Genomic DNA, 55,305 nt, shown 5'->3' with positions numbered 1-55,305 from the left:
GCCGATGATCGCCACCACCTGGCCTTCCTCGACGCTCAGGTCGATGCCTTTGAGCACATGGTGGTCGCCGTAATACTTATGCAGGGCGGAAATTCTAAGCAGAGGCATGCAGTCTCCTTTCCAGATAGCGCGCACTGAGGGACAAGGGGTAGCAGAGCAGGAAGTAACCGAGGGCCACGAGGCCGTAGACCATGAACGGTTCGAAGGTCGCGTTGGCGAGCATGCCGCCGGTCTTGGTCAGCTCGGTGAAGCCGATGATCGAGGTGACGGCGGTGCCTTTGACCGCTTGCACCGAGAAACCCACGGTCGGCGCCACCGCAATGCGCAAGGCTTGCGGCAGGATCACGTAGCGCAGTTGCTCCAGCGGGTTGAGTGCAAGGCTCGACGAGGCTTCCCACTGACCGTGAGGGATCGACTCGACGCAACCGCGCCAGATCTCCGCCAGGTAAGCGCTGGTGAACAGCGTCAAGGCAATCGCCGCCGCCATCCACGGTGAAATCTCCAGGCCGGCCAACGCCACGCCGAAAAACACCAGAAACAGCTGCATCAGCAGTGGCGTGCCCTGAAACAACTCGATGTAGGTGCGGGCGAAACTGCGCGGCAGGGCTTTCTTTGAAATGCGCATGACCATGATCAGCAAGCCGACCAACCCGCCGCCGATAAACGCCACCAGCGACAGCGCAAGGGTCCATTGCAGGCCTGTGAGCAGGTTTCGCACGACGTCCCAGAAGGTGAAATCGCTCATTGGCCGCTCCTTGCTATGTATCGACGGCCGATCCAGTTCAGCAATTGGCGGATCAGCAGCGCCATGCACAGGTAAAGCAACGTGGTCAGGGCGTAGGTTTCAAAGGCGCGGAAGTTGCGCGACTGAATGAAGTTGGCGGCAAAACTCAGCTCTTCGGTGGCGATCTGCGAACAGACCGCCGAGCCGAGCATGACGATGATGATCTGGCTGCTCAGCGCCGGCCACACTTTGCCCAGCGCTGGCAGCAGGATCACGTGGCGGAAGGCTTCGAATCGGGTCATCGCCAAGGCAGCCGCGGCTTCCAGTTGTCCTCGAGGAATCGCTTGAATGCCGGCGCGGATGATCTCGGTGGAATAAGCCCCGAGGTTGATCACCATCGCCAGCACCGCGGCCTGCCATTCGGAAATCTGCAAGCCCAGCGATGGCAAACCGAAGAAGATGAAAAACAGCTGCACCAGAAACGGTGTGTTGCGGATCAATTCGACGTAGACACCGAAAATCGCCGAGAAAGGGCGGATGTTCCACGCCCGTACCAGCGCCCCGACGATGCCCAGGCCTACGCCGAGCACCGCGCCGATGGCCGTCAGTTCAAGGGTGAACAGCGCACCGCGCAGCAACAGGTCGGTGTTTTGCACCACCGGTATGAAGTCGAACTGATAAGCCATATCAAGTCTCCCGAGCGACGATCAGAGATCGGCCGGCAGTGGCTCTTTAAGCCACGTCTGAGAGTTCTTTGCCAGCGCACCATCGGTCTTGGCAGTGGCAAGGATCTGGTTGACCTTGCCCAGCAATGCCGGCTCGTTCTTGTTCACGCCAACGTAGACCGGCGAATCCTTGAGCTTCACTTTCAACGCCGGCACGCGTTTCGGGTTTTTCTCGCTGATCGCCACCATCACCACGTTGCCGCTGGCGATCAGGTCGACCTGGCCGGCGAGGTAAGCGGCGATGGTCGAGTTGTTGTCCTCGAAGCGCTTGATGGTCACGCCTTCGGGCGCGACTTTGGTCAGCTCGATGTCTTCGATGGCGCCACGGGTGACGCTGACGGTTTTGCCCTTGAGGTCGTCCAGGCCTTTGATCTCGGCATCCGGCGGACCGAACACGGCGAGGTAGAACGGCGCGTAGGCGCTGGAGAAGTCGATGACTTTCTCGCGTTCGGGGTTCTTGCCGAGGCTGGAAATCACCAGATCCACTTTGCCGGTGGTGAGGAACGGGATGCGGTTGGTACTGTTGACCGGCGTCAGCTCGAGTTTGACCTTGAGCTGATCGGCCAGCAGTTTGGCGGTGTCGATATCGAGGCCGCGGGGTTTCATGTCCGGGCCGACCGAGCCGAACGGCGGGAAGTCCTGAGGCACGGCCACCTTGAGGACGCCGCGTTTGACCACCTCTTCCAGGCCGTCGGCGTGGGCGGGCATCTGGCTCAGCATCAGGCTGGCAAACAGGGAGGCGAGGAGGGCGCTGTAACGCAGGGTCATGGCAAATCTCCGGATCGGCGAGGAATGATTTCTGCGGATCGACAGAGCACGGGCCATGCCAACATCGGGGTTTAGTGGTGCGAAGCCACGGTTTTGCTGGCGTTGAACGGTCTTACTGGTCTGAACAGTCGCGCCGCGTTTCGCACTCCGATGGCGCATCCTCGGCCATCGCCGAACCCCGGTGGGGCACGACTTGCCGGGCGTCGCGAATAGCTTTAAAACTAGCCGCTCATTCGCCTGGTTCGTCTGAAAAACCATGAACTCGATCTCCCGAGCCGTACCCGAAGTGGCGCTGCAAGCCATCCGCAAACTGATCGCCGAGCAAGGTTTCGGGCCGGGGGATGCCTTGCCTTCGCAACGCGACCTGGCCGTGCAATTGGGGGTGAGTCGGGCGTCGTTACGGGAGGCGTTGTCGTCATTGAGTGCGTTGGGTGTGATCAGCATTCAGCCGGGCAAGGGCGTTTTCGTGCAGGCGACGGTGGAATTGCCGCGATCCGATGCAGCGCCGGGCTGGCCCTTCGCGGCCCAGGCTTCGCCGCTGGATATCTTCCAGTTGCGCTATGCCCTTGAAGGTTTTGCCGCCGGTCTCGCTGCCGTGACCTTGAGCACCGATGAACTCGATGCGCTGGAAGACAACGTTGCCGCGATGCGCAATGAATTGAAGGTTGGCGATTTTGAGGCGGCAGCACGCCTGGACTTCGAATTCCACCGGCGCATCCTGCTGGCCAGCGGCAATCAGGCGATGCTGAGCATTCTCAGCGCCAGCGCCGACATCTTTCTGGAGAGCCAGAAGCTACCGTTCATCCGGGCAGAGCGAGCCATGGAAACCTGGCAGGAGCATCGCAAAATCCTCCGCGCGCTGGCCCGGCGCTCGTCCGGTGCGGCGCAGAAGGCCATGCACGAACATGTGCGCAACGCCGCCCTGCGCACCGGCATTGCCTTCATCGCTCCCGCCACGTCCTGACTTGAGCTATACCCAAACTCATGCACCACCATAGCGAGACTCAATCATCTGCACCTTCCTGAACGAAGGAAGGGCGGCTATGATGGGCCACGTTTTTTTGCTTACAACCTGGAGACTTCCATGAGCAGCGATCTTATCAAACACGTTAGCGACGCTAGCTTCGAGGCCGACGTACTCAAGGCCGAAGGCGCTGTACTGGTCGACTACTGGGCTGAATGGTGCGGCCCTTGCAAAATGATCGCTCCTGTTCTGGACGAGATTGCTGAAACCTACAAAGGCAAGCTGACCGTTGCCAAACTGAACATCGACGAAAACCAGGAAACCCCGGCCAAGCATGGCGTGCGTGGTATCCCGACCCTGATGCTGTTCAAGAACGGCAACGTTGAAGCGACCAAGGTCGGCGCACTGTCGAAGTCGCAACTGGCTGCTTTCCTCGACGCCAACATCTAAGCGTCGCTGTAAAGTGTCCGAAAAAAAGGCCCCGCAAATTGCGGGGCTTTTTCGTTATTGAGGGCTAGACGCTCCGAAACTCAGGTGGTACATTCGGCCCCGCACTGGTTTCTCCATTGCCCCCTGCTAGCCGTCGCCGACGCACTCCTTTTCGAATAAGTACGCGATCCTGTCGCCTTCTCTGCGGCGCGGCCTCATTAAGCCAAAAGCTTAATTTCCCCCCCTCCATAAATGATTACGTCATTCCTATATGAATCTGACTGAACTCAAGCAAAAGCCGATTACCGAACTGCTCGAATTGGCCGAACAGATGGGCATAGAAAATATGGCCCGTTCGCGCAAGCAGGACGTGATTTTCTCCCTGCTCAAAAAGCACGCTAAAAGCGGCGAGGAAATCTCCGGTGATGGCGTGCTGGAGATTCTCCAGGACGGCTTCGGCTTCCTGCGCTCCGCTGACGCTTCCTATCTCGCCGGCCCGGACGATATCTACGTCTCGCCGAGCCAGATCCGCCGTTTCAACTTGCGCACCGGTGACACCATCGTTGGCAAGATCCGCCCTCCGAAGGAAGGCGAACGCTATTTCGCACTGCTCAAGGTCGACACGATCAACTACGATCGTCCCGAGAACGCGAAAAACAAGATTCTCTTTGAGAACCTGACCCCGCTGTTCCCGACCGTGCGCATGAAGATGGAAGCCGGCAACGGTTCCACCGAAGACTTGACCGGTCGAGTCATCGACCTGTGCGCCCCGATCGGCAAAGGCCAGCGCGGTCTGATCGTTGCACCGCCGAAAGCCGGTAAAACGATCATGCTGCAGAACATCGCGGCGAACATCGCACGTAACAACCCTGAAGTTCATCTGATCGTGTTGCTGATCGACGAGCGTCCGGAAGAAGTAACCGAAATGCAGCGCACCGTGCGCGGCGAAGTGGTTGCCTCGACATTCGACGAGCCGCCAACCCGCCACGTGCAGGTTGCCGAAATGGTGATCGAGAAGGCCAAGCGCCTGGTCGAACACAAGAAAGACGTGGTGATCCTGCTCGACTCCATCACCCGTCTGGCTCGCGCCTACAACACCGTGATCCCGAGCTCCGGCAAAGTGCTCACCGGTGGTGTCGATGCCCACGCCCTGGAGAAACCGAAACGTTTCTTCGGCGCTGCACGGAACATCGAAGAAGGCGGCTCGCTGACCATCATCGCCACCGCTCTGGTTGAAACCGGCTCGAAGATGGACGAAGTGATCTACGAAGAATTCAAAGGCACGGGCAACATGGAACTGCCGCTGGATCGTCGTATCGCTGAAAAACGCGTCTTCCCGGCCATCAACATCAACCGTTCCGGCACCCGCCGCGAAGAGTTGCTGACCGCCGACGACGAGTTGCAGCGCATGTGGATCCTGCGCAAGCTGCTGCACCCGATGGACGAAATCGCCGCCATCGAGTTCCTGGTCGACAAGCTGAAAACGACCAAGACCAACGACGAGTTCTTCCTGTCGATGAAACGCAAGTAACACGCAGTCCGCTGCAAAAAAGGGCGCCCCGAACAGGGCGCTTTTTTTTGTGCGTGAGATTTGTGTCTTGATTGATAACTTTCCTGCCGCCACGATGTCCCTTTCGGATCGTTTTTGTATCGGATACGACAAGGGACGTTATGCACACATTTGGCAGTCGCCGTGACATTGACGGATTGCGGGCTCTGGCCGTCATTCCGGTCGTGCTCTTTCACTTTGGTTTCAGCACGTTCAGCGGTGGGTTCGTCGGTGTTGATGTTTTCTTTGTCATTTCCGGATTTCTGATTACCAGCATCCTGTTCCGCGACATCAGCGCGCAGCATTTCAGCTTCGTCGATTTCTGGGCTCGACGTGCACGACGCATCATTCCAGCCTTGAGCGTGGTGCTATTGGTGACGTTGGCACTCGGCTGGTTATTGCTGACGGCCAAGGACTTCTCCGAGCTGGGCAGGACGGTTCGTTATCAGTCGCTGTTCATTTCAAACATTCTGTTCATGCGCGAAGACGGTTACTTCCAACCGGCGTCGGATTTGAAACCGTTGCTTCATACCTGGTCCCTGGCCGTTGAAGAGCAGTACTACATCTTCTTTCCGCTGTTGATGGTGTTGTTGATGCGCCATGTTCGCCATTGGCGCTGGATGCTGTTTGCGGTGCTGCTGGTGTCTTTCGGACTGAATATCGCCTATATCGAGCGTAAACCCGACGTGGCGTTCTTCTCGCTGCCGACACGTGCCTGGGAGTTGTTGTGCGGCGCGATGCTCGCGGTCCTGCCAGTGCGCAAACACGCTGCTCGGCCCTGGCTCGCTCAGTCTGTTGGTGCGGCCGGGTTGGCGGCTGTTCTGCTGGCGGTGTTCACGTTTGACCGGGGAACTATGTTTCCAGGCTGGGCAGCGTTGTTGCCGGTACTCGGTGCCACCGCGCTGATCTGGTCGGGCGGGCAGGGTTCGACCTGGGCCGGCCAGCTATTGAGTGCGCGTGTTTTTGTCTGGATCGGCTTGCTCTCCTATTCCTTGTATCTGTGGCACTGGCCGGTCTACGTCTATGCCAATGCCATTTCGATCGACGGCATTCAGCCCTGGGAGGCTGCTGGCTGGATGCTGCTGGCGCTGGGCCTGGCCTGGTTGAGCTGGCGCTTCGTCGAGCTGCCCTTCCGTGAAAAACGCCTGCTGGCCGGACGCAAGCCCGTGCTGGTCGGCGGCTTGATGGCGATGGCTGTTCTCGCGGTGACGGGTTCCGTCGTGCGCTCGCAGGAGGGTTTTCCTCAGCGCCTGACCGGCAAAGCGCTGGAATATGCGCAGGCCAGGGAATGGCGCGCCGGGCAGATGAAATGCATGCTGGTGACCAAGGACAAGAAATTCGACAAGGCCTGTCTGCTCGGTGACAACCAAGAGGTCCCGGCGACACGACTGGTATGGGGCGACAGCCACGCCGCGGCGTTGATGCCGGCGATCGAAAGTGGTGCCAAGCGTGAAGGGCGCCCGGTGTGGCTTTACAGCATGAGCGCCTGTCCGCCGATCCTCAGTGATGACCCGCGCCAGCGCTGCAAGGACTTCAACGAACAGACCATGGAGCAGGTTCGTCGCCTGCAGATCAAGGATGTGGTGCTGGCCTCCAATTGGAGTCTTTACGTTTACGGTCGTGAAGACGGCGATAAGCAAGTGTTGCTCAACCCGCACGACACTACCGCCCAGGCCGAGGCGCGCATGGCCGCAGCGCTGAAAGCGCGGGTGGCGGCGATAAGGGAAGCGGGCGCGCAAGTCTGGCTGTTCAAGGAAGTGCCGCTGCAGCGCAAGGGCGCCATCAGCCGACTGACCAGCCTGGCCCGGGTCGGGCGTTCGGCTGAGGGGCTGGGGCGTCCGCTCGAAGAGCACCTCGCTCGCCAGCATTTCCTCAGCGGCTTGTTCGATTCGATGAGCGCCGCCGACCCCGGCGTGCATGTCATTGATCCAACGCCACTGATGTGTGCGGACCAGGTCTGCAGCATTGAAGCCAATGGCCATTCGAAGTACAAGGATGAGGATCATCTTTCGGACTCCGGCAGCGCCCGGCTGAGCCCACTGTTTACGCCGATGCTGCTGGGTGCAAATCACAATTGATCGTGCTGTTTTAACGCCAGAGCAGGTAGGATGTACGCCTATTTTCGGGGTGGCATCTTCAATGAAATTCAAGGACCTTCGGGATTTCGTGCAGCAACTTGAGCAGCGCGGAGAGTTGAAACGCATCCAGATTCCCGTCTCTCCAGTGCTGGAGATGACGGAAGTCTGCGACCGCACGCTACGGGCCAAAGGCCCGGCGTTGTTGTTCGAGAACCCCACCGGCTACGACATCCCGGTACTTGGCAACCTGTTCGGCACCCCGGAGCGGGTCGCCATGGGCATGGGCGCAGAAGCGGTCAGCGAACTGCGCGAGATCGGCAAACTGCTGGCGTTCCTCAAGGAGCCCGAGCCACCGAAAGGGTTGAAGGACGCCTGGTCGAAGCTGCCCATCTTCCGCAAGATCATCGCCATGGCGCCCAAGGTCGTCAAAGACGCGGTGTGCCAGGAAGTGGTCATCGAAGGCGACGATGTCGATCTCGCGATGCTGCCGGTGCAGACCTGCTGGCCCGGCGATGTCGCCCCGCTGATCACCTGGGGCCTGACCGTCACCAAAGGTCCGAACAAGGACCGCCAGAACCTCGGCATCTACCGTCAGCAAGTGATCGGCCGCAACAAGGTCATCATGCGTTGGCTAAGCCACCGTGGCGGCGCGCTGGATTACCGCGAGTGGTGCGAGAAGCATCCGGGCCAGCCATTCCCGGTGTCCGTGGCGCTGGGGGCTGACCCGGCGACCATTCTTGGCGCCGTGACGCCGGTGCCGGACAGCCTCTCCGAATACGCGTTCGCCGGCCTGCTGCGCGGTAACCGCACCGAACTGGTGAAGTGCCGCGGCAACGACCTGCAAGTGCCGGCCACCGCCGAGATCATCCTCGAAGGCGTGATCCATCCCGGCGAAATGGCCGACGAAGGTCCGTACGGCGATCACACCGGTTACTACAACGAAGTCGACAGCTTCCCGGTGTTCACCGTCGAGCGCATTACCCATCGGATCAAACCGATCTACCACAGCACTTACACCGGCCGTCCGCCGGATGAGCCGGCGATTCTTGGCGTGGCGCTGAATGAAGTGTTCGTACCTATCCTGCAGAAGCAGTTCCCGGAGATCACCGACTTCTACCTGCCGCCCGAAGGCTGCTCGTACCGCATGGCCATCGTGACCATGAAGAAGTCGTATCCCGGCCATGCCAAGCGGGTAATGCTCGGTGTCTGGTCGTTTTTGCGACAGTTCATGTACACCAAGTTCGTTATTGTCACGGACGACGATATCAACGCGCGGGACTGGAACGACGTGATCTGGGCCATCACCACGCGCATGGACCCCAAGCGCGACACGGTGATGATCGACAACACGCCGATCGACTACCTCGATTTCGCCTCGCCGGTCTCCGGCCTGGGTTCGAAAATGGGGCTCGATGCCACGCATAAATGGCCCGGCGAAACCACCCGCGAGTGGGGCCGGGTGATCGTCAAGGATGATGCCGTGACCCAACGGATCGATGCCATCTGGAATCAGTTAGGAATAGATTGATGCGTGTAACCTTGCAGCCCTCCGGAGCAGTGCTTGAGATTCTGCCCGGCGAGCGGATTCTCGATGGCGCACGGCGTCTGGGCTATGAATGCCCGCAAAGCTGCCGCAACGGCAATTGCCACGTGTGCGCCGCGCTGCTGGTGGAAGGACGGGTCGAACAGGAAGGCGGTGTGCGCGACCATGGCGAGTTCTACACTTGCATAGCAGAGCCGCTGGAAGACTGCATCGTGCTGTGGGATGGCGTGCTCGCGCGGGGAGAACTGCCGGTGCGCAGCTTGTCATGTCAGGTCATTGAGTGCAGGGACGTCGGCGGCGACACCTGGCGCGTGAGCCTGCGGGCGCCGGCCGGCAAGCCGCCGCGCTATCACGCCGGCCAGTACCTGCTGATCGAGCGTGAAAACGGCGAGAAATCCGCTTTCTCCCTGGCCTCGGCACCCCATGCCGGGCGAGATCTGCAAATTCATGTGCTGGCGCGCGAAAGCAGTGCGTTGAGCCTGATTGAGCAACTTCAGCGCAATTCCATGGTGCGGATCGAAATGCCGTTCGGTGATACCCATCTGGCGGAATTGCCGGATGGGCCGTTGGTGCTGATTGCTGCGGGTACGGGCATGGGCCAGATCCACAGCCTGATCGAACATTGCCGGGCCTCGGGCTTCAAGCATCCGGTGCATCTGTATTGGGGGGTGCGTCGTCCCGAAGACTTTTATGAGATCGAACATTGGGATGAATGGCTGAAATTGCCCAATCTGTTCCTGCATAAAGTCGTCAGCGATCACTGTGGCTGGCCGGGGCGTTGCGGCATGCTGCATGAAGCGGTGTGTGAGGATTTCCCGGACCTGAAAGCCTTGCATGTGTATGCCAGCGGCTCTCCGGCCATGGTCTATGGCACGCTGGATGCGCTGGTTGAAGCCGGGATGGATGCTCATCAGATGCGCGCGGATGTGTTTGCGTACGCGCCGCGCTCTTGAGCCGCGCTTAGTCGTTATAACTCCATATATAGCCGATCGGTATTTATAAATTTTTATAAATACCGGTAGGTTATATGTCATTCAGGCAATTATCTAAAACCGTGCCATGGCACTTAAATTGCCTTAAAACATATGTGCCTTATTGTTACAGCGGTGCGTTCTATTAAGTAATTCATTACCCGCGGGGAGCTGAACGCTATTCGCCATGAGCGCCATTGAATCTGCTTTTATGAATCTGGCTTACCCTCCGCGGCTCGATCTGGGGCCGCAGCTTACGCACGAACAATTGCTCAGCTCGATGCAGTCGACCATGGCGCGCCACAAGGGTGGGCCGGTCTGGCTGTTCGCTTATGGCTCGCTGATCTGGCGCCCTGAATGCGCGGCGGTTGAACGCGTTCGCGGCCGGGTGCATGGCTATCATCGCGGTTTGTATTTGTGGTCCCACGAACATCGTGGCACGCCGGAAGTGCCGGGGCTGGTGTTTGGTCTGGATCGCGGCGGCTCTTGCAGCGGCTTCGCTTACCGTTTACCCGAAGAACAACTCGAAGCGTCGCTCTACGCACTGTGGCAGCGGGAAATGCCATTTCCGTCCTATCGCCCACACTGGCTCAACTGCCGTCTCGAAGACGGAAGCCAGGTTCAGGCATTGGGATTCGTGTTGGAGCGACACCTGCCCAGCTATGCCGGCAACTTGCCGGATCACGTGCTGAGCCACGTGTTCGAAAACGCTTGCGGGCGTTACGGCACCACCCGCGATTATGTCGAGCAGACCGCCAACGCCCTGCGTAGCCACGCCATGCCAGACCGGAATCTGGAGGCGCGGCTCAAGCGTTGCAAATCAAAAGCCGATCAGGCGATGGCTTCGCGGGTCTGACTGGCGACTTGCTTGTGCCACAAGGTTGGCGCAAGGAACGCCATCGCCAGCAGGCACGCGCCGATCAGCAAGACGAAGCCGCCGTCCCAGCCGAAATGGTCCACGGTGTAGCCCATGGCTGCACTGGCCGCGACTGAACCACCCAGGTAACCGAACAGACCGGTGAAACCCGCTGCCGTACCGGCGGCTTTCTTCGGCGCCAGTTCCAGCGCTTGCAAGCCGATCAGCATCACCGGACCGTAGATCAGGAAACCAATCGAGATCAGCGCGATCATGTCGACCGTCGGGTTGCCAGCCGGGTTGAGCCAATAGACCAGCGTCGCCACGGTCACCAACGCCATGAACACCATGCCGGTCAGGCCACGGTTGCCACGGAAGATCTTGTCCGACATCCAGCCGCACAACAGTGTCCCGGGAATACCTGCCCACTCGTAGAGGAAATACGCCCACGAGGTTTTGTCCACGCTGAAACCCTTGGCTTCCTTGAGGTAGGTCGGTGCCCAGTCCAGCACGCCATAGCGCAGCAGGTAGACAAAGACGTTGGCCATTGCGATGTACCAGAGCATTTTGTTGCGCAGCACGTATTTGACGAAGATTTCCTTGGCGCTGAATTCTTCTTCGTGACTGGCGTCGTAGCCTTCCGGATAGTCGTTCTTGTACTTCTCGATCGGCGGCAGGCCGACCGATTGCGGCGTGTCGCGCATGGTGGCGAAAGCGAACACCGCGACGGCCATGGCCACTGCAGCCGGCACATAGAACGCTGCGTGCCAGTCATTGAACAGGCCCATACCCAGCAGGAACAACGGACCAATCAGGCCACCGCCCACGTTATGCGCCACGTTCCACAGCGACACCACGCCACCGCGTTCCTTCTGCGACCACCAGTGCACCATGGTCCGTCCACTCGGCGGCCAACCCATGCCCTGAGCCCAGCCATTGATAAACAGCAGGATGAACATAATGGTCACGCTGGACGTGGCCCAGGGCGCGAAGCCGAAAATGAACATGACGCCGGCCGAAACCAGCAAGCCGAATGGCAGGAAGAAGCGTGGATTGGAACGGTCGGAAACAATGCCCATCAGAAACTTGGACAAGCCGTAGGCGATAGCAATGGCCGACAACGCCAGGCCCAACTCACCGCGGGTATAACCCTCTTCGATCAGATAGGGCATGGCCAGCGAGAAGTTTTTGCGCAGCAGGTAGTAACCCGCGTAGCCGATGAATATGCCGGCGAAGATCTGCCAGCGATGACGTCGGTAGGCGCTGTCTATTTTTTCTTCAGGCAATGGAGCCTGATGTGCGGCAGGACGAAAAAAAGCAAACATTCAAGAGCTCCAGATTTCTTGTTTTGACTGCGGATGCGAATGTTACAGTTTCATTACCGAAAATAGCACCGGTTCGCATCGGCCAAACAGCGGAAATGTTGGAGATCGCATGTTCTTTTACGAACATGTCGCTCAGGTATAAATGAAGGGCGCTGTGGGAATTGTTACCTGGCGGTCATTGATGACGCGGTTCTGTCCGGAGTAGGGCAGGGCTTTGGGAAATGTCCTTCGTTTGAATGGGAAGTCGCGGCGTTATGTAAAAAGCCCTCGAGTCTTAACCTTTGTGCTGATGCCAGGTCTGGCTTTTCAGTCGCGAAGGAGTGGGGTTTATGCGGTGGTTTGTGTGTTTGTTTTTGCTCGTTGTGTCCATCGAGGTCAGGGCGGGTGAGGTGTTTCTGATTCCGGAGAACAATCCCAAGCCGGTTTACCCGGTGGCGCTTTATCGGGCCGGTATTACCGGCATGGTGCGGGTCAATTTCACCGCCCATGCCGACGGGTCGGTCAGTCATGTGGTGGTTTCAAAAGATGCGGATCCCGACTTTGTCGAAGCGTCCCTAACGGCGGTGAGCCAATGGCGATACAAACCCTGGGACGTTTCCCGCGAGCGACCTGCAGAAATCCAGGTGGTCGCGCCGATGGTTTTCAGGTTGGACGACAATCTGCCGATTCACGCCAACGAGGAGTTGAAGCAGTTGAGCTGTGGTGACGTCGCCAAAGCCGCGCTGCAGCTTGCAGATTTCTCGTGGGTGGACATGCCGGTGTTCAACTGGACCCGCAGCTATCTGACCCACTCCCTTTCACCTACGCAGTTGCCGGACGAGAAACGACTGGCGCTCATCGCCAAGCTCAACAAGAGCGTGCCTTCAATTGTGCGGCGTTGTAATACGCATCAGGCAACCCGGTATGTGCGTTTTCTTCCGAAGGAAATTCGCGAATTGCTTTGATTGAAAATAGGAAGCGCGACCGAGAGCGGTCGCGCTTTTTTACGTTGAGCTGATTATTCTGGTTTGAAGCCGGGTTTGCCGTTTGCTTCTCGCCACTCTTTTATTTCTTTCAAAATTCCTTCTGGGCTATCTTCTCGCCCACTCGCCGGATAGAAAATCAAAGCGGACTTTTCGGGGTGCTCAGTAATGCGCTCAAAATGATGGACGAGTTTGCTTGTGTAATCCCCTAGCTCCTCTCCTCGTAGCTCGTTTGTATCCTCGAAAAATTCATTTAGAAAGGAGAGGAATTCGGATTCTGTATAGTCTTCAAGTTTGTCTTTGAAAATCATCATTCATTTCCTCTTTTATGAATTTCAATGTGATTTCTTGGGGTGGTAATTCTCATGTTTTCCATATCATATACTGCCCCACCATCTGATATGGCTTTGATGTGATGAATTTCAAACTTGTCCCTTCCTCCTGCATGCTCAGCTGGAATTGGGAAGGGGGCTGAGCCTTTACGCATTAGCTTTAAATTGGATTTGCTGAATTGTTTGGCCAATTCAGGATCACTTGATACTAACTCCCAGAATCTCTCTCGAAAATCTTTAAAATCCCTGAAATCCTGATCGCGCAATTGGTCCGCTATTTGTTCAGGAATATTAACTCCACTGTGTACCGATGCGCTTCCGAGCCAGTTTGCTCCTACGACTTGCCCCGCACCAGTTGCCGTTCCCGGTTCATAGCGAGGACCACTTCGGCTCGCCATGACATAAACGGGGTCGATCCCTGACTCTTTGGGAAACCATAAAATGTAATCGTCGGTATCGGTCTCATCGCACGCCGGGTGTTCGTCTGTTCGGCCTTCTACGGGCGTGACCCTGGCACCTGGGTAAATCTTGATGTCTTGCCGGTCTACAGGTAATTCCGTTGAACCCAACGCTTCATTGCCTGGCGCGCTGTCTGGAGTCCAGGTCAGCGTTCTCGGATGAAGGCCTTCGGTTCTGAAGGTGTAGAGATGTGTCGATGGATCAAGCCTGGTTTCTCTGACCCTGACCCTGTCGGACAAGGTCTCTCCTGTCGGGGAGAGATAAAGCTGTGTGTGTTCTCCGCGAGTAGTCGATGTGACACGGAACGGCACGCTTGCAGAATCTGATGTGTGCAGGTCTGTGTAGTCATCGTTACTGCCGGCAAGCAGCGACAGCGGCATGGTCAGTACAACAGGGTTGCGCTGCAGCTCGCCGTTGCCGAGACCTGGCGAGTAGAAGACTGTCGCGAACAGCGTCGCCAATGGACCGCGTCCTATTGTCGCTGCGGCTTTCTCCAGCGCATCGAGCGCGCCTCCCAAGGAGACGGGTAGGTTTTCGTATCCTGCAATCAGCCCGTCTGGAGTTATAAGTAATGGTTTTGCATTTGCTGCTGAACCGCTGACGGTCGCCAGATCTGCGTTTTGCGCGTTTCTCTCGGCAATCACTCGGGCTTGCGCCTCTGCTAGCCGTGCCACCTCTTCACGAGCCAGCGCTTCTGCATAAGCGGCATCAAGCTGATTGGAATGCTGCGTAAGAAGTCGAATGGATTCGGCATACAGTCGGGCCGAGTAGCCAGCAGTGTAGGATTTTATCCAGTGTTTCTGTGTCTTGATCCCTGCGCTACGTTGGCGCCGCATGTAACTATCGAAAGTCTCTATATAGTCCCGTTGTGATTTGTTGTGTGGGTCGCTTCCATAGAAAGAGTTCGCCTCAATCGAACTGCTTTGCAGGCCAGCTGTTTTTAATTGAATCATCTTGTCGACAATGAATTTGTCGCGCTCGATGGCTGCCAGGTCGGTCGGTGTGCTTGATGCTGTAATTGTTGCACCGTTGCTGGATAATTCAGACTGTAGTTGCCCGGGAAGGCTGTTCAGTTTTGAACGGTAGTCTCCTTCGATATTGCCGCGAACGCTCATCGAATTCTTTGCAATGTTGGCAGTCATGCGGAAGTAAGTGGGAGGAATGAAATTGCCATATCCACCGCCCTCATACTCTCCGAAAATTTGTTCGGTGTTGGGGGAAATGAATATCGGCGTGTCTTCCATACTCATGTAGCCAGGCGTCCAGTTTTGATCGCTCATACAGTTACTCCTTGTGTCTGTATTGGCATCAAACTAATGAAAACTTTTGCGGTGAGGGCGGTACATAATTACCGCCACATCAATCGAAATTGATGATTGGCAGACAGGTTTTCAAACCTGAAAATGAAAAGGCCAGAACAACCTCATCAGTTGTTCTGGCCTTTTTGTATCCGGCGCGGATTCAGCGAACCTGCACCACCACTTTCCCGACGGCCTTGCGCTGGCCAAGATCATTGATCGCCTGCGCCGCGTTGCTCAGCGGGTACACCTGCGACACCAGCGGTTTCAATTTGCCCTCGGCAAACCAGCCAAACAGCTGCTGGAAATTCGCCGCGTTGTCCTGAGGCTGGCGCTGGGCAAACGAGCCCCAGAACACGCCGACCACCGCCGCGCCCTTGAGCAATGCGAGGTTGACCGGAAACTCCGGGATGCGTCCGCTGGCGAAACCGACCACCAGCAAGCGTCCGTTCCAGGCGATAGCGCGGACGGCCTGGTCGAACAGGTCGCCGCCGACCGGGTCGTAGATCACGTCCGCGCCCTGGCCATCGGTCAGGCGTTTGATTTCGTCCTTGAGGCTGGTTTCGCTGTAGTTGATCAGCTCATCAGCGCCGGCAGCCTTGGCGACAGCCAGTTTTTCTGCGCTGCTGGCGGCGGCGATCACCCGGGCGCCCATTGCTTTGCCGATTTCCACGGCAGCCAGGCCGACACCGCCGGACGCACCAAGCACCAGCAGGGTTTCACCCGGTTGCAGGTTTCCCCGTTGCTTGAGCGCGTGCATCGAGGTTCCGTAAGTCATGCTGAAAGCAGCGGCGGTGTTGAAGTCCATGGACGGCGGGATCGGCAGCACGTTGTAACCTGGAACGGCGACCTGCTCGGCGAAACTGCCCCAGCCGGTCAGCGCCATGACCCGGTCACCAACTTTCAGGTGGCTGACTTTCTCGCCCACTGCACTGACCACGCCGGCCGCTTCGCCACCCGGGGAAAACGGGAAGGGCGGCTTGAACTGGTATTTGCCCTCGATGATCAGCGTGTCCGGGAAATTCACCCCGGCGGCGTGCACGTCCAGCAGGATTTCATTCTTCTTCGCGACAGGGCTGGCGACCTCTTCCAGCACCAGCGATTCGGCAGGGCCGAAGGCTTTGCACAGCACGGCTTTCATCAGGGCTATTCCTTTGGGAGTGATGGCCGATAAGTGTAGGTGTGTGAGTCGACGGGTCAACGAGCATGCCCCGCCCTGATAGTCAGCCATAAGCTTGTGCTTGCGCGGCGGGTCGTTATGCTAGGCCGCAAACCGGATAAGGAGCGAATTGTGAAAGCGTGGATCATGTTGTTGCTGGCCCTGTCTCTGCCTGTGGCAGCAGTGGCTGAAGAAGCCAAAGAAGGTGCAGCCCCGAAGGTTAACTACATCACCCTGAGCCCACCGTTCGTGGGTAACTATGGGCTGGACGGCACGCCGAAGCTCAAGGTTTACAAGGCTGATGTGGCACTGCGGGTGACTGGCGATGAGGCGACCCAGCTGGTGAAGGCCAACGAGCCGCTGATTCGTAATCAGTTGGTGGCGCTGTTTGCCCAGCAGACGACCGAGGCGATGAACAACGTCGAGGCCAAGGAAAAGTTGCGGCAGGAAGCGTTGAAGCAGACCCAGCAGATCATGAATGACGAAACCGGCAAGCCGGTGGTTGAAGATTTGTTGTTCAACAACCTCATCATTCAGTAAGTATTTCGCTGCCCGGGCCGGCCTCATCGCGGGCAAGCCCGCTCCCACAGGGATCTTGGATGAATGCAAAAACTGCAGTCACTGGAGATCATTGTGGGAGCGGGCTTGCCCGCGATGGCATTCTTAAATGCACAGGAAATTTACGGCTTGAGTGCCATAACCGCAGCCCATTGCTCCGCCGTTACCGGCATCACCGACAGCCGCGAACCCTTCTGCACCAGCGGCATCTCTGCCAGCGCCGTCTGCTGCTTCAGATAATCCAGCTTCAACACCCTGGAAAACGTCTCGACATGCGCGACATCAATCGCGCTCCAGGCGTTTTTCTCGGCGGTGGCCTTCTGGTCGTAGTAATGACTCTCCGGCTCCAGTGCGGTCGGGTCCGGATAGGCCGCTTCGACAATCTTGCCGATCCCGGCAATCCCCGGCTCAGGGCAGCTGGAGTGATAGAAGAAGAACTCGTCGCCGACCGCCATGGCCCTGAGAAAATTCCGTGCCTGGTAGTTGCGAACCCCGTCCCAGCGCGCTTTTCCAAGCTTCTCCAGACCCTTGATCGAGAGTTCGTCGGGCTCGGATTTCATCAGCCAATAGGCCATGGTTTTTGCTCCTTGCGAGTCAGGTGGGCAAGTTGTCGGGCAATTTTATGACAAACCGACAGTCGGTTGACGCCAGCGTTTGCGTGTCAGTTCACGTTGTCGCAAAATGCCGGCCTTCTAAGCTTGACGCTGCTGCACGGCCTACACCTACAACGGAAACCGCTGCTGTCATCGTGTTGATGTGCCTTTGGGGGGCAATCGATGAAACGCAAACCGGATTTACTATGGATATTGGTTATTTTGTTCGGCCTTGGCGTCGTGACCACTGGCTATGCCCAAAGCCTGTGGAACAACAAGACCGATGCACCGGTTGAAATCGCGCAGCAGCAACAGCCGTCGGCCTTCAAGCGCTGAAGCTGCTTTCCGGCGCCGCTGATTCCAGTGGCGTCTAGCCTGCGAAATACCAGGCCTTGTCCGTCACCGTTCCTTGCAGCGGCACATCCCAGCTCGCTTGAGCCAATCGTTCGACCTTCTGACATTCATGGGCCAGTCCCAACAGCGTCGGCTTGCGCCAGTTTTTACGTCGCGCCAGGTACGCCAGGCTTCGGTCGTAGAAACCTCCGCCCATGCCGAGTCGCCCGCCGACATCGTCGAATCCCACCAAGGGTAACAGCACCAGGTCGAGCGCCCAGACTTTGCGCTGCCTGGCGAGGTTGTGCCGGGGTTCGAGAATGCGAAAACGGTTGGGTTTGAGTTGTTCGCCAGGACGAATCCGCTGGAACACCATTTTGGTTCGCGGCCAGGCGCTGAGCACCGGCAGATAAGTCGCCTTGCCTCGACGTTGCGCAGCACGCAGCAACAGGCGCGGGTCGATTTCACCGTCGGTGGGCAGGTACAGGGAGATATGTTTTGCGCGGCGAAACAACGGCTGCTGGGACAATTGCTTGTACAACCCGCGAGCGGCCTGGCGTTGTTGACTGGGTGTCAGTGCGCGGCGGGCCTTGCGCAGCATGCGTCGAAGTTGCGGGCGGGGCAGCAGCGCAGGTTCGGTCATGGATTCGGGCTTCAGAGGGGTCGGGTACACAAAGCGTACCCGTAAAAAAGCCGATGCCGGTATTTAAACCGGCATCGGACTGGAATCAGGCTCCCCGGATGAACCGCTGCTGACTTAGCCCTTGAACCCGAAAGTTCAAGGTGGAAGATGCAGTAGGCTTTAAGGCTTTCCGTCTAGCGGACATGCACACCAGCCCAACGTGCAGCCTCCAGGGTAGTGCGAATCGGCTCAGGGACGTGGTCAACTGGCAAGCACCCCAGGGAGTGCTGCGAGTATAACCCAAGCGGTCCGGCGAATCAGCCCTTGGTGACGTCCGGATCGGTGGCGAGCACCAGATCGACGCGATCCAGCAGGTCGCGAACCTGCTCGCGGGTCGAACCGCTGGCCTGCACATCCGGGCGTTCTTCTTTATGCAAAAGGTCGTGCGTGATGTTCAGCGCGGCCATCACGGCGATGCGATCGGCGCCAATGACTTTGCCGCTGCTGCGGATTTCGCGCATCTTGCCGTCCAGGTAACGGGCAGCGCTCACCAGATTGCTGCGCTCTTCCTGGGGGCAGATGATCGAGTATTCTTTGTCGAGGATCTGCACGGTAACGCTATTGCTTGAACTCATGAGTCTTGCTCCAGGGCCTTGAGGCGCGAAATCATCGATTCGACCTTACGCCGCGCGATTTCGTTTTTTTCAATGAGGTGAGCGCGTTCCTCGCGCCAGGTTTTTTCCTGAGCTAGTAGGAGTCCGTTTTGACTCTTAAGTTGCTCTACCCGATTAATCAGCAGTTCGAGTCTGGCCATCAGCGCTTGCAGGTCGGTGTCTTCCATAGTGTCCACTGAAAATTGAGTCTGATGAGTGGTAGCTGGCGGACAGCCTTTAATAGTCTTGGCGAGTCTGTCGATGTAGGATACAAGGCCTTCATTCTAGACATAGCGCCGTCTGGCGCCTAGCTGCCCATGCCCATTCAGAATTCTCCGTACCAAGCCTTCGCCACGCTGCTGACTTCCAGCGGTCATCCCGTCTCGCCTGCCGAACTGCATGGCTTGCTGCTCGGCCGCAGTTGCGCCGGTGCCGGCTTCGATGCCGAAGGCTGGCTGGTTGATGCCGCCGAGCTGCTCGAAGGTGAGCCGCAAGACAACGTTCGCAACGCCTTGATCGGCCTGCAAGAGATGGTCAAGGGCGAGCTCACCGGCGACGACGTGACCGTCGTTCTGCTACTGCCGACGGATGACGAGCCGCTGGCTGATCGTGCCGCCGCACTGGGCCAATGGTGCCAGGGCTTCCTCAGCGGTTTCGGCCTGAACTGCCGTGACAGCAGCATGCTGAGCACCGAGGCCACCGAAGTGTTGCAGGATCTGGCGGCCATCGCCCAGGTGCAAGACGCGCTGGAAGAATCCGACGACGGCGAAAGTGACTACATGGAAGTGATGGAATACCTGCGCGTCGCGCCGCTGCTGCTGTTCTCCGAAACCAAAAAGCCGGACGCGCCGGCTGCCGCCAAACCGTCGTTGCATTAATCGCGAGCCAGGAAAAGCCATCTGCCCATGATTCATATCCCGAAATCGGAATACAGCCGTCGCCGCAAGGCCTTGATGGCGCAGATGGAACCCAACAGCATCGCCATTTTGCCCGCCGCCGCGGTCGCCATCCGCAATCGCGATGTCGAGCACGTTTACCGCCAGGACAGCGACTTCCAGTACCTCAGCGGTTTCCCCGAGCCGCAAGCCGTTATCGTGCTGATGCCGGGTCGTGAGCATGGCGAATACCTGCTGTTCTGCCGTGAACGCAACGCCGAGCGAGAACTCTGGGACGGCCTGCGCGCCGGTCAGGAAGGCGCGATCCGCGACTTTGGTGCTGACGATGCTTTCCCCATTACCGACATCGACGACATCCTGCCGGGCCTGATTGAAGGCCGCGACCGGGTGTATTCGGCCATGGGCAGCAACCCGGAGTTCGATCGACACCTGATGGACTGGATCAACGTGATCCGCTCCAAGGCGCACCTCGGCGCCCAGCCGCCGAACGAATTCGTTGCGCTGGATCATCTGCTGCACGACATGCGTCTGTATAAATCGGCGGCGGAAGTGAAGGTGATGCGTGAAGCCGCGCGGATTTCCGCTCAGGCGCATATCCGTGCGATGCAGGCCAGCCGGGCCGGGTTGCATGAGTTCAGCCTGGAAGCGGAGCTCGATTACGAGTTCCGCAAGGGCGGGGCGAAGATGCCGGCTTATGGCTCGATCGTCGCGGCGGGGCGCAACAGCTGCATCCTGCATTACCAGCAGAATGACGCGGTGCTCAAGGGCGGCGATCTGGTACTGATCGACGCCGGTTGCGAGATCGACTGCTACGCCAGTGACATCACGCGCACCTGGCCGGTCAACGGCAAGTATTCCGCGGAACAGAAGGCGATCTACGAGCTGGTGCTGGCTTCGCAAGAAGCAGCCTTCGCCGAAATCGCCCCGAACAAACACTGGAACCAGGCGCACGAAGCCACGGTTAAAGTCATCACTGCCGGGCTGGTGAAACTGGGTCTGTTGCAGGGCGACGTCGACGAGCTGATCGCCAGCGAAGCCTATAAAGCGTTTTACATGCACCGCGCCGGCCACTGGCTGGGCATGGATGTGCATGACGTCGGCGAGTACAAGGTCGGCGGCGAATGGCGCGTGCTGGAAGTCGGCATGGCGCTGACCGTGGAACCGGGGATCTACATTGCCCCGGACAACCAGAAAGTAGCGAAGAAATGGCGCGGCATTGGCGTGCGCATCGAGGATGACGTCGTGGTGACCAAAACCGGCTGTGAAATCCTGACCAGCGGCGTACCGAAAACGGTCGTCGAGATCGAGGCCTTGATGGCTGACGCGCGGACAAAAGCGGCATGAGTCGAGTCAATCTGGCAATCATCGGTGGCGGCCTGGTCGGCGCGAGCCTGGCGTTGGCGTTGCAGACGGGGGCCAAGGCTCGCGGCTGGAAGATCGTGCTGATCGAACCGTTCGCCCCCGGCCATACCTACCAACCGAGCTACGACGCCCGCTCTTCGGCGCTGTCCTACGGCGCCAAGCAGATTTATCAACGGTTGGGCGTGTGGCAGGAAATCTCCCGCCGCGCCGAGCCGATCAAGCAGATTCACGTCTCCGACCGTGGTCGTTTCTCCACCGCGCGATTGTCAGCGATGGAAGAGGGCGTGCCGGCGCTGGGCTATGTGGTGGAAAACGCCTGGCTCGGCCAATGCCTCTGGCAAGGTCTGGACAAGGACGTGGTCACCTGGCGCTGCCCGGCGGAAGTCACGCGCATGGAGCCGCTGACCAATGGCTATCGCCTGACCCTCAATGATGAAACCACCCTGGAATGCGATCTCGCCGTGCTGGCGGATGGCGGCCGCTCCGGCCTGCGTGAGCAACTCGGGATCGGCATCAAAAAACGCCCGTACAACCAGAGCGCGCTGATCGCCAACATCACCCCGAGCGAAGCGCACAACGGCATGGCTTTCGAACGTTTCACCGACGACGGCCCGATGGCGTTGTTGCCGCTGCCGGAAAACCGCTGTGCCCTGGTCTGGACCCGTCTGGGCATGGATGCGCAACGGCTGGCCGCCCTTGATGAGGGCAGTTTTCTCAGCGAATTGCAGGGCGTGTTCGGTTATCGCCTCGGCACCTTGAAACAGGTCGGCGCGCGGCATCTTTACCCGCTGACGCTGATTGAAGCCGAAGAACAGGTGCGTCCGAATCTGGCGATTCTCGGCAACGCCGCTCACAGCCTGCACCCGATTGCCGGCCAGGGTTTCAACCTGTCCCTGCGTGATGCGCAGGCGTTGGCGGATGCGTTGCTGGCGAGCGAGAAAGCGCCCGGCGACTTTGCGACCTTGCAGGCTTACCGCGAGCGCCAGCGTCTGGATCAGAACCTGACCGTGGGGTTCTCCGATCAGGTCACGCGATTGTTCGGCAGCACTCAACCGCTGGTTTCCCTGGGCCGAAACATTGGCCTGCTTGGCCTCGATCTGCTGCCGCCGGCCAAGCGTTGGTTCGCCCGACAGGCCATGGGTCTGGGTACGCGTCCCGATGGTTAAGTGGCTGATCAGTCAGTTCGGCAAAGCGCGGTTGATGCGTTGGTTCATGACCTTTTACCCGCCGTATCTCGGCGCAGGTGTTCGGGTTCGGCACATCAGCGATGACTTCCGGGACATCAAGGTGTCCATGGGATTGGGCTGGTACAACCGCAATTATGTCGGCACGCAGTTCGGTGGCAGCCTGTATTCGATGGTTGATCCGTTCTACATGTTGATGCTGTTGGAAAACCTCGGTCGCCAGTTCATTGTCTGGGATAAAGCCGCGGACATCGATTTCATCTCGCCGGGCAAAGGCCCGGTGTTCGCCAGCTTCAGGATCGACGAAACCTTGCTCGACGAGATCCGCCAGCAAACAGCGAACGGCGAAAAATACCTGCCGCAATTGCAGGTCGATATCCACGACGGCGCCGGCACCCTGGTGGCGCGGGTCCAGAAAACCCTTTACGTGCGGCTCAAGCCGCAAGCGAGACAGGCTTAAAGCATGGAAATGCGCGCAGATCTGCTGATTGTCGGGGCCGGAATGGTCGGCAGCACCCTGGCGCTGGCGTTACAGAACAGCGGGCTGGAAGTCCTGCTGCTGGACGGCAGCCCGATGAGCGTCAAACCCTTCGACGGGCAGGCGCCGTTCGAACCGCGAGTGAGCGCCTTGTCGGCTGCCAGCCAGCGGATTCTCGAGCGGCTGGGGGTCTGGGATGGCATCGCCAACCGGCGCAGCAGTCCGTATACCGACATGCACGTGTGGGATGGCAGCGGCACCGGGCAGATCCACTTCTCGGCCACCAGCGTTCACGCCGACGTGCTCGGGCATATCGTCGAGAACCGCGTGGTTCAGGACGCCTTGCTCGACCGCTTGCACGACTGTGACCTGGGAATGCTGGCCAATGCGCGTCTGGAGCAGATGCGCCGCTCCGGCGACGATTGGCTGCTGACCCTGGCCGATGGCCGGACCTTGCGTGCGCCGTTGGTGATCGCAGCGGACGGTGCCAACTCGGCGGTGCGGCGCCTGACCGGCGTGGCCACGCGCGAGTGGGATTATCTGCACCACGCCATCGTCACCAGCGTGCGCAGTTCACAATCTCATCAAATGACGGCCTGGCAGCGGTTCACCGATCATGGTCCATTGGCGTTTCTGCCGCTGGAGCGAGACGGTCAGCAGGATTGGTGTTCGATCGTCTGGTCGACCACGCCGAGTGAGGCCAAACGCTTGATGGCGCTGGAGGATGAAGGCTTCTGTCGCGAGTTGGAGCAAGCCTTTGAGGGCCGTTTGGGTTCGGTGCTCAGCGCCGATCCGCGTCTGTGCGTGCCGCTGCGTCAGCGCCATGCAAAGCGCTACGTGGCTGAAGGCCTGGCACTGATCGGCGATGCGGCACACACCATTCACCCGTTGGCCGGGCAGGGCGTGAACCTCGGTTTCCTCGATGCTGCCGTGCTCGCCGAAGTGCTGCTGCAGGCGGCTGAACGGGGTGAGCGGCTGGCGGATGTGAAAGTGTTGAGCCGCTACGAGCGTCGACGCATGCCGCACAATTTGGCGTTGATGGCGGCGATGGAAGGCTTCGAGCGGTTGTTCCAGGCGGATCCGTTGCCGGTGCGCTGGTTGCGTAATGCCGGGTTGAAGATGGTTGATCAGATGCCGGAGGCCAAGGCGTTGTTTGTGCGTGAGGCGCTGGGGTTGATCGGGGATTTGCCGGCGCTTGCCAAGGCCTGACAGCTTTATTGATGCTGATGGCCTCTTCGCGGGCAAGCCAAGCTCCTACAGGTATTGAGTCGGTTGTCACATCTGCGAGCGACACAAAACCTGTAGGAGCGAGGCTTGCCCGCGAAGGCGTCGGCACATCCACCACACATTTCAAACTGTGCAACATCTGGTAACTCCTCCGCAAACTGATCGATTGAGAACCTAAATGTGAGTCCTTATCATTTGGCTCACTTTTTCAAATCGAGAGATCGCTCCCATGTTGGCACCGAAGCGTCTACTGACCGCACTCGCCCTGACCCTGATTGGCAGCACTGCCGCCCAGGCCGCTGACGAGGTGGTGGTTTACTCCTCGCGTATCGACGAGCTGATCAAACCGGTGTTCGATGCCTACACCGCGAAAACCGGTGTGCAGGTGAAGTTCATCACCGACAAGGAAGCGCCGCTGATGCAGCGCATCAAGGCCGAGGGCGAGAGCGCCACCGCCGACCTGCTGCTGACCGTCGATGCCGGCAACCTGTGGCAAGCGGAGCAGATGGGCATCCTGCAGCCCTTTACCTCGAAAACCATCGACGCCAACATCCCGCTGCAATACCGCGCGGCTTCCCATGCCTGGACCGGACTGAGCCTGCGGGCGCGAACCATCGCTTACTCCACGGACCGGGTGAAGCCGGGCGAGTTGACCACTTACGAAGGTCTGGCCGACAAGAACTGGGAAGGGCGCCTGTGCCTGCGCACGGCGAAGAAGGTCTACAACCAGTCCCTGACTGCCACCATGATCGAAGTGCATGGTGCCGACAAAACCGAGAAGATCCTCAAGGGCTGGGTCAACAACCTGTCCACCGACGTGTTCTCCGATGATGTCGCGGTATTGGAAGCCATCAACGCCGGCCAATGCGACGTCGGCATCGTCAACACTTACTACTACGGCCGCCTGCACAAGCAGAAGCCTGACCTGGCGGTGAAGCTGTTCTGGCCGAACCAGGGTGATCGTGGCGTGCATGTGAACCTGTCGGGCGTCGGCCTGACCAAGCACGCGCCGCATCCGGAAGCCGCCAAGGCGTTGGTGGAGTGGATGACCACGCCAGAGGCGCAGAAGATCTTTGCCGACGTGAACCAGGAATTCCCGGCCAACCCTGCGGTACCGCCGTCCGCGGAAGTCGCCGCCTGGGGCAAGTTCGTCGCCGATACATTGCCGGTGGAAGTCGCCGGTAAACGTCAGGCCGAAGCGATTCGCATGATGGATCGGGCTGGCTGGAACTGACTCCACTAGGTTGGGAGGGAGCGCCTGTGGCGAGGAGCTGCTCCCGCTTGGCTGCGAAGCAGCCCCCGCGATGGGTCATGATTGAGCTGATCTGATAACCTCTGCGGCTGCTTCGCAGCCGAGCGGGAGCAAGCTCCCTCGCCACAGAATGGAGCGTGCGTAGCACTGCGTCCGCTCCCACATTTTCTAGAGAATTTCCTTGGCCCACCCTGCCCAACGCCGCTGGTATCCCCTGGTCTTCGCCATCGCCGCGCTGGTCCTTCTGCCCCTCAGCGTTCTGCTGCTCTCCTGGCAAACCATCGATCATCAAATCTGGTCGCACCTCTGGGACACCCAGATGCCGCGGCTACTGGGCAACACGCTGACCCTGGTGCTCGGCGTCGGTGTCGGTGTAACACTGCTGGGCGTCAGCCTCGCCTGGCTCACCAGCCTCTGCGAATTTCCCGGTCGACGCTGGCTGGATTGGGCGTTGATGCTGCCGTTCGCCATTCCCGCCTACGTGCTGGCTTTCGTTTTCGTCGGCCTGCTGGATTTCGCCGGCCCCGTGCAAACCCTGATGCGCGAATGGTTTGGCACCGGCCTGAGGCTGCCACGGGTGCGCTCCACGGGCGGTGTCATCCTCGTTCTGGTGCTGGTCTTCTATCCCTACGTTTACCTGTTGGCACGTACCGCGTTCCTGGCGCAGGGCAAAGGCCTGATGGAAGCGGCGCGAGTCCTGGGGCAGTCGCCGTGGCAGGCGTTCTGGCGAGTCGCCTTGCCGATGGCGCGGCCGGCCATTGGTGCTGGCGTGGCGTTGGCACTGATGGAAACACTGGCGGATTTCGGTGCCGTGTCGGTGTTCAATTTCGACACATTCACGACCGCCATCTACAAAACCTGGTATGGCTTCTTCAGCCTTTCCACCGCCGCGCAACTGGCCAGTCTGTTGCTGTTGGTGGTGATGGTCGTGCTGTACGGCGAGCGCCGTGCACGTGGCGCCAATCGGGCGAGCAATGAGCGGCCGCGGGTCAAGGCGTTGTATCACCTGCGCGGTTTCAAGGCGTTGGCGGCAATGAGTTGGTGCGGGCTGGTGTTTGCCTGCGCCTTCGTCATTCCGGTGCTGCAACTGGTGGTGTGGTTCTGGCAGCGCGGGCGTTTCGATCTGGATGAGCGATACACGGGGCTTATTGTTCATACGCTGTATCTGGGCGGCATGGCGGCGTTGATCACTGTCAGCGTTGCGCTGGTGCTGGCGTTTGCCCGGCGCCTGGCGCCGACCCGGGCGATTCGTTCCGGTGTCAGCCTGGCCAACCTCGGCTATGCGTTGCCGGGTTCGGTGCTGGCGGTGTCGATCATGCTGGCCTTCAGTTATCTGGATCGCGAGCTGGTGATTCCGCTGTCGGGATGGTTGGGCGGAGCCGGAAAACCGTTGCTGTTGGGCAGTCTGTCGGCCTTGTTGCTGGCCTATCTGGTGCGTTTCATCGCGGTGGCTTATGGGCCGCTGGAAAGTAGTTTGGCGCGAATACGGCCATCTTTGCCCGAAGCAGCACGTAGTCTTGGGGTCAGTGGGCCACGACTGTTTTTCAAAGTGTATCTGCCGTTACTGCTGCCCGGCACATTGAGTGCTGGACTGTTGGTGTTCGTCGACGTGCTCAAGGAAATGCCCGCAACCCTGCTGATGCGCCCGTTTGGCTGGGACACGCTGGCCGTGCGTATCTTTGAAATGACCAGCGAAGGCGAGTGGGCGAGGGCGTCGTTGCCGGCGTTGACTCTGGTTCTGGTCGGGTTATTACCGGTCATCGGATTGATTCGACGTTCGGCGCATCGAAACACCTAGGTGTCAGTCCTACACCTTGAGGCTACAATGCGCGGCATTCGGTGCGGTCCGTCCTACAGACCTGGTAGCTGAAATCGGCTGAAAGCCTTCTATTTCAAGGCTTTCACCCCGTGCAGCACCGGCCCGCACCCTCGCCACGCCCGGAAGGAGAAACCCATGGGACAGCGTACGCCTCTGTATGACCTTCATCTCGCCCTCGGCGCGAAGATGGTCGATTTTGGCGGTTGGGATATGCCTCTGCATTACGGTTCGCAGGTCGAGGAACACCATCAGGTGCGCCGCGATTGCGGGGTTTTCGATGTATCCCACATGACCGTGATCGATGTCAGCGGCGGGCAGGCCAAGGCCTGGCTCCAGCATTTGCTGGCCAATGACGTCGAGCGCCTGCACAGCCCCGGCCGTGCCTTGTACAGCGCCATGCTCAACGAGCACGGCGGTATCGTCGACGACATGATCGTCTATCGCCTCGACGATGGTTATCGCCTGGTGGTCAACGCCTCCACCCGCGATCAGGACCTGGCGTGGATGCAGGCGCATCTCGGTGGCTTCAATGTGCAGCTCAACGAGCGTTCCGAGCTGGCGATGCTGGCCATTCAAGGCCCGCAAGCCCGACACAAAATCTCCGAACTGGTCACCCAGTCTCGCGGCAACCTGATCCAGCTACTCAAGCCGTTCGAAGGCCAGCCCGACGGTGACTGGTTCATCGCGCGCACCGGTTACACCGGTGAGGATGGTCTGGAAATCATTCTGCCGGCCGATCAGGCGCCGGGCTTCTTCAATGATCTGGTGGGCGCGGGCATTTCGCCGATCGGGCTCGGGGCGCGGGATACCTTGCGTGTCGAAGCCGGCATGAACCTCTACGGTCAGGACATTCATCAAGACGTTTCGCCGCTGGCCTCTAATATGGCCTGGAGCATTGCCTGGGAACCGACCACTCGTCAGTTCATCGGCCGTGCTGCCCTGGAAGCCGAACGGGCCGGTGGCGTACAGCACAAACTGGTCGGTCTGGTCCTTGAGGAGCGCGGGGTTTTACGCGCTCATCAAGTGGTCCGCATCGCCAATGTTGGCGAAGGGGAGATCACCAGTGGTAGTTTCTCTCCTACGCTTAGCAAGTCGATTGCACTGGCGCGCGTGCCGATGGCGACTGCCGACCGCGCAGAAGTGGAAATCCGTGGCAAATGGTACCCGGTCCGAGTGGTCAAACCGACCTTCGTACGCCATGGCAAAACCTTGATCTAACCTTTTCTGGCGGGCAACGACCGCTGACAATTTTCTTGAGGACACAGAACATGAGCGATATCCCTGCCGACCTGCGTTTTGCCGAAAGTCACGAATGGGCGCGTCTGGAAGCTGATGGTACCGTCACCGTGGGCATCAGCGATCATGCTCAGGAAGCCTTGGGCGATGTGGTGTTCGTCGAGCTGACCGAAGTCGGAACCGTCTTCGCTGCCGGTGATCAATCCGGCGTGGTTGAGTCGGTCAAAGCCGCGTCCGATATCTACTCCCCGGTTGCCGGTGAAGTGATTGCGATCAACGAAGAACTGAGCGCTAATCCGGAACTGCTCAACTCCGACCCGTACGGTGCCTGGATCTTCAAACTGAAGCCAAGCAACACTGGCGATCTGGACAAGCTGCTCGATGCAGCGGGCTACAAAGCCGCCATCGGCGAGTAAGCGTTCAGCGTCACCCAAAGCCCCGACCTGTCGGGGCTTTTTATTGCCTGACGGATTTCCCCTTGTGGGAGTCAAACTCCCACAGAGATTCGCTGTTGGCAGCGGCTGCTATGCTGGTTTGACCGTGTTGCATCGACGCTGAGCGCCAGTCAAGAGAGAGCCCGTCATGTCCCAGTTGCCGTCCTTGAGCCAGTTACGCGACCCCAATGCCTTCCTTCGCCGCCACCTCGGGCCCGATGCCGCCGAGCAGCAGGCGATGCTCGACAGCCTCGGCGTTGGCAGCCGTGTCGAGCTGATCGAGCAGACGGTGCCGCCGGGGATCCGCCTCAACCGCGCACTCGACCTGCCGCCCGCCCTCGACGAAGAAGCCGCGCTGGCCAAACTGCGCGGTTACGCCGAGCAGAACCAGGTCTGGACCAGCCTGATCGGCATGGGTTACCACGGCACGATCACGCCAGCCGTTATCCTGCGCAACGTGCTGGAAAATCCCGGTTGGTACACCGCTTACACGCCGTATCAACCAGAAATTGCCCAAGGCCGACTCGAAGCCTTGCTGAATTTCCAGCAATTGACCATCGACCTGACCGGCCTGGAGCTGGCCAACGCCTCGCTGCTGGATGAAGCCACGGCGGCGGCGGAAGCCATGGCCCTGGCCAAGCGTGTCGCCAAGTCCAGGAGCCATCTGTTTTTTGTGGATGAGAATTGTCATCCGCAGACCATTTCCGTGGTGCAGACCCGAGCCGAAGGTTTCGGCTTCGAGCTGATCATCGACGCTGTGGATAACTTGAAACAGCACCAGGTATTCGGCGCGCTGCTGCAATACCCCGATACCCATGGCGAGATTCGTGATCTGCGTCCGTTGATCGATCACCTGCATGCCCAGCAAGCATTGGCTTGCGTCGCCACCGATCTGCTGAGCCTGTTGTTGCTGACGCCGCCGGGAGAGTTGGGCGCCGATGTGGTGTTTGGCTCATCCCAGCGATTCGGCGTGCCCATGGGCTACGGCGGGCCCCACGCGGCGTTTTTTGCCAGTCGCGATGAATACAAACGGGCGATTCCCGGACGGATCATCGGCGTATCCAAAGATGCTCGCGGAAACACCGCTTTGCGCATGGCCCTGCAGACCCGCGAGCAACACATTCGTCGGGAGAAGGCCAATTCGAACATCTGCACCGCCCAAGTGCTGCTGGCCAACATCGCCAGTTTCTATGCGGTCTATCACGGGCCGGAAGGGCTGAAACGCATTGCCCAGCGGGTTCATCGACTGACGTGCATCCTCGCGGCGGGCCTGGAACGCCACGGCATATCCCGCCTCAACAAACACTTTTTCGACACGCTTACGCTGGAGGTGGGCGGCGCTCAGACGGCGATCATCGAAAGCGCCCAGGCCGCGCAAATCAATTTGCGCATTCTCGGACGCGGTCAGTTGGGGCTGAGCCTCGACGAAACGTCCGACGAGTCCACCGTTGCCAAGTTGTTCGATGTATTTCTCGGCGCCGATCATGGACTGAATGTCGACGACCTGGACGCTGAAACGCTTCCTTCCGGCATCCCCGGCGGACTGCAACGATCTTCGCCTTACCTGCGTCACCCGGTATTCAGCGCACATCACAGCGAAACCGAGATGCTGCGTTACCTCAAGCAGCTCGAAAACAAGGACCTCGCCCTCAACCAGTCCATGATCCCGCTGGGCTCCTGCACCATGAAACTCAACGCCACCAGCGAGATGATTCCGATCACCTGGCCGCAGTTCGCCAATCTGCATCCGTTTGTGCCGAAAGAGCAGGCGACCGGTTATGCGCTGATGATCGAAGAGCTGGAGCGCTGGCTCTGCGCGATCACCGGTTTCGATGCGATCTGCATGCAGCCCAATTCCGGCGCCCAAGGCGAATACGCCGGGTTGCTGGCGATCCGCAAATACCACGAGAGCCGTCATGAAGGTGCGCGGGATATCTGCCTGATCCCGTCCTCGGCCCACGGCACCAACCCGGCCTCGGCGCAAATGGCCGGAATGCGCGTGGTCATCGTCGAGTGTGACGAGGCAGGCAACGTCGATCTGGAGGACCTGAAAGGCAAGGCTGCCGAGGCCGGCGACAAGCTCGCCTGCCTGATGGCGACGTACCCATCGACTCACGGCGTGTACGAGGAAGGCATCAGTGAGATCTGTGAAGTTATCCACAGCCATGGCGGCCAGGTGTACATGGATGGCGCCAACCTCAATGCGCAAGTCGGGTTGGCGCGTCCGGCGGACATTGGTGCCGACGTTTCCCACATGAATCTGCACAAGACCTTCTGCATTCCCCACGGCGGTGGCGGGCCGGGCATGGGGCCGATTGGTGTGCGGGCGCACCTGGCGCCGTTCGTGGCCAATCACCCGGTGGTGGCGATTGAAGGTCCGTTGCCGCAGAACGGTGCAGTCAGCGCGGCGCCCTGGGGCAGCGCGAGCATTCTGCCGATCAGCTGGATGTACATCGCCATGATGGGCCCGCAACTGGCAGACGCCAGCGAGGTGGCGATCCTCGCGGCGAATTACCTGGCGCAACATTTGTCCGGTGCATTCCCGGTGCTCTACACCGGGCGCAACGAGCGGGTGGCACACGAATGCATTCTCGACCTGCGGCCACTCAAGGCACTGACCGGCATCAGCGAAGAGGACGTGGCCAAGCGCCTGATGGACTATGGCTTCCATGCGCCGACCATGTCGTTTCCGGTGCCGGGGACCTTGATGGTCGAGCCGACCGAAAGTGAATCAAAAGCTGAGCTCGATCGCTTTATCGGGGCGATGCTGAGCATTCGCGCAGAAATCACCGAGGTGCAGAACGGCAACTGGCCGGCTGAAGACAATCCGTTGAAACGGTCGCCGCACACACTGGCCGACATCACCGGGGTTTGGGAGCGGCCGTACAGTATTGAACAAGCGGTGACGCCCGATGCGCACACCAAGGCGCACAAGTATTGGCCGGTGGTGAATCGGGTGGATAACGTTTACGGGGATCGGAACCTGTTTTGCGCCTGCGTCCCGGTTGACGACTACCGCTGAAACACATGGCCCTTTAGGAGCGAGGCTTGCCCGCGAAAGCGGCTTAACATTCAACACTTATGTCGACTGACCCGACGCCTTCGCGGGCAAGCCTCGCTCCTACAAGGGGTTTTGTGTTGGTCATAAAAAATGCCGCTCAGTTGAGCGGCATTTTTGTTCAGCTGAAAAGCTTACTCGGAAGCGATGGCATTCTTCGCCAGGATCGCATTCGCCAATTCCATGTCCGTGGCCTGCAGGCCAGGGTTGTCGGCGCGGACTTTCTGCATCGCAGCTTCCAGATACGGGCCACGAATGCCGCCGTCACTGGCAACAAAACTGCCGGCATCGTCCTGCGCGGCAATGATCAGCTTGTGATCCTTGAACGTCAGGTAGGTCGAACCGGTGGTGGCACCGGACGAGATGACGTCACGCCAAAAACCGTCGGCCATTGCCGAACCAATCGGAAGTGACAACAGGGCAACGGTAGCGACAGCAAGTTTGAGACGCATGATGGGTGACTCCACTGGGTTAACTACGGCGTTTGATTGCCAAGTACCCAGCCGAGTTCCATCACCGGTCATTCAGCGGGTTCCACCAGCAAAATGGCCCCTTGCTGTCCGGTTACCCGAACGCGGCTACCGGTTACTGCGTCCGGGCCACGGGCCATCCACACACCATCGGCTACTTTGATTTTCCCGCGACCGTCGACAATGGCTTCATGCACCACAAAGGTTTTGCCGATCAGTTCCTGACCACGCAGGTTGAGGTTCGGCTCGTCACTCTGGCGCACCGCGCTGCGCTGGCGTCGCCACCAATACAGGGCGGTGGCGATCGAGAGCAGGCCGAACAGCAGGAACTGCAGTTCCCACGACAGGTCGGGGACGACAAACGTCAGCACGCCAACGGCGGCAGCCGCCATGCCGATCCACAGCAGATAGCCGCCAGCGCCAAACACTTCGAGAATCAGCAGCACGGTGCCTAATGCCAGCCAGTCCCAGAACGATAAATGCTGCAGGAATGCCCACATAACGCGCCTCAGGCTTTCTTGTTATCGAACGTGGCCTTGACGATCTCGCCGATGCCGCCGACTGCACCGATCATCGAACTGGCTTCCAGTGGCATCAGGATGACTTTGCTGTTGTTGGCCGAGGCCAGTTTGCCCAGCGCATCGATGTACTTCTGCGCGACGAAATAGTTGACTGCCTGCACGTTGCCGCCGGCGATGGCCTCGGACACCACTTTGGTCGCCTGGGCTTCGGCTTCGGCCTGGCGCTCACGGGCTTCGGCTTCGAGGAATGCGGCCTGACGACCCCCTTCTGCCTCGAGGATTTGCGCCTGTTTCTTGCCTTCGGCGGTCAGAATGGCCGCGGCACGCAGGCCTTCGGCTTCGAGAATTTGCGCACGCTTGATCCGCTCGGCTTTCATCTGCCCGGACATCGCCGCCATCAGGTCTGCTGGCGGGCTGATGTCCTTGATCTCGATCCGGGTGATCTTGATGCCCCACGGCGCGGTGGCTTCATCGACGGTGCGCAGCAGTTTCTCGTTGATCCCGTCACGCTGGCTGAGCATCGCGTCCAGCTCCATGGAGCCGAGCACGGTACGGATGTTGGTTTGCAGCAGGTTGCGGATGGCGTGTTCGAGGTTGTTCACCTCGTAGGCCGCCTGGGCGGTATTGACCACCTGGAAGAAGCACACGGCGTCGATCTGCACCGTGGCGTTGTCCGCGGTGATGACCTCTTGAGGGGGAATATCCAGCACACTTTCCATGACGTTGATCTTGCGACCGATACGGTCCATCACTGGAATGATGATGTTCAAACCCGGTTTGAGGGTGTTGGTGTAACGGCCGAACCGTTCGACCGTCCATTGGTAACCCTGCGGCACAACCTTGAAGCCCATGAACAGAATGGCGACCACCAGGCCGACAAAAAGTAAAAGCACGCTACCGATCTGCATAACGATTCCCTGTTAATCATTGAAGTTGCGATCGCAGGATTGTAGCGGCGCGGCTCAGGGATAAGAACCGTTAGTCGGCCTTCGTATCATCAGGAGACATAAAAGGTTTCATTTCTGCTCGCTTTGAGGCGTCACCCGCAGCACCTCCTCAATCGTGGTCAATCCCGCGGCGATTTTCTGTGCGCCCGACAGCCGCAAACTGCGCATGCCTTCCTTGAATGCCTGGCGCCGGATCGCCAGCAGATCGGTGTCAGGGTTGATCAGTGCTTTGAGGCCGTCAGTCAGCTGCATGATTTCGTAGACCCCGGCGCGGCCGCGATAGCCGGTGTCGCGGCATTCCAGGCAACCGATGGCGCGCTGGGCATTGCCCGGCAACGGTGCCTGCCAGGGTTTGGTCAGGGTTTGCCAGTCTTCTTCACTCAGTGTCAGTGGTGCCTTGCAGTGCGGGCACAACGTACGGACCAGTCGCTGCGCCATGACGCCGAGCACCGTGGCCTTGATCAGGTAATGCGGCACGCCGAGTTCCAGCAGTCGGCTGATGGCGCTGGGCGCGTCGTTAGTGTGGAGTGTCGAGAGCACCAGGTGACCGGTGAGCGCGGCCTGGATCGCCATTTCAGCGGTTTCGAGATCGCGGATCTCGCCGATCATGATGATGTCCGGGTCCTGCCGCATCAGCGCGCGCACGCCCGCGGCAAAGGTCAGTTCGATGTTGTGCTGGACCTGCATCTGGTTGAACGCCGGCTCGACCATCTCGATCGGGTCTTCGATGGTGCAGAGGTTGACCTCCGGCGTCGCGAGTTTCTTCAGGGTGGTGTAGAGCGTGGTGGTTTTGCCCGAACCGGTCGGACCGGTCACCAGGATGATGCCGTTGGGCTGACTCGTCATGTCCTGCCAGCGGCGCAGATCTTCGGCGGAAAAGCCCAGCTGATCGAAGTCCTTGAGCAGCACTTCCGGGTCGAAGATCCGCATGACCATTTTTTCGCCAAACGCCGTCGGCAACGTCGACAGCCGCAACTCGACTTCGCCACCGTCCGGGGTTTTGGTTTTCACGCGGCCGTCCTGGGGTTTGCGTTTTTCCGCGACGTTCATCCGTCCCAGGCTCTTCAGGCGACTGACGATGGCCATGGTCACCTGCGGCGGAAATTGATAGACGTTGTGCAACACGCCGTCGATGCGAAAACGCACCGTGCCTTGCTCGCGCCGGGGTTCGATGTGGATATCGCTGGCGCGCTGCTGGAAGGCGTACTGGAACAACCAGTCGACGATGTTGACGATGTGCGCGTCGTTGGCGTCCGGCTCCTGGTCGCTGGCGCCGAGGTTGAGCAGTTGTTCGAAGTTGCCCAGGGTGCTGGTCTGTTGATCGTTGTTGGTCGCGCCGCTGACCGATTTGGCCAGGCGGAAAAACTCCACGCTGAAGCGCTGAATGTCTATCGGGTTGGCCACCACGCGCTTGATGGGCAGCTTCAGAACGTGGGTCAGGTCGGCTTCCCAGCCTTTGACGTAAGGCTGGGCGCTGGCCACGGTCACCGCGTCGCGATCAATGGACACCGCGAGAATCTTGTGGCGCTGGGCAAAGGCGTAGGACATCAGCGGCGTAATGGCCGCGACGTTGATTTTCAGCGGGTCGATGCGCAAGTAGGGCTGGCCGGCCTGCTGCGACAACCACAGGGTCAGGCTTTCCAGGTCAAGGTGTTTGCCGGGACGACTGAGATCGTCCAGCTGCTGGGTGGCGATGAACTCCAGCGGGTGCATCTGGCCATGGGCGGCGTGACGGCGGCGGGCGTTGAGCGCGTGCTCGGCCGAGTCCTGGCTGATAAAGCCCTGGGCGACCAGTTCGCGCAGCAAATCATTGAGATCCAGCCAGCGGTCCTGAATGGCAAGTTGTACGGACATGCGGGCTCCTCGTGAACAACAGTTCGCAAAGGATAGTCGTGGACCTGCTGACCGTTGGGCCACTACCCGACGAAGCCGTATCGGGTTTTTTCAGCCCGTCGCCTGAGCCGCTTCAACCCACGCAGAATCAGCCACTTGCAGTTCAACCGAACAGACGCTGATCAGGTTACGTAATTTTTCCGCGATCACTTGCGCTCGGTGCCAGCTCAGCCCGTCGATGACGATGTCGAGCGACAGCCAATCGTCCGTGCGTTGCACGTTGACCTGTTGCGGCGTCAGGCATTGCAACGCGAACAGGTTGAGCGCACGGCACAACAGATCCGGCTCGGCTTCGGCGAGCAATTGATAGTGGACGCGGCAGTGGGCATTGCTGACGTTCCAGACATCGGCGCGGGTGGGCGGGGTGTTCACGGCTTCGAGGTGCGGCATGATCGGTCTCCAAAATCACTGGAGGAATTTTTACATTCGATGCCGGGTATTTCTTATCTATGATGGGGCTTATTGGCGATCTATCGAATCGTGCGATTCAACAAAACATCGATTACAGGTTTTTCTATGCAAAGCGAACTGGATGGCTACGACCGCAAGATTCTCGCGTTGCTGCAAGAGGACGCTTCGCTCTCCAGCGCACAGATCGCCGAACAGGTGGGGCTTTCGCAATCGCCCTGCTGGCGGCGGATTCAGCGGATGAAGGAGGAGGGGATTATTCGCGGTCAGGTGACGCTGCTGGACCGGAAGAAGATCGGGCTGAACACGCAGATTTTTGCCGAGGTCAAACTCAACGCCCATGGGCGCTCGAACTTCACCGAATTCACCGAGGCGATTCGCGGTTTTCCCGAGGTGCTGGAGTGTTATGTGCTGATGGGGTCGGTGGATTTCTTGCTGCGGATTGTGACAGCGGACATCGAGGCGTATGAGCGGTTTTTCTTTGAGAAGCTGTCGATGGTGCCGGGGATACAGGAGGTGAACTCGATTGTGGCGTTGTCGGAGATCAAGTCGACGACGAGTTTGCCGGTCTGAAGTTTTGGGGTGAATTTGCTGGCCTCATCGCTAGCAGGCTAGCTCCCACAGGGGAACGCATTCCAACTGTGGGAGCCAGCCTGCTGGCGATGGCGGTCTTACATGCGCAGCAACATCTTCCAGGCACGATTCTGATAAACCGCAATCGCCTGCTGCTTGCGCGCATCCAGCGATTCATCGGTGATCGGCTCGTTCGCCAGTTGCGCCAGCTGCTTCAGCTCACCGTACAGGCGATCCATTTCCGGGATCTCCAGCACGTGGCGGGCATGGTGCAGCCAGGCCTGGATGCGCTCGATGCGCGGCAGTTGTTCGGCCAGATCTTCCGGCTGCTGCTGGTAACGCTGCAATTGCAGCGATGTGGCTTCTTCACCCAACAGGCGTGGCAACCAGCTACCCAACTGCGCAGCGCCCTGGCGATTGCCACGCACGTTGCGATCGGCAGCCCAGGTGCGGGCCAGCAACCAGCGCGAAGTGTTCAGCGAGAACTGGCCCCAGCGCGGATCTTCGAGTTCTTCGAGGAACTGCTCCGGCGCAGCTTTACGCACGTCTTCGTCGTCCTGACCGGCTTGCACCAGTGGGCGCCAGTCTTCGAGCAACGCATCCAGCGCGAGGCGCAGGTCGTGTGTCGACTGACGCGGGGCGGCCTGGCCCAGGCTGCTCAGCAGCGCGCGCAATTCAGAGAGGTTTTCGACCCAGTCCTGCAGCAGGCGCCAGTGACCGTTGAAACGATACTGCTCGGCCAGACGCTGGCTGCTGCTCAGCAAGTGCCAGCTCAGCGCGGCGAACGCGTCGTCCAGCGGTGTTTCGGCAGTGATTTGCGGCGCCGCCAGGCTCAGCGAGTAACTGTTGGCGTCATACAAACGATAACCGCGCTCGGCCTTGCTGATGTCACATGGCATCAAGGCCAGGGTTGCAGCCAGTTCGGCGGCCAGTTCCAGCAGCGCGGCTGGTTCGCCTTCGCGCAGTTCCAGCTCCAGTTCGCAGATTTCTTCTTTCTGCTTGCCGACGACGACGTGGCCCAGGTCCAGCGCGGCTTCGATCACCACTTTGGTTTTGCCACGGCCCCAGGCGATTTCAGCGCGTTCGCGCACGAAGTCGGTGGTGAAAATCGGCTTCAGGGTTTTCTTGTCCAGCTCGGCCAGCTCTTCAGGCCAGCATTCGCCGTCGAGTTTCTTCACGTCGAGCTTGGCTTTGGGCAGGTTCCAGTCGTATTCGTTACGCTCGGACAAACCGGCGACGCTTTGTCCACGGGTCTTGAGGGTTTGAATCACTTCTTCGCCATCACGACGCAGGCGCAGGGCAACCTTGGCGCGGGCCAGGTCACGCTCAGGCGTGTCGAAGTACTGGTTCATCAGTTCACGGCGTTCCCAGCCACTTTTGTTGCGTTTTTTCAGTAGCGGGTGCTCGCGCAGGGCGGCGAGGGTTTCGCGGCTGACGCGGAGTTTGATTTCGGTTTCTTTCTGCATGGCCGGAAAATCCAGGATCGGGAGCGCAGCCGGGGGAATGTGTGGCTGCCAAGGTCGTGCAGTGTACAGGACTCGTTCACCCTACGCGCCGCGACGGTTTATTCCTGTCGCCGGATGGCTCTATGATGGACTTCAATTCGCGAGTTGGAGTCAGCGATGCCTTTGCCGTCCATGAAAGATCAGTTCGCTGCGCTGATTGCCGCACCGTCGGTCAGTTGTACCCAGGCCAGCCTCGATCAATCCAACCGCCCAGTGATTGATTTGCTGGCGACGTGGCTCGGCGACCTGGGTTTTGCCTGTGATATCCAGCAGGTCAGCCCCGGCAAATTCAATCTGCTGGCCAGTTTCGGTTCCGGCCCTGGTGGTCTGGTGCTGGCGGGGCATAGCGATACCGTGCCGTTCGATGGCGCGTTGTGGCAGACCGATCCGCTGAAGCTGACCGAAGTCGATGGCCGCTGGGTCGGTCTGGGCAGTTGCGACATGAAAGGCTTTTTCGCCTTGGCCATCGAAGCCGTCCTGCCCTTGCTCGACCAGCCGTTCAAACAGCCGTTGCTGATCCTCGCCACCTGCGATGAGGAAAGCTCGATGTCCGGTGCCCGTGCCTTGGCCGAAGCAGGACGCCCGTTGGGCCGGGCGGCGGTGATCGGCGAGCCGACCGGACTGAAGCCGATCCGCATGCACAAAGGCATCATGATGGAGCGCATCGACATCCTCGGTCAGAGCGGCCATTCCTCGGACCCGCGCCTTGGCCACAGCGCCCTCGAAGCGATGCACGATGCCATCGGCGAATTGCGTGGTTTGCGTCTGCTGTGGCAACGCGAATACCGTAATCCGCAGTTCGGCGTACCGGTGCCGACCATGAACTTCGGCTGCATCCATGGCGGGGATAACCCCAACCGCATCTGTGGCCAGTGCTCGCTGGAATTCGACCTGCGTCCGCTGCCGGGTATGGACCCCAAGGTGTTGCGCGCGGAGATTCTGAAGAAACTCAACCCGGTTGCCGAACGCCATCAGGTAAAGATCGATTACGCGCCGCTGTTCCCCGAAGTGCCGCCCTTCGAGCAGGCCGAAGACGCCGAGTTGGTCCGCATCGCGGAAAAGCTCACCGGTCATCGCGCCGAAGCAGTGGCGTTCGGCACCGAAGCGCCTTATCTTCAGCGTCTTGGCTGCGAAACACTGGTGCTCGGCCCGGGCGACATTGCCTGCGCGCACCAACCGGGGGAATACCTCGAAATGTCACGTTTGCAGCCTACCGTGCATCTATTAAGACAGCTGATCGAACATTACTGCCTGACGCCGGCCCAAACGCCGATGCCAGGCAGTTGAACGCAGCCCCTGTAGGAGCCGAGCTTGCTCGCGATGGCGGCATTACATTCAACATCAATGTTGCCTGGCCCACCGCTATCGCGAGCAAGCTCGGCTCCTACAGGTTCACCAAGTCGTATAAATTGCCGGTGTTCAAACCCGTATTCATGAGGAGAGCGCGCGTGTCGCCAAGCCTGTTCCGACGATAACCATCAGCCCGCTGTGCGTTTTCTGTTTCGCCCATTTTTTGGCTGCTATTTATTACAGGCCCAGGTTCATGCCCGAATACGTTAATTGGCTTCGTCACGCTTCGCCTTACATCAACGCCCACCGCGATTGCACCTTCGTCGTCATGCTGCCCGGCGACGGTGTGGAGCATCCGAACTTCGGCAATATCGTCCACGACCTGGTGCTGTTGCACAGCCTCGGCGTGCGACTGGTGCTGGTTCACGGTTCCCGTCCGCAAATCGAAACCCGCCTGGCCGCGCGCGGCCTGACCCCGCATTACCACCACGGGATGCGCATCACCGATGCTGCGACCCTGGAATGTGTGATCGATGCGGTCGGCCAGCTGCGCATTGCCATCGAAGCGCGCCTGTCGATGGACATGGCCTCGTCACCAATGCAGGGCTCGCGTCTGCGGGTGGCCGGCGGCAATCTGGTGACCGCACGGCCGATCGGCGTGCTCGAAGGCGTCGACTATCACCACACCGGCGAAGTACGCCGGGTTGACCGCAAAGGCATCAATCGCCTGCTGGACGAGCGTTCCATCGTGCTGTTGTCGCCGTTGGGCTACTCGCCGACGGGTGAGATTTTCAACCTCGCGTGTGAAGACGTGGCGACCCGCGCGGCCATTGATCTGGGGGCCGATAAACTGCTGCTGTTCGGCGCCGACCTGGGTTTGATCGATGAAAACGGTCGTCTGGTTCGTGAACTGCGTCCGCAGCAAGTGCCGGCGCATTTGCAGCGTCTGGGCAATAACTATCAGGGTGAATTGCTGGACGCCGCCGCTGAAGCTTGCCGTGGCGGCGTGGCGCGCAGTCATATCGTCAGTTACGTCGAAGACGGCGCACTGCTGACCGAACTGTTCACCCGTGACGGTGGCGGTACGCTGGTGGCGCAGGAGCAATTCGAGGTCGTGCGTGAAGCAGCGATTGAAGACGTCGGCGGTTTGCTGGACCTGATCAGCCCACTGGAAGAGCAGGGGATTCTGGTGCGTCGTTCGCGCGAAGTGCTGGAGCGCGAGATCGAGCAGTTCAGCGTGGTCGAGCGCGAAGGCATGATCATCGCGTGTGCGGCGCTGTATCAGATTGCCGATTCGGATGCGGGAGAGCTGGCGTGCCTGGCGGTGAACCCGGAGTACCGCCACGGTGGTCGTGGGGATGAGCTGTTGGAGCGGATCGAAACCCGCGCTCGGGCTCAGGGTTTGAAGACTCTGTTCGTCCTCACCACCCGGACTGCGCACTGGTTCCGTGAACGCGGGTTTGTGCCGAGTAGCGTCGAGCGCCTGCCGTCGGCTCGGGCGTCGCTGTACAACTATCAGCGTAATTCGAAGATCTTCGAAAAAACCCTGTAACCGCAGACTTTTGTGGCGAGGGAGCTTGCTCCCGCTGGGCTGCGAAGCGGCCCCAAACCAGCGAACGCGTTATGACTGATTAATTGCGTTATCGGGGTTTGGGAGTCCTTCGGCCTCCAGCGGGAGCAAGCTCCCTCGCCGCAGTTTTTGTGTGTTACTCGGTGACGAATTTCGCGCTGACATACGGTGAATAATCCGGCAGCACCGTCTCTACCTTGCCTTGCTCCTTCAAGAACTTCGCCGTCTCACCAATGGCCTTCGCCGTGCCGCCGTCCAGCAGCGCAGTGGTCTGTTGTGCCTTGGCGTCCGGGAAAGCCGAACCGGCCAGCAGTTCCGGCACGTCCGCGGCATTGGCACCGGTCAGTTTGGCGATTTTCTGCACCGGTACCGAATCAGCGGTCCAGCTTTCTTTATGTGCAGCGTAATCGGCGAAGGAGTCCAGGGTGACCTTGGCGAATTTGGCCACGACGTCCGGATGCTTCTCGGCGTAATCCTTGCGTGCGACCCAGACTTCGAAGGTCGGTGCGCCCCATTGGCCGACCTGTGCGGCGTCGGTTAAGGTCTTGCCGGTCTTGCGAATTTCCCCCAGCGCAGGCGACCAGACAAACGCGCCATCAATATCGCCACGCTTCCAGGCGGCTGCAATTTCCGCCGGCTGCAGGTTCACCACTTTGACTTTCGAGGCGTCCAGGCCCCAGTGCTTCAGCGCGCCAAGCAAACTGTAATGCGAGGTTGAAACGAACGGCGTGGCGATGGTCTTGCCGATCAGATCTTCCGGTTTATCGATGCCGCTGCCGTTGCGCACGACCAGGGCTTCGGCCGCGTTGATCTGGGCGGAAACGATGAACGCGACAATCGGCAAATTGCGCGAAGCGGCCGCGGCCAGCGGGCTTGAGCCGAGGTTGCCGATCTGCACATCACCCGAGGCAATCGCCGTCACCACTTCGGGGCCGCTGTTGAAACGACGCCAGTCGATTTTCTCTCCGATGGTCTTTTCGTAGATGCCATCGGCTTGCGGGACTTTGCTGGGGTCGATGCCGGTTTGATAACCCACGGTGAGGTTCGCGGCATGGGCAGAAAAAGAAAATAATACCGATACACAAACTGTAACAATTGGGTTGGATAGTGCGCGCTTGGTCGTCATGGCGGAGGCCTTATCGATAGGAATTGTTGCGGAATTGCTTCCAAACCTAATCGATCTAAAAAACGCCTAATAAATACCATTTAGTAATTAGCTTATGAGCTGGCCGCTCTAGTCCGAGGGGGTTCTTAACGGTGAGCTAAATTCCTAAACGGTATGAGAAAAGAATTCAGCCATTCTTTTCAGGTTTATGACGAACTCATGACCCTGCATGGACCAAAAATCGGGGATTAGACGATGGTCGTAGACACACATGGTTACGATTGACTTGTGGGTCACGGTCTGGCGCTAATCGCGCATCTTAGGATCTGGGGCATTGACTCCGGGCCAGGAATACAAGAATTAGAATCGAGAGGAGTAAATCAATGAACAAGTCGACCTTGGCCTTGGCCGTGGCTGTAGGGGTTTTGGCGCAGCAGGCAGGCGCCGCCGGTTTCATCGAAGACAGCAAGGCTTCTGTTAGTTCGCGCACCTATTATTTCGATGCCGACAACCGTGAAGGCGCCAAGACTCCAGCTAACCGCCAGCGAGAAACCGCTGAAGGTCTGAAGTTCGATTACCTGTCGGGCTTTACCCAAGGTGTCGTCGGTTTCGGTATCGATGCCCAGGCGCTGGTCGGTATCCATCTGGACGGTGGCAAGGGCCATCACCCGGACAGCAACTCCTTCAATCCTAGCGATAGCGACAAATCGGCGTCGGATGAGTGGAGCCGTCTGTCGGGCAACGTCAAGGCGCGCTTCTCCAAGACCGAGGCCCACCTGGGTGGCGCTCTTCAGCCAAACATGCCGATCCTGATCGCGAACGACAGCCGCGTGCTGCCGCAAACCTTTGAAGGTGGCACCATCACCTCGAAGGAAATCGACAACGTCACCTTCAACCTGGGTCAACTGGAGCACGCGACAGGTCGCGCCTCCTCGAACTCCACTGGCCTGTCTGTGGCGGGCGCTACTCAGGACAGCAACCAGTTCCGTTACGCCGGTGCTGACTGGAAGGTCACCAAAGACCTGACGCTGCAGTACTACTACGCGAACCTGGAAGACTTCTATAAACAGAACTTCCTCGGCCTGGTGCACGTTTACCCAATCGCCCCGAACCAGTCGTTCAAGACTGACCTGCGTTATTTCGACAGCAGCTCCGACGGCAAGAACGGCAACGGCAGCGCCGGGTACCAGTTCAACAACAACAATGGCTACGCCAAGAACAAGGGCGAGGTCGATAACAAGACCTGGAACGCCACGTTCACCTACACCCTGGGTGGCAGCGCATTCCTGCTCGGGCATCAGCGTGTCAACGATGACGGCGGCTTTGTCTTCTTGAACCAAGGTAACGTTGTTGATGGTAACGGACGTCCTGAAGGCGGCGGCGGCGCCAGCTTCTACTCGTTTACCGACGCCACTGTGGGCAGCTTCATCCGTGCCGGTGAAAACACCACGTACGGTCAGTACTCCTATGACTTCGCCTCGCTGGGCGTACCCGGCCTGAAAGCTTCGATTGGTTACCTGAGTGGTCAAGACATCAAAGCTGCCAGCGGCAGCGGTAAAGACTTGAGCGAGCATGAAACCGACGCACGTATCGATTACGTGATTCAAACGGGCGCGCTGAAAGGGTTTGGCACCACGCTGCGTCACGGTACTTATCGTGGCGACGGCACCGGCCTTGTTGACCAAGACCAGACCCGTCTGATCTTCAACTACACCTACGCCTTCAAGTAAGATTCGCAAAAAAGCCTCGCCGTCTGGCGAGGTTTTTTTTGCATTTTTTTTCATATTCTAATTTGGTATTACTTAGTAATTTATTATTCTTTTTGGCTTTTAAAATAAACCCCTAAAGTGCATTCCGCCGTGGCCGATACGTAGTGTCCAGCAGCGATTAAAATGTCGATTTTTATTCCCGTGCGGCATAAAAAAGCATGAAATAAATATATTTGCGTTTACCATGCCGACCCCTTCACCGCGCTTAGTCCCTTGACTTAGACGCATCAATTGAGTGACGCGCAGATTGCGGTTGGCGGTATCTGCACATTTCAGGATCCAGAGCATTCGACTCAGGACCAAAAAATTAGAAACGATAGGAGCGAAACACATGAACAAGTCCACCTTGGCCCTGGCTGTGGCCGTAGGGGTTTTGGCGCAGCAGGCAAGCGCCGCCGGTTTCATCGAAGACAGCAAGGCTACATTGGGGCTGCGTAACTTCTACATCAACACGGATAACCGTGACCACGATGCCAACACCGCTGCCAACAAGCGCAATGGCGTTCAGAGCAAAAACGAAGAATGGGGCCAAGGCTTCGATCTGCGCTTCACTTCCGGTTACACCCAAGGCACCGTCGGCTTCGGTATCGACGCTATCGGCCTGCTGGGCGTGCGTCTGGATTCCGGCGGCGGTACTAACGGCGCAACTGCAACTTCGTACGGCGGCACTGTTTTCCCAAGCAAATCCAACGGCGAAGCGGTTGATAACTTCTCCAGCCTGGGTCTGACTGCCAAAGCCAAGATCTCCCAGACCGAACTGAAGCTGGGCACCCTGCAGCCAAAACTGCCGGTTATCGTGACCAACGACGGTCGTTTGCTGCCGCAAACCTTCCAGGGTGGCCAGATCACTTCGAACGACATCAAGGACCTGACACTGGTTGGTGGTCAGATCGAGCACGCCAAGGGCCGTAACTCCAGCAACAACGAAGAGTTGTCGATTGCGGGTGCCAACGCTCACACCGCAGCCGGTCGTGACAGCAACAAGTTCATCTATGGTGGCGGTGACTACAAAATCACCAAAGACCTGACTGCCCAGTACTACTACGGCAACCTGGAAGATTTCTACAAGCAGCACTTCCTGGGTCTGGTGCACAACTGGGCAATCGGTCCGGGCGTGTTGAAGTCTGACTTCCGTTATTTCAACAGCTCCGATGACGGTGCCAACGGTCACGATTCGTCTTACTACACCACTGGTAATGACACTGGTTTCAGCAACGGTAGAGGCAAGGTCGACAACAACCTGTACAGCGGCCTGTTCCTGTACACCGTTGCCGGTCACACCTTCGGCGGCGGCTATCAGGCCAGCAACGGTAACAGCGATTTCCCTTGGTTGAACCAGGGCGACGGCTCGTCGGCTTACATCACTACCGACATGCAGATTGCCAAGTTCGCCCGTGCCGGTGAACGTACATGGCAAGCTCGCTACTCGTATGACTTCGCCAAAGTCGGCGTACCGGGCCTGACCGCCGGTGTGGTTTATCTGCGTGGCGACAACATCGACACGGTGGGTCTCAACGGTCGCGAGAACGGTTCCGACAGTTCCGAGTGGGAACGCGACCTGACCGTGGGTTACGTCGTACCGGAAGGCCCGCTGAAGAACCTGGGCCTGATGTGGAAAAACGCTTCGTGGCGCAACGACGTTCCAGGTCAACGCGACCAGGACGAAAACCGCCTGATCCTCAGCTACTCGATCCCGCTGTTGTAATAGCGCTCGCGTAACCGCTGAAAAAAAGCCCCGCCCGGCATTTCGCCGAGCGGGGCTTTTGCGTTTTCAGGGCGGGGTCACCCCCGTAATCCCGTCCTGAAACGCCTTCTTTGCAGCAACTCAAGGCCTTCTCGAACCTTGGAAGCGATAGTCGTCGCGATGGCTTTGCCGGTCCAGTGAACAGATTTTTAATATTCATTTGCGATCTAATAAACACTATATTTATTCTTTTTAATAAATCCCAAACACGAGCTACAGTTGAGGTCTACAACACACTCATCAGGAGCCCACCATGAGCATCAGACTCGGCGACATCGCCCCCGATTTCGAGCAGGATTCCAGCGCCGGCACCATCCATTTCCATGAATGGCTGGGTGATAGTTGGGGCGTGCTGTTCTCCCACCCGGCGGACTTCACACCGGTGTGCACCACCGAGCTGGGCTTCACCGCCAAGCTCAAGGACGAATTCACCAAGCGCGGAGTCAAGGCCATCGCGCTGTCCGTGGACCCGGTGGACTCGCACCACAAGTGGATCGAGGACATCAACGAAACCCAGAACACCGTCGTCAACTTCCCGATCCTGGCTGACGCTGACCGCAAGGTCTCGGACCTGTACGACCTGATCCACCCCAACGCCAACGACACCCTGACCGTGCGCTCGCTGTTCGTGATCGACCCGAACAAAAAGGTTCAGCTGACCATTACTTACCCGGCGAGCACCGGCCGTAACTTCCATGAAATCCTGCGGGTGATCGACTCGCTGCAACTTACCGACAATTACAAGGTGGCCACCCCGGCCAACTGGCAGGACGGTGAAGAAGTGGTGATCGTGCCTTCGCTGCAGGACCCAGACGAAATCAAGAAACGCTTTCCCAAGGGTTATCGCGCGGTGAAGCCGTATCTGCGTTTGACGCCGCAGCCCAATAAGTAAGCCGCAGCATTTTGGGCTTAACAGGCGCCGCAGAATTCAGATAGAACCGCATCCATAAAGCAGGGGAATTTCAGGCCGTTTTCACGGCCTGTTTTTTTGCCCGGAAGAAAGTGTTTTGCATATCTCCTAAACGCATAACCAAATGAATAAATATGATTTAAAGATATATAAATCACCTGTTAAGGTCTCTCCATCGAAGCGAGATCGCACACGGCGAATCGCCAACACCGTTCAAGGAATCGTCTGAATGCTGGTCGTCTCACTCGGTGGCAGTCCCAGCCAACGCTCCCGTTCCGGGGTGCTGCTGGAGCGCTCCCAACGCTGGTTGCAGGAGCAAGGAGTGGAAGTGGTGAGTTACCAGGTGCGGGACTTCCCGGCCGAAGACTTGCTGCACGCACGTTTCGACAGCCCGAAGGTGATCGACCTGCTGCAACAGATTGAAAATGCCGATGGCCTGCTGATCGCCACACCGGTTTACAAGGCGTCGTTCTCCGGCGCACTGAAAACCGTGCTGGACCTGTTGCCCGAACGCGCCCTGGCCCACAAAGTGGTTTTGCCGATGGCCACCGGCGGCAGCATCGCCCACATGCTCGCGGTGGATTACGCGCTCAAGCCGGTGCTGTCGGCGTTGAAAGCCCAGGAAATGCTCCACGGGATTTTCGCTGTGGACAGCCAGATCGCTTACGGCGAAGGCAGCGCTCAAGCGCAACTGGCGCCAGAACTTGAAGAACGACTGAACGAATCCCTGGAGCTGTTTTTCAGCGCCATGGCCCGACGGCCGAAGCCGCTCGATCCGAACCTGTTGAATGAACGTCTGTTGAGTGCTCGCTGGAGCATTTAAGCCACACCCGAATTCTGAAGTACTCACCTTACTCAGCCGTCAACGGTCAAGCAGGTGCAGCCAAAACCCAACTGCAAAAAGGAGAGCGCTATGCGCACTGTCATTTTGCGTCGTGGTCTGGTCGCTCTGTTTGTTGCGGCTGTGTCCTTCGGCGCCATTACTCAAGCTCAGGCCGAGACCCTTCGGATCGGTTATCAAAAGTACGGCACGCTGGTGCTGCTCAAAGCCAAAGGCACGCTGGAAAAACGCCTCGCCGCCCAAGGCGTGGACGTGCAATGGACTGAATTCCCCGGCGGCCCACAGCTGCTTGAAGGTTTGAACGTCGGCTCCATCGACTTCGGTGTCACCGGCGAAACGCCTCCGGTATTTGCTCAAGCGGCGGGTGCCGATCTGCTCTACGTCGCCTACGAACCGCCAGCGCCCCACAGCGAAGCGATCCTGGTGCCGAAGGACTCGCCGATCAAATCGGTGAAGGACCTCAAGGGCAAGAAAGTCGTGCTCAACAAAGGCTCCAACGTTCACTACCTGCTGGTCCGCGCGCTTGAAGACGCCGGCCTCAAATACACCGACATCCAGACCGTTTTCCTGCCGCCGGCCGATGCCCGCGCCGCGTTCGAACGTGGCAGTGTCGATGCCTGGGTGATCTGGGATCCGTACCAGGCGGCCGCCGAACAGCAGCTGCAAGCGCACACCCTGCGCGATGGCCAAGGCATCGTCGACAACCACCAGTTCTACCTGGCGACCAAACCTTACGCACAGAAAAATCCTGAGGTGATCAAGACCCTCGTGGAAGAAGTGCGCGCCGTCGGTGAGTGGTCCAAGGCCAACCCGGAAGACGTGACCAAACAGGTTTCGCCACTGCTCGGCCTGCCGGCGGACATCACCCTGACCTCGGTGAAACGCCAGGGCTTCGGCGCACTGTTCCTGACCCCTGAAGTGGTCGCTGCCCAGCAGAAAATTGCCGACAGCTTCTACCAGCTCAAGCTGATTCCGAAACAGCTGAGCATCAAAGACGTGATCTGGACGCCACCGGCAGCCGTTGCCAAAGCGCAGTAATTCGATTCCCCAAGGAGACCACTCCATGAGCCTCAATATCTTCTGGTTCCTGCCTACCCACGGCGACGGCCATTACCTTGGCACCGCCGAAGGCGCTCGCGCCGTCGACCACGGTTATCTGCAACAAGTCGCGCAAGCAGCGGATCGCCTGGGCTTCGGCGGGGTGCTGATTCCCACCGGCCGCTCGTGCGAAGACTCGTGGCTGGTGGCGGCGTCGCTGATCCCGGTGACCCAGCGTCTGAAATTCCTTGTCGCCCTGCGCCCCGGGATCATTTCCCCGACGGTCGCTGCGCGTCAGGCGGCGACGCTGGATCGTCTGTCCGGCGGTCGTGCGCTGTTCAACCTGGTGACCGGCGGCGACCCGGAAGAATTGGCCGGCGACGGTTTGTTCCTGACCCACGAAGAACGCTATCAAGCCTCGGTGGAATTCACCCGCATCTGGCGCCGCGTGCTGGAAGGCGAAACCGTTGATTACGACGGTCAGCACATCAGCGTGAAGGGCGCCAAGTTGCTCTATCCGCCGATCCAGCAACCGCGTCCGCCGCTGTACTTCGGCGGCTCTTCGGAAGCGGCGCAAGACCTCGCGGCAGAGCAAGTGGAAATGGTCCTGACCTGGGGCGAGCCACCGGCCGCCGTCGCTGAAAAAATCGAACAGGTTCGAGCCAAAGCCGCGAAGCTCGGCCGCACCGTTCGCTTCGGCATTCGCCTGCATGTGATCGTTCGTGAAACCAACGCTGAAGCGTGGCAAGCGGCAGATCGACTGATCTCGCACCTGGACGACGAGACCATCGCCCGTGCCCAGGCTTCCCTGGCGCGTTTCGATTCCGTCGGTCAGCAACGCATGGCGGCATTGCATGGCGGTAGCCGCGACAATCTGGAAGTCAGCCCCAACCTGTGGGCCGGTGTTGGCCTGGTGCGTGGCGGTGCCGGCACCGCACTGGTCGGCGACGGTCCGACCGTGGCCGCCCGCGTGAAGGAATACGCGGACCTGGGCATCGACACCTTCATCTTCTCCGGTTATCCGCACCTCGAAGAGTCGTACCGCGTCGCGGAATTGCTGTTCCCGCACCTCGACATCGAGCGGCCGGAACTGCCCAAGGGTACGAATTACGTCAGCCCGTTCGGCGAGATGGTCGCCAACGACATCCTTCCCAAAGCCGCGTCCCAGAGCTGAGGCGCGCCATGAAGAGAATCATCCACAACCTTGCGCCCTGGACGTTGCCGGTTTTGCTGGTGGCGGTGTGGCAGTTGTCGGTGTCGGCGGGCTGGTTGTCGACGCGGATTCTGCCGGCGCCCATCGCGGTGATCGAAGCCGGCGTGAGCCTGGTGCGCAGCGGCGAAATCTGGACACACCTGGCGATCAGCGGCTGGCGAGCAGCGCTGGGCTTCACCATCGGCGGCGGTATCGGCCTGGCACTGGGCTTCATCACCGGTCTGTCGAAATGGGGCGAACGCCTGCTCGACAGTTCGGTGCAAATGATCCGCAACGTGCCACATCTGGCGCTGATTCCGCTGGTGATCCTGTGGTTCGGCATCGACGAGTCGGCGAAGATTTTTCTGGTGGCGTTGGGCACCTTGTTCCCGATCTACCTCAACACCTACCACGGCATTCGCAACGTCGACCCGGCGCTGGTGGAGATGGCGCGCAGTTATGGCCTGTCCGGTTTCAGCCTGTTCCGTCAGGTGATTCTGCCGGGTGCGTTGCCTTCGATTCTGGTCGGCGTGCGCTTCGCACTGGGCTTCATGTGGCTGACCTTGATCGTCGCTGAAACCATTTCCGCGAGTTCGGGCATCGGATACCTGGCAATGAATGCGCGGGAGTTTTTGCAGACCGACGTGGTGGTGCTTGCGATTCTGATGTACGCGGTGCTCGGCAAACTCGCCGACCTCGCGGCCCGTGGACTTGAACGTGTGTGGCTGCGCTGGCATCCGGCGTATCAGGTTGCCAAGGGAGGTGCGGCATGACGGCTCAACAACCTCCACGCCTGCTGCGCGGGATTCCGCTGGTGGTGCGCAAGCTGCAAAAAACCTTCGGCTCGCGGCAGGTGCTGCGTGAGATCGATCTGCACATTCCGGCCGGCCAGTTCGTCGCCGTGGTCGGTCGTAGCGGTTGCGGCAAAAGTACCTTGCTGCGGTTGCTCGCCGGTCTCGATAAACCGACGGGTGGTGAATTGCTCGCCGGTTCCGCGCCGCTGAGCGATGCACGGGAAGACACCCGGCTGATGTTCCAGGAAGCGCGTTTGCTGCCATGGAAAAAGGTCATCGACAACGTCGGCCTCGGGCTCAAGGGCAACTGGCGTCCGCAGGCATTGGAAGCGCTGGAGTCAGTCGGCCTGGCGGACCGCGCCAATGAATGGCCAGCGGCGCTGTCCGGCGGACAGAAGCAACGTGTGGCCCTGGCCCGCGCGCTGATCCATCAACCGCGCTTGCTGTTGCTCGACGAACCGCTGGGTGCACTGGATGCACTGACCCGAATTGAAATGCAGCAACTGATCGAGCGGCTCTGGCAAAAGCACGGTTTTACCGTGTTGCTGGTGACCCACGATGTCAGCGAAGCGGTGGCGATTGCCGATCGGGTGATCCTGATCGAAGAGGGCGAAGTCGGCCTCGACCTGCACGTGGAACTGCCGCGCCCTCGGGTTCGGGGTTCCCATCGGCTGGCGGCGCTGGAAACCGAAGTCCTCAATCGCGTCCTCGCACTGCCCGGCGAACCGCCGGCACCGGAACCTGTTTCACCCTTGCCTACGCAATTGCGTTGGGCTCAATAACTCAAGCCTCCTCCAACGACAGGAATCAACATCATGACTATCAAGGCCATCAACGTTCGTAACCAGTTCAAAGGCTCGATCAAGGAAATCGTATTGGGTGACGTGCTGTCGGAAATCGACGTGCAGACTGCTTCCGGCATCGTCACTTCAGTGATCACGACTCGCTCGGTGAAAGAGCTGGAACTCGTGGTCGGCAGCGAAGTGATCGCGTTTGTGAAATCCACCGAGGTGTCGATCGCCAAGTTGTAAGGGCGTGCATTGTGCTCAACCCCGAAGGGTTTGAACCCTTCGGGGTTTTTTATGCGCGGGTGTTCAGGGCTCGGGTGCGCAGCGCCAACCGGCGGCGGGCGCGTAGGTGCCGAGTGAAGACAACAGGCGTGGGTCGCTGAATAGCTCGCTGGCGTCTGGATCGATGGCTGCCGGCAACAATGGCTTGCCGACCTGCATCGGCAGTGTGGAATAGTCAATGTGCCACGGCGATTGTCCGGCGTGGTGACGGCCAAAGGACAGTTCGCAGGCAAGCCGCGGCTGAGCGGTGGCCGAGTCGATGTGTTCGCGTAAATGTCCGCCAGGTGTCAGCGCGACGGCGCGGCTGGCGGCGAACAGAAAGTAGTCACCGGCCAGCACCAGGCAGGCAACGCGCGTCGGGTCATCGACCGCCTGCAACCACTGACCGCGACAGGTGCCGCGAGAGTCCGGCAGCCGCTCCCAGATCTCGTAGTAGCTGTCGTCCAGGGCGGTTTCGACCAGGCGTTCGCTGGTTTCAAAATGCATGCGCCCGATGTCTTCTTCGGTGCTGACGGGCTGGTAGTCGAGTTTGCGATGCCACTGGCAAATGTCGCCGTTGACCTCGGTTACACCGGCGAAGCCTTTTTGCTCGCTCAGGATCAGTAAATCAGCGTGACTCAGTTGCTCCAGCGGCAGCGCCGCAAGCTTTGCCGGCGGGATGCGCAGGTCGGCAAACAAACGCGGGGTTTGCAGCCAGTAGACAGTCGTTTCGCTGTCGACGCGTCCCGACTGGAATTTGATCAGGCGTCGTTGCCACACGCCAAGGTAGTTGTCTGGAACGTTCGCCATGAACACCTCGTTGCGTTATGCGTCGCGCTTGGGCAGGTAGGGCGGCAAATACAGGCCCAGATAGGCGTCGAATACCCGCATGCCTTCTTCGGCCATGCGTGGGGTGATCTGTCCGTGTTGTTGCACCGAGCGCGCATAGACGCGGTCGCCGAGTTCCATGGCCAGGGCAAACACATCGACATCGTTCGGCAGCGTCGGCAGCTCGAAGTGGTGGTCGAAGAGTTTGTGCATCAGGTCGCCGAGTTCAATGTCGTGCTGACGGTCGGCCTGAGTCACCTCAGTCAAACCGTGCTGGGCGAGGATCAACTGGCGGGCGGCGGCGTCTTCGTCGTAGATCTCGAGCATGCGTTGTTCCACCAGCCGCGACAGGTCGCGCCAGCCGTTGAGGGCGCCGTGGTCGATGGGCGCTTGCAGGCAGGCGCGGAAAGCGGCGTGGACGTCGGCGGTCAAGGCCTCAAGCAGGGCGGGGACGCTGGCGAAGAAGTGGTAGACGGAGGAAGGCGGAATCTCCGCGCGTTCGGCGACGCTGTAGATCGACAGGCTGGCCACACCTTCGGCAGCCAGCAGCGTGCGGGCGGCATCGAGTATCGAATCGATCCGGGCCTGGCTGCGGGCGCGGGGTTTGCGTGGCGTGGCGAGTCGGGTCATTTAAGTCTCCTGCGGGGCAGCGGGCATTGTACGCAGAGCGGACAGATGTTCCATATCCCCTGTGGTGCCTACAGTCCCTGTGGCGAGGGAGCTTGCTCCCGCTGGAGGCCGAAGGACTCCCTTTAATCCGAAATGCGGTTCTGTCAGGCACGCCGCATTGACCGGTTTGGGGTCGCTTCGCGACCCAGCGGGAGCAAGCTCCTCGCCACAGGGTTTGATGTCGGCCATAAAAAAACGCCGCAGGCTGTGAGGCCGGCGGCGTTTTTTGACTGCAATCGCTTAAACGGTATGCAGATACCAGTTGTACTCAAGGTCGGAGATGGAGTGTTCGAACTCCTCCAGCTCACTTTCCTTGCAGGCCACGAAGATATCGATGTATTTCGGATCGATGTACTTGGCCATGACTTCGCTGTCGTCCAGCTCGCGCAAGGCATCACGCAGGTTGTTCGGCAGGCTCTGCTCGTTCTGCTCGTAGGAGTTGCCTTCCACGGGAGCGCCCGGCTCGATCTTGTTGGTCAGGCCGTGGTGCACGCCTGCCAGAACCGAAGCCATCAACAGATACGGGTTGGCGTCGGCACCGGCAACGCGGTGCTCGATGCGCACGGCATCGGAAGAACCGGTCGGCACGCGGATCGCCACAGTGCGGTTGTCCAGGCCCCAGCACGGCGAGTTCGGCACGTAGAACTGTGCGCCGAAACGACGGTATGAGTTGACGTTCGGGCAGAGGAAAGCCATCTGCGCCGGCAGGGTCTCGAGCACACCGCCGATCGCGTGACGCAGTGCGGCGTTCTGCTCGGGATCCTCGCTGGCAAAAATGTTTTTGCCATCTTTATCAAGAATCGAAATGTGTACGTGCAGACCGTTGCCCGCCTGGCCCGGGTAAGGCTTGGCCATGAAGGTGGTGTCCATCTCATGGTCGTAGGCGATGTTCTTGATCAGACGCTTGAGCAGGACCGCATAGTCGCAGGCCTTGATCGGGTCGGCCACGTGGTGCAGGTTCACTTCGAACTGCGCCGGGGCACTTTCCTTGACGATGGCGTCGGCAGGGATGCCTTGCTCTTTCGCACCTTCCAGAATGTCCTGGAGGCAGTCGACGTATTCGTCGAGGTCGTCGATCAGGTAAACCTGAGTCGAGTGCGGGCGTTTGCCGGATACCGGCGAGCGTGGCGGTTGCGGACGACCGTTCACGTTCTCCTGGTCGATCAGGTAGAACTCCAGTTCGAACGCGGCGCAGATGGTCAGGCCCATGTCGTCGAACTTGCGCACTACATTGGCCAGCACTTCTCGCGGGTCGGCAAAAAACGGCTGGCCTTCGAGTTCGTGCATGGTCATCAACAGTTGCGCGGTAGGGCGCTTCTGCCAGGGCTCATTGCACAGGGTGTCAGGGATTGGATAGCAGATTCGGTCAGCATCGCCGATGTCCAGGCCCAGGCCGGTGCTTTCCACCGTCGAGCCATTGATATCCAGAGCAAATAGAGAGGCCGGCAGGTTGATGCCTTTCTCGTAAACCTTGTGGAGACTGGTGCGTTCAATGCGCTTGCCGCGCACCACACCATTCATATCCGCAATCAGAAGGTCAACGTACAGAACCTCAGGATGTTCCTTAAGGAACGCGTTCGCTTCGTTAAGCTGAACGGCACGCGGGGGTACCGACATGATGCAACACCTTTGTTGTTAAAAATATCAATCATTGATCTCTTCGGGTTTCAGTCAACCCGAACGGCATGCCGAAGTCAAGCGAGGCCTTTTTTGCCCTAAAAAAGCGCCCGTGAGGCTTTTTTGAGGCACTTTGGGGCGTTTTTATGCCGTTGAGCGCTTTGCCGCCCGCAGGCTTGAGCGGGCCGTGTTGTATTTTTTACGGGGGTGTTGTGTAAAAAAATGAACAAGGCTAAGCTCGATTCAAACCCATAACAGCAATAATACCGGGGTGCTTCATGTCTCGCCTGCCGTTAATCGGCGTCGCCATCTGCTCAAGGCAGATCGGTCTGCATGCTTATCACATCAGTGGCGATCGTTACGTCCACGCCAAGGCCCGTGTTGCCAAAGGCGTGCCGTCGACTCTTGTTTCCCCGGCGAACCGGCTGGCTCCGTCCGATATTCTGGACGGTCTGCACGACATTCTCTTTACGGGTTGTCCTTTCAATATAGAACGGTTTTACCTTGGCAGCCCGACCAACGTGTCGGCCGCTGCTCATGATTCTGCACGCGCTAATCTTCTCTCGCTCCCTCACGCCATTACCCGAGTGGGTAGTTGTGCGCGGCAATTGCAGTGGCAATCTGTATCAAGCGACGCCCACGCGTCAAACAACGCCTGACTTATAAGAGTCAGGAAACTCAGCCTAAGAGGCATTTATGAGTCACAACCTCGACCAGCTCACCGA

General features: G+C 59.2%; 56 protein-coding genes and 1 other RNA gene (2 of these 57 cut by a window edge). 34 read left to right on the top strand and 23 right to left on the bottom strand.

All coding sequences use genetic code 11. The features are described 5' to 3' along the window. The 4 genes in view from KJF94_RS25405 to KJF94_RS25390 are tightly spaced (at most 21 nt apart) and all read right to left on the bottom strand, a layout consistent with a single transcriptional unit that may run on beyond the window. Positions 1 to 108: the 5' end (the start) of an amino acid ABC transporter ATP-binding protein gene (locus tag KJF94_RS25405; protein ID WP_214379706.1), read on the bottom strand. The gene continues 630 nt to the left of window position 1, outside the view; only the first 108 of its 738 coding nucleotides appear in the window; it begins with the start codon at positions 106 to 108; its stop codon lies off the left edge, out of view. Next, on the bottom strand, positions 95 to 745 hold the full coding sequence (locus tag KJF94_RS25400) for an amino acid ABC transporter permease (protein WP_214379704.1): 651 nt from the start codon (positions 743 to 745) through the stop codon (positions 95 to 97). The genes KJF94_RS25405 and KJF94_RS25400 overlap by 14 nt, the downstream gene beginning before the upstream one ends. Next, a complete protein-coding gene (locus KJF94_RS25395; RefSeq protein WP_214379703.1) occupies positions 742 to 1,410 on the bottom strand; it encodes an amino acid ABC transporter permease in 669 nt (222 codons plus the stop codon). The genes KJF94_RS25400 and KJF94_RS25395 overlap by 4 nt, the downstream gene beginning before the upstream one ends. Positions 1,411 to 1,431: 21 nt before the next feature. Then, the gene (locus KJF94_RS25390) at positions 1,432 to 2,217 is read right to left on the bottom strand and encodes a transporter substrate-binding domain-containing protein (protein WP_214379701.1); all 786 of its coding nucleotides are present in this window, start codon (positions 2,215 to 2,217) and stop codon (positions 1,432 to 1,434) included. A 256-nt stretch (positions 2,218 to 2,473) separates the two neighbouring features. On the opposite strand from KJF94_RS25390, the gene KJF94_RS25385 reads away from it, so the two are divergent. The 7 genes from KJF94_RS25385 (at position 2,474) to KJF94_RS25355 (ending at position 10,607) form a co-directional block, all read left to right on the top strand. Beyond that, positions 2,474 to 3,181 (top strand): FadR/GntR family transcriptional regulator, encoded by a 708-nt coding sequence (locus KJF94_RS25385; protein WP_214379699.1) that lies wholly within the window; start codon positions 2,474 to 2,476, stop codon positions 3,179 to 3,181. 120 nt (positions 3,182 to 3,301) lie between these two features. Then, positions 3,302 to 3,631 carry a thioredoxin TrxA gene (gene trxA, locus KJF94_RS25380; RefSeq protein ID WP_003206727.1) on the top strand — a complete coding sequence of 110 codons (330 nt, stop codon included), beginning with the start codon at positions 3,302 to 3,304 and terminating at the stop codon, positions 3,629 to 3,631. A 250-nt stretch (positions 3,632 to 3,881) separates the two neighbouring features. Next, on the top strand, positions 3,882 to 5,141 hold the full coding sequence (rho, locus tag KJF94_RS25375; RefSeq protein ID WP_007942421.1) for a transcription termination factor Rho: 1,260 nt from the start codon (positions 3,882 to 3,884) through the stop codon (positions 5,139 to 5,141). A gap of 140 nt (positions 5,142 to 5,281) precedes the next feature. Further along, the gene (locus KJF94_RS25370) at positions 5,282 to 7,237 is read left to right on the top strand and encodes an acyltransferase family protein (RefSeq protein ID WP_214379697.1); all 1,956 of its coding nucleotides are present in this window, start codon (positions 5,282 to 5,284) and stop codon (positions 7,235 to 7,237) included. A 61-nt stretch (positions 7,238 to 7,298) separates the two neighbouring features. Continuing rightward, entirely contained in the window at positions 7,299 to 8,765 is a 1,467-nt protein-coding gene (gene ubiD, locus KJF94_RS25365; protein WP_084320292.1) for a 4-hydroxy-3-polyprenylbenzoate decarboxylase, read from the top strand. Beyond that, the gene (locus tag KJF94_RS25360; RefSeq protein WP_214379695.1) at positions 8,765 to 9,733 is read left to right on the top strand and encodes a CDP-6-deoxy-delta-3,4-glucoseen reductase; all 969 of its coding nucleotides are present in this window, start codon (positions 8,765 to 8,767) and stop codon (positions 9,731 to 9,733) included. Before ubiD ends, KJF94_RS25360 begins: the two co-directional genes overlap by 1 nt. Before the next feature lie 205 nt (positions 9,734 to 9,938). After that, positions 9,939 to 10,607, top strand: coding sequence for a gamma-glutamylcyclotransferase (locus KJF94_RS25355; protein ID WP_214379693.1), 669 nt, complete (start codon positions 9,939 to 9,941; stop codon positions 10,605 to 10,607). Here KJF94_RS25355 and glpT read toward each other — a convergent pair. Continuing rightward, positions 10,583 to 11,932 carry a glycerol-3-phosphate transporter gene (gene glpT, locus KJF94_RS25350; protein WP_008024279.1) on the bottom strand — a complete coding sequence of 450 codons (1,350 nt, stop codon included), beginning with the start codon at positions 11,930 to 11,932 and terminating at the stop codon, positions 10,583 to 10,585. The two genes, KJF94_RS25355 and glpT, sit on opposite strands and share 25 nt — an antisense overlap. Before the next feature lie 329 nt (positions 11,933 to 12,261). On the opposite strand from glpT, the gene KJF94_RS25345 reads away from it, so the two are divergent. Next, the gene (locus tag KJF94_RS25345) at positions 12,262 to 12,876 is read left to right on the top strand and encodes an energy transducer TonB (protein WP_214379690.1); all 615 of its coding nucleotides are present in this window, start codon (positions 12,262 to 12,264) and stop codon (positions 12,874 to 12,876) included. Positions 12,877 to 12,929: 53 nt separating this feature from the next. On the opposite strand, the gene KJF94_RS25340 is transcribed toward KJF94_RS25345, so the two are convergent. The 3 genes from KJF94_RS25340 to KJF94_RS25330 all read right to left on the bottom strand — a co-directional run bounded on the left by KJF94_RS25340 (position 12,930) and on the right by KJF94_RS25330 (position 16,124). Continuing rightward, positions 12,930 to 13,205, bottom strand: coding sequence for a bacteriocin immunity protein (locus KJF94_RS25340; RefSeq protein WP_214384956.1), 276 nt, complete (start codon positions 13,203 to 13,205; stop codon positions 12,930 to 12,932). Next, the gene (locus KJF94_RS25335; RefSeq protein ID WP_214379688.1) at positions 13,205 to 14,965 is read right to left on the bottom strand and encodes an S-type pyocin domain-containing protein; all 1,761 of its coding nucleotides are present in this window, start codon (positions 14,963 to 14,965) and stop codon (positions 13,205 to 13,207) included. Before KJF94_RS25335 ends, KJF94_RS25340 begins: the two co-directional genes overlap by 1 nt. A gap of 181 nt (positions 14,966 to 15,146) precedes the next feature. Further along, positions 15,147 to 16,124, bottom strand: a complete 978-nt coding sequence (locus KJF94_RS25330) for an NADPH:quinone oxidoreductase family protein (RefSeq protein WP_214379686.1) — start codon at positions 16,122 to 16,124, stop codon at positions 15,147 to 15,149. A 150-nt stretch (positions 16,125 to 16,274) separates the two neighbouring features. Between KJF94_RS25330 and KJF94_RS25325 the strand changes: the two genes are divergently transcribed. Then, a complete protein-coding gene (locus KJF94_RS25325; protein WP_031319172.1) occupies positions 16,275 to 16,682 on the top strand; it encodes a flagellar basal body-associated protein FliL in 408 nt (135 codons plus the stop codon). A gap of 140 nt (positions 16,683 to 16,822) precedes the next feature. On the opposite strand, the gene KJF94_RS25320 is transcribed toward KJF94_RS25325, so the two are convergent. Further along, a complete protein-coding gene (locus KJF94_RS25320) occupies positions 16,823 to 17,275 on the bottom strand; it encodes an EVE domain-containing protein (protein WP_214379684.1) in 453 nt (150 codons plus the stop codon). 201 nt (positions 17,276 to 17,476) lie between these two features. Between KJF94_RS25320 and KJF94_RS25315 the strand changes: the two genes are divergently transcribed. Beyond that, positions 17,477 to 17,629 carry a hypothetical protein gene (locus KJF94_RS25315; RefSeq protein WP_017341390.1) on the top strand — a complete coding sequence of 51 codons (153 nt, stop codon included), beginning with the start codon at positions 17,477 to 17,479 and terminating at the stop codon, positions 17,627 to 17,629. A 34-nt stretch (positions 17,630 to 17,663) separates the two neighbouring features. Here KJF94_RS25315 and KJF94_RS25310 read toward each other — a convergent pair whose 3' ends face one another. From KJF94_RS25310 to KJF94_RS25295, 4 genes are all read right to left on the bottom strand, one after another. Then, positions 17,664 to 18,269 carry a 5-formyltetrahydrofolate cyclo-ligase gene (locus KJF94_RS25310; protein ID WP_214379682.1) on the bottom strand — a complete coding sequence of 202 codons (606 nt, stop codon included), beginning with the start codon at positions 18,267 to 18,269 and terminating at the stop codon, positions 17,664 to 17,666. 87 nt (positions 18,270 to 18,356) lie between these two features. Continuing rightward, positions 18,357 to 18,535: non-coding RNA, 6S RNA (gene ssrS, locus KJF94_RS25305), on the bottom strand. A gap of 30 nt (positions 18,536 to 18,565) precedes the next feature. Further along, on the bottom strand, positions 18,566 to 18,883 hold the full coding sequence (locus KJF94_RS25300; RefSeq protein WP_007942435.1) for a cell division protein ZapA: 318 nt from the start codon (positions 18,881 to 18,883) through the stop codon (positions 18,566 to 18,568). Next, positions 18,880 to 19,089 (bottom strand): TIGR02449 family protein, encoded by a 210-nt coding sequence (locus KJF94_RS25295; RefSeq protein WP_003213954.1) that lies wholly within the window; start codon positions 19,087 to 19,089, stop codon positions 18,880 to 18,882. The genes KJF94_RS25300 and KJF94_RS25295 overlap by 4 nt, the downstream gene beginning before the upstream one ends. Before the next feature lie 129 nt (positions 19,090 to 19,218). On the opposite strand from KJF94_RS25295, the gene KJF94_RS25290 reads away from it, so the two are divergent. The 10 genes from KJF94_RS25290 to gcvP all read left to right on the top strand — a co-directional run bounded on the left by KJF94_RS25290 (position 19,219) and on the right by gcvP (position 31,811). After that, positions 19,219 to 19,779: a YecA/YgfB family protein gene (locus KJF94_RS25290; protein ID WP_214379680.1), complete on the top strand. Its 561-nt coding sequence runs from the start codon at positions 19,219 to 19,221 to the stop codon at positions 19,777 to 19,779. 27 nt (positions 19,780 to 19,806) lie between these two features. Next, complete coding sequence (gene pepP / locus KJF94_RS25285; protein WP_214379678.1) at positions 19,807 to 21,141, top strand: Xaa-Pro aminopeptidase; 1,335 nt, start codon at positions 19,807 to 19,809, stop codon at positions 21,139 to 21,141. Continuing rightward, the gene (ubiH, locus tag KJF94_RS25280) at positions 21,138 to 22,325 is read left to right on the top strand and encodes a 2-octaprenyl-6-methoxyphenyl hydroxylase (RefSeq protein ID WP_214379676.1); all 1,188 of its coding nucleotides are present in this window, start codon (positions 21,138 to 21,140) and stop codon (positions 22,323 to 22,325) included. Before pepP ends, ubiH begins: the two co-directional genes overlap by 4 nt. Continuing rightward, positions 22,318 to 22,803, top strand: a complete 486-nt coding sequence (locus KJF94_RS25275; RefSeq protein ID WP_214379674.1) for a DUF4442 domain-containing protein — start codon at positions 22,318 to 22,320, stop codon at positions 22,801 to 22,803. Before ubiH ends, KJF94_RS25275 begins: the two co-directional genes overlap by 8 nt. 9 nt (positions 22,804 to 22,812) lie before the next feature. After that, complete coding sequence (locus tag KJF94_RS25270; RefSeq protein ID WP_214384955.1) at positions 22,813 to 24,030, top strand: 2-octaprenyl-3-methyl-6-methoxy-1,4-benzoquinol hydroxylase; 1,218 nt, start codon at positions 22,813 to 22,815, stop codon at positions 24,028 to 24,030. A 247-nt stretch (positions 24,031 to 24,277) separates the two neighbouring features. Beyond that, positions 24,278 to 25,282, top strand: a complete 1,005-nt coding sequence (locus KJF94_RS25265) for an extracellular solute-binding protein (RefSeq protein WP_214379672.1) — start codon at positions 24,278 to 24,280, stop codon at positions 25,280 to 25,282. A 199-nt stretch (positions 25,283 to 25,481) separates the two neighbouring features. Next, entirely contained in the window at positions 25,482 to 27,098 is a 1,617-nt protein-coding gene (locus KJF94_RS25260; protein ID WP_214379670.1) for an ABC transporter permease, read from the top strand. 156 nt (positions 27,099 to 27,254) lie between these two features. After that, complete coding sequence (gene gcvT, locus KJF94_RS25255; protein ID WP_214379668.1) at positions 27,255 to 28,337, top strand: glycine cleavage system aminomethyltransferase GcvT; 1,083 nt, start codon at positions 27,255 to 27,257, stop codon at positions 28,335 to 28,337. Between the two features lie 50 nt (positions 28,338 to 28,387). Next, positions 28,388 to 28,771 (top strand): glycine cleavage system protein GcvH, encoded by a 384-nt coding sequence (gene gcvH, locus KJF94_RS25250; RefSeq protein WP_214379666.1) that lies wholly within the window; start codon positions 28,388 to 28,390, stop codon positions 28,769 to 28,771. A 166-nt stretch (positions 28,772 to 28,937) separates the two neighbouring features. Continuing rightward, positions 28,938 to 31,811 (top strand): aminomethyl-transferring glycine dehydrogenase, encoded by a 2,874-nt coding sequence (gene gcvP, locus KJF94_RS25245; protein ID WP_214379664.1) that lies wholly within the window; start codon positions 28,938 to 28,940, stop codon positions 31,809 to 31,811. A 170-nt stretch (positions 31,812 to 31,981) separates the two neighbouring features. Here gcvP and KJF94_RS25240 read toward each other — a convergent pair whose 3' ends face one another. The 5 genes from KJF94_RS25240 to KJF94_RS25220 form a co-directional block, all read right to left on the bottom strand. Continuing rightward, positions 31,982 to 32,299, bottom strand: a complete 318-nt coding sequence (locus KJF94_RS25240) for a DUF2388 domain-containing protein (RefSeq protein WP_214379662.1) — start codon at positions 32,297 to 32,299, stop codon at positions 31,982 to 31,984. Positions 32,300 to 32,367: 68 nt separating this feature from the next. Next, positions 32,368 to 32,817 carry an NfeD family protein gene (locus tag KJF94_RS25235; RefSeq protein WP_214379660.1) on the bottom strand — a complete coding sequence of 150 codons (450 nt, stop codon included), beginning with the start codon at positions 32,815 to 32,817 and terminating at the stop codon, positions 32,368 to 32,370. Positions 32,818 to 32,825: 8 nt separating this feature from the next. Then, a complete protein-coding gene (locus KJF94_RS25230) occupies positions 32,826 to 33,746 on the bottom strand; it encodes an SPFH domain-containing protein (protein ID WP_008150402.1) in 921 nt (306 codons plus the stop codon). Positions 33,747 to 33,854: 108 nt separating this feature from the next. Continuing rightward, positions 33,855 to 35,639 (bottom strand): type IV pilus assembly ATPase TfpB, encoded by a 1,785-nt coding sequence (gene tfpB / locus KJF94_RS25225; protein ID WP_214379658.1) that lies wholly within the window; start codon positions 35,637 to 35,639, stop codon positions 33,855 to 33,857. 90 nt (positions 35,640 to 35,729) lie between these two features. Then, the gene (locus tag KJF94_RS25220; RefSeq protein ID WP_214379656.1) at positions 35,730 to 36,068 is read right to left on the bottom strand and encodes a hypothetical protein; all 339 of its coding nucleotides are present in this window, start codon (positions 36,066 to 36,068) and stop codon (positions 35,730 to 35,732) included. Between the two features lie 126 nt (positions 36,069 to 36,194). Between KJF94_RS25220 and KJF94_RS25215 the strand changes: the two genes are divergently transcribed. Next, positions 36,195 to 36,659: an Lrp/AsnC family transcriptional regulator gene (locus KJF94_RS25215; RefSeq protein ID WP_008024235.1), complete on the top strand. Its 465-nt coding sequence runs from the start codon at positions 36,195 to 36,197 to the stop codon at positions 36,657 to 36,659. A 98-nt stretch (positions 36,660 to 36,757) separates the two neighbouring features. Here KJF94_RS25215 and KJF94_RS25210 read toward each other — a convergent pair whose 3' ends face one another. Continuing rightward, complete coding sequence (locus tag KJF94_RS25210; RefSeq protein ID WP_214379654.1) at positions 36,758 to 38,125, bottom strand: CYTH domain-containing protein; 1,368 nt, start codon at positions 38,123 to 38,125, stop codon at positions 36,758 to 36,760. 156 nt (positions 38,126 to 38,281) lie between these two features. Between KJF94_RS25210 and argE the strand changes: the two genes are divergently transcribed. Together argE and argA are read left to right on the top strand one after the other, a co-directional pair. Further along, on the top strand, positions 38,282 to 39,451 hold the full coding sequence (gene argE / locus KJF94_RS25205; RefSeq protein ID WP_214379652.1) for an acetylornithine deacetylase: 1,170 nt from the start codon (positions 38,282 to 38,284) through the stop codon (positions 39,449 to 39,451). Between the two features lie 256 nt (positions 39,452 to 39,707). Beyond that, positions 39,708 to 41,006: an amino-acid N-acetyltransferase gene (gene argA / locus KJF94_RS25200; RefSeq protein WP_214379650.1), complete on the top strand. Its 1,299-nt coding sequence runs from the start codon at positions 39,708 to 39,710 to the stop codon at positions 41,004 to 41,006. 154 nt (positions 41,007 to 41,160) lie between these two features. Here argA and tauA read toward each other — a convergent pair whose 3' ends face one another. Next, positions 41,161 to 42,150 (bottom strand): taurine ABC transporter substrate-binding protein, encoded by a 990-nt coding sequence (gene tauA, locus KJF94_RS25195; RefSeq protein ID WP_214379648.1) that lies wholly within the window; start codon positions 42,148 to 42,150, stop codon positions 41,161 to 41,163. Positions 42,151 to 42,512: 362 nt separating this feature from the next. On the opposite strand from tauA, the gene KJF94_RS25190 reads away from it, so the two are divergent. From KJF94_RS25190 to KJF94_RS25150, 9 genes are all read left to right on the top strand, one after another. Further along, complete coding sequence (locus KJF94_RS25190; protein ID WP_214379646.1) at positions 42,513 to 43,859, top strand: OprD family outer membrane porin; 1,347 nt, start codon at positions 42,513 to 42,515, stop codon at positions 43,857 to 43,859. 370 nt (positions 43,860 to 44,229) lie between these two features. Continuing rightward, a complete protein-coding gene (locus tag KJF94_RS25185; protein ID WP_214379645.1) occupies positions 44,230 to 45,603 on the top strand; it encodes an OprD family porin in 1,374 nt (457 codons plus the stop codon). A 292-nt stretch (positions 45,604 to 45,895) separates the two neighbouring features. Then, complete coding sequence (locus tag KJF94_RS25180; RefSeq protein WP_214379643.1) at positions 45,896 to 46,534, top strand: peroxiredoxin; 639 nt, start codon at positions 45,896 to 45,898, stop codon at positions 46,532 to 46,534. Positions 46,535 to 46,781: 247 nt separating this feature from the next. Further along, entirely contained in the window at positions 46,782 to 47,375 is a 594-nt protein-coding gene (gene ssuE, locus KJF94_RS25175; protein ID WP_084320340.1) for an NADPH-dependent FMN reductase, read from the top strand. Between the two features lie 90 nt (positions 47,376 to 47,465). After that, a complete protein-coding gene (locus KJF94_RS25170) occupies positions 47,466 to 48,431 on the top strand; it encodes a sulfonate ABC transporter substrate-binding protein (RefSeq protein WP_214379641.1) in 966 nt (321 codons plus the stop codon). A 25-nt stretch (positions 48,432 to 48,456) separates the two neighbouring features. Continuing rightward, positions 48,457 to 49,605, top strand: coding sequence for an FMNH2-dependent alkanesulfonate monooxygenase (ssuD, locus tag KJF94_RS25165; RefSeq protein ID WP_214379639.1), 1,149 nt, complete (start codon positions 48,457 to 48,459; stop codon positions 49,603 to 49,605). An 8-nt stretch (positions 49,606 to 49,613) separates the two neighbouring features. Further along, complete coding sequence (gene ssuC / locus KJF94_RS25160; RefSeq protein ID WP_214379637.1) at positions 49,614 to 50,396, top strand: aliphatic sulfonate ABC transporter permease SsuC; 783 nt, start codon at positions 49,614 to 49,616, stop codon at positions 50,394 to 50,396. Beyond that, entirely contained in the window at positions 50,393 to 51,199 is an 807-nt protein-coding gene (gene ssuB, locus KJF94_RS25155; RefSeq protein WP_214379635.1) for an aliphatic sulfonates ABC transporter ATP-binding protein, read from the top strand. Before ssuC ends, ssuB begins: the two co-directional genes overlap by 4 nt. A 33-nt stretch (positions 51,200 to 51,232) precedes the next feature. Next, positions 51,233 to 51,448, top strand: a complete 216-nt coding sequence (locus KJF94_RS25150) for a TOBE domain-containing protein (protein ID WP_003229256.1) — start codon at positions 51,233 to 51,235, stop codon at positions 51,446 to 51,448. 63 nt (positions 51,449 to 51,511) lie between these two features. On the opposite strand, the gene KJF94_RS25145 is transcribed toward KJF94_RS25150, so the two are convergent. From KJF94_RS25145 to KJF94_RS25135, 3 genes are all read right to left on the bottom strand, one after another. Beyond that, positions 51,512 to 52,276, bottom strand: coding sequence for a hypothetical protein (locus KJF94_RS25145; RefSeq protein WP_214379633.1), 765 nt, complete (start codon positions 52,274 to 52,276; stop codon positions 51,512 to 51,514). A 15-nt stretch (positions 52,277 to 52,291) separates the two neighbouring features. After that, positions 52,292 to 52,924 carry a TetR/AcrR family transcriptional regulator gene (locus KJF94_RS25140; protein WP_214379632.1) on the bottom strand — a complete coding sequence of 211 codons (633 nt, stop codon included), beginning with the start codon at positions 52,922 to 52,924 and terminating at the stop codon, positions 52,292 to 52,294. Between the two features lie 279 nt (positions 52,925 to 53,203). Next, entirely contained in the window at positions 53,204 to 54,580 is a 1,377-nt protein-coding gene (locus KJF94_RS25135; protein WP_214379630.1) for a glutamine synthetase family protein, read from the bottom strand. A gap of 278 nt (positions 54,581 to 54,858) precedes the next feature. Between KJF94_RS25135 and KJF94_RS25130 the strand changes: the two genes are divergently transcribed. Next, positions 54,859 to 55,239 (top strand): gamma-glutamyl-gamma-aminobutyrate hydrolase family protein, encoded by a 381-nt coding sequence (locus KJF94_RS25130; protein ID WP_214379628.1) that lies wholly within the window; start codon positions 54,859 to 54,861, stop codon positions 55,237 to 55,239. A 37-nt stretch (positions 55,240 to 55,276) separates the two neighbouring features. Continuing rightward, a protein-coding gene (locus tag KJF94_RS25125; RefSeq protein WP_214379626.1) for a glutamine synthetase family protein crosses the window boundary here: on the top strand, positions 55,277 to 55,305 show its beginning. The gene runs 1,330 nt beyond the window's last position; the window shows 29 of its 1,359 coding nt (coding positions 1–29); it begins with the start codon at positions 55,277 to 55,279; the stop codon falls past the right edge of the window.

The sequence above is a fragment of the Pseudomonas hormoni genome (genome assembly GCF_018502625.1).
Lineage (GTDB): Bacteria > Pseudomonadota > Gammaproteobacteria > Pseudomonadales > Pseudomonadaceae > Aquipseudomonas > Aquipseudomonas hormoni.
The sequence above is the reverse complement of the archived record's forward strand: the minus strand, read 5'-3'. Positions and strand labels throughout refer to the sequence as shown.

Bases quoted from the DNA above. Each gene is read 5' to 3' on its own strand.
- KJF94_RS25400 (WP_214379704.1), bottom strand. From the start codon at position 745: ATGAGCGATTTCACCTTCTGGGACGTCGTGCGAAACCTGCTCACAGGC.
- KJF94_RS25395 (WP_214379703.1), bottom strand. From the start codon at position 1,410: ATGGCTTATCAGTTCGACTTCATACCGGTGGTGCAAAACACCGACCTG.
- KJF94_RS25390 (WP_214379701.1), bottom strand. From the start codon at position 2,217: ATGACCCTGCGTTACAGCGCCCTCCTCGCCTCCCTGTTTGCCAGCCTG.
- KJF94_RS25385 (WP_214379699.1), top strand. From the start codon at position 2,474: ATGAACTCGATCTCCCGAGCCGTACCCGAAGTGGCGCTGCAAGCCATC.
- trxA (WP_003206727.1), top strand. From the start codon at position 3,302: ATGAGCAGCGATCTTATCAAACACGTTAGCGACGCTAGCTTCGAGGCC.
- rho (WP_007942421.1), top strand. From the start codon at position 3,882: ATGAATCTGACTGAACTCAAGCAAAAGCCGATTACCGAACTGCTCGAA.
- KJF94_RS25370 (WP_214379697.1), top strand. From the start codon at position 5,282: ATGCACACATTTGGCAGTCGCCGTGACATTGACGGATTGCGGGCTCTG.
- ubiD (WP_084320292.1), top strand. From the start codon at position 7,299: ATGAAATTCAAGGACCTTCGGGATTTCGTGCAGCAACTTGAGCAGCGC.
- KJF94_RS25360 (WP_214379695.1), top strand. From the start codon at position 8,765: ATGCGTGTAACCTTGCAGCCCTCCGGAGCAGTGCTTGAGATTCTGCCC.
- KJF94_RS25355 (WP_214379693.1), top strand. From the start codon at position 9,939: ATGAGCGCCATTGAATCTGCTTTTATGAATCTGGCTTACCCTCCGCGG.
- glpT (WP_008024279.1), bottom strand. From the start codon at position 11,932: ATGTTTGCTTTTTTTCGTCCTGCCGCACATCAGGCTCCATTGCCTGAA.
- KJF94_RS25345 (WP_214379690.1), top strand. From the start codon at position 12,262: ATGCGGTGGTTTGTGTGTTTGTTTTTGCTCGTTGTGTCCATCGAGGTC.
- KJF94_RS25340 (WP_214384956.1), bottom strand. From the start codon at position 13,205: ATGATTTTCAAAGACAAACTTGAAGACTATACAGAATCCGAATTCCTC.
- KJF94_RS25335 (WP_214379688.1), bottom strand. From the start codon at position 14,965: ATGAGCGATCAAAACTGGACGCCTGGCTACATGAGTATGGAAGACACG.
- KJF94_RS25330 (WP_214379686.1), bottom strand. From the start codon at position 16,124: ATGAAAGCCGTGCTGTGCAAAGCCTTCGGCCCTGCCGAATCGCTGGTG.
- KJF94_RS25320 (WP_214379684.1), bottom strand. From the start codon at position 17,275: ATGGCCTATTGGCTGATGAAATCCGAGCCCGACGAACTCTCGATCAAG.
- KJF94_RS25315 (WP_017341390.1), top strand. From the start codon at position 17,477: ATGAAACGCAAACCGGATTTACTATGGATATTGGTTATTTTGTTCGGC.
- KJF94_RS25310 (WP_214379682.1), bottom strand. From the start codon at position 18,269: ATGACCGAACCTGCGCTGCTGCCCCGCCCGCAACTTCGACGCATGCTG.
- KJF94_RS25300 (WP_007942435.1), bottom strand. From the start codon at position 18,883: ATGAGTTCAAGCAATAGCGTTACCGTGCAGATCCTCGACAAAGAATAC.
- KJF94_RS25295 (WP_003213954.1), bottom strand. From the start codon at position 19,089: ATGGAAGACACCGACCTGCAAGCGCTGATGGCCAGACTCGAACTGCTG.
- KJF94_RS25290 (WP_214379680.1), top strand. From the start codon at position 19,219: ATGCCCATTCAGAATTCTCCGTACCAAGCCTTCGCCACGCTGCTGACT.
- pepP (WP_214379678.1), top strand. From the start codon at position 19,807: ATGATTCATATCCCGAAATCGGAATACAGCCGTCGCCGCAAGGCCTTG.
- ubiH (WP_214379676.1), top strand. From the start codon at position 21,138: ATGAGTCGAGTCAATCTGGCAATCATCGGTGGCGGCCTGGTCGGCGCG.
- KJF94_RS25275 (WP_214379674.1), top strand. From the start codon at position 22,318: ATGGTTAAGTGGCTGATCAGTCAGTTCGGCAAAGCGCGGTTGATGCGT.
- KJF94_RS25270 (WP_214384955.1), top strand. From the start codon at position 22,813: ATGCGCGCAGATCTGCTGATTGTCGGGGCCGGAATGGTCGGCAGCACC.
- KJF94_RS25265 (WP_214379672.1), top strand. From the start codon at position 24,278: ATGTTGGCACCGAAGCGTCTACTGACCGCACTCGCCCTGACCCTGATT.
- gcvT (WP_214379668.1), top strand. From the start codon at position 27,255: ATGGGACAGCGTACGCCTCTGTATGACCTTCATCTCGCCCTCGGCGCG.
- gcvH (WP_214379666.1), top strand. From the start codon at position 28,388: ATGAGCGATATCCCTGCCGACCTGCGTTTTGCCGAAAGTCACGAATGG.
- gcvP (WP_214379664.1), top strand. From the start codon at position 28,938: ATGTCCCAGTTGCCGTCCTTGAGCCAGTTACGCGACCCCAATGCCTTC.
- KJF94_RS25240 (WP_214379662.1), bottom strand. From the start codon at position 32,299: ATGCGTCTCAAACTTGCTGTCGCTACCGTTGCCCTGTTGTCACTTCCG.
- KJF94_RS25235 (WP_214379660.1), bottom strand. From the start codon at position 32,817: ATGTGGGCATTCCTGCAGCATTTATCGTTCTGGGACTGGCTGGCATTA.
- KJF94_RS25230 (WP_008150402.1), bottom strand. From the start codon at position 33,746: ATGCAGATCGGTAGCGTGCTTTTACTTTTTGTCGGCCTGGTGGTCGCC.
- tfpB (WP_214379658.1), bottom strand. From the start codon at position 35,639: ATGTCCGTACAACTTGCCATTCAGGACCGCTGGCTGGATCTCAATGAT.
- KJF94_RS25220 (WP_214379656.1), bottom strand. From the start codon at position 36,068: ATGCCGCACCTCGAAGCCGTGAACACCCCGCCCACCCGCGCCGATGTC.
- KJF94_RS25215 (WP_008024235.1), top strand. From the start codon at position 36,195: ATGCAAAGCGAACTGGATGGCTACGACCGCAAGATTCTCGCGTTGCTG.
- KJF94_RS25210 (WP_214379654.1), bottom strand. From the start codon at position 38,125: ATGCAGAAAGAAACCGAAATCAAACTCCGCGTCAGCCGCGAAACCCTC.
- argE (WP_214379652.1), top strand. From the start codon at position 38,282: ATGCCTTTGCCGTCCATGAAAGATCAGTTCGCTGCGCTGATTGCCGCA.
- argA (WP_214379650.1), top strand. From the start codon at position 39,708: ATGCCCGAATACGTTAATTGGCTTCGTCACGCTTCGCCTTACATCAAC.
- tauA (WP_214379648.1), bottom strand. From the start codon at position 42,150: ATGACGACCAAGCGCGCACTATCCAACCCAATTGTTACAGTTTGTGTA.
- KJF94_RS25190 (WP_214379646.1), top strand. From the start codon at position 42,513: ATGAACAAGTCGACCTTGGCCTTGGCCGTGGCTGTAGGGGTTTTGGCG.
- KJF94_RS25185 (WP_214379645.1), top strand. From the start codon at position 44,230: ATGAACAAGTCCACCTTGGCCCTGGCTGTGGCCGTAGGGGTTTTGGCG.
- KJF94_RS25180 (WP_214379643.1), top strand. From the start codon at position 45,896: ATGAGCATCAGACTCGGCGACATCGCCCCCGATTTCGAGCAGGATTCC.
- ssuE (WP_084320340.1), top strand. From the start codon at position 46,782: ATGCTGGTCGTCTCACTCGGTGGCAGTCCCAGCCAACGCTCCCGTTCC.
- KJF94_RS25170 (WP_214379641.1), top strand. From the start codon at position 47,466: ATGCGCACTGTCATTTTGCGTCGTGGTCTGGTCGCTCTGTTTGTTGCG.
- ssuD (WP_214379639.1), top strand. From the start codon at position 48,457: ATGAGCCTCAATATCTTCTGGTTCCTGCCTACCCACGGCGACGGCCAT.
- ssuC (WP_214379637.1), top strand. From the start codon at position 49,614: ATGAAGAGAATCATCCACAACCTTGCGCCCTGGACGTTGCCGGTTTTG.
- ssuB (WP_214379635.1), top strand. From the start codon at position 50,393: ATGACGGCTCAACAACCTCCACGCCTGCTGCGCGGGATTCCGCTGGTG.
- KJF94_RS25150 (WP_003229256.1), top strand. From the start codon at position 51,233: ATGACTATCAAGGCCATCAACGTTCGTAACCAGTTCAAAGGCTCGATC.
- KJF94_RS25145 (WP_214379633.1), bottom strand. From the start codon at position 52,276: ATGGCGAACGTTCCAGACAACTACCTTGGCGTGTGGCAACGACGCCTG.
- KJF94_RS25140 (WP_214379632.1), bottom strand. From the start codon at position 52,924: ATGACCCGACTCGCCACGCCACGCAAACCCCGCGCCCGCAGCCAGGCC.
- KJF94_RS25135 (WP_214379630.1), bottom strand. From the start codon at position 54,580: ATGTCGGTACCCCCGCGTGCCGTTCAGCTTAACGAAGCGAACGCGTTC.
- KJF94_RS25130 (WP_214379628.1), top strand. From the start codon at position 54,859: ATGTCTCGCCTGCCGTTAATCGGCGTCGCCATCTGCTCAAGGCAGATC.